The organism is Formosa haliotis (assembly GCF_001685485.1).
Lineage (GTDB): Bacteria > Bacteroidota > Bacteroidia > Flavobacteriales > Flavobacteriaceae > Formosa > Formosa haliotis.
In genome coordinates, this window is record NZ_BDEL01000001.1 from 1388871 (window position 1) to 1446541 (window position 57671).

A 57671-nucleotide genomic window follows, 5' to 3' on the forward strand; every position below is an offset into this window, starting at 1 on the left:
TTGTTTCTTTAATGCCGAAACAACAAGATCAGCCACTTCGGTCGCTCCTTGTTTAGAAAGATGTGTATCATCTTCCTTTCCATTTGGGTAATATGTATGTTCTCCGGGTTTAAAATGCAAATGAAGCACTTTAGACCCTTCTACCCCATATTCTATCTCCATATTTTCGGTTAGTCCTTGTAAATCGATAAACGGAACTTTTAAATCTTTAGCAACCATTCGAGCCACTAACGGGTATGATCCATGTGTATCTATTAAAACACCATATTCATTAAAATTTCGTCTAACTATAGATGATAATAAAATAGGAATCCCTCCCTTTTCACGGGTATCTTTAACAAAACGCTCTAAATTATAACGGTATTGCGTAAACGGATTTGTAAATCGTTTCGGGTCTTTCTCCTTTTGGTCGTTATGTCCGAATTGAACAAATACATAATCCCCTGGCTGAATGTATTTATAAATACTATCCCAACGGCCTTCCGCAATAAAACTTCTGCTACTACGCCCATTTACAGCCTTATTTTCTACAGAAACTTGATTATTAAAATAAGTTGAAAACACTTGTCCCCAGCCAAATTCTGGATTAATCTCAGGTTCCTTTTTATTGGCCATAGTTGAATCACCAATCATATAAACTGTTATCTTTTTATCTTGTGACGTTGAAAACGCTAAGAGTGCGGTACTTGATAAAATGATTAAAAGTAATTTGATATTATAAAGATTTTTTATTGCAACCATTCCTTTTCTGATTTAATTCCTAACATATTTTTTACTGAATAAACTTTTGCTTGGTTGTCGCTAAGCTGATGCGACCATGTTACTCGATTTTTAGTAGAAGCACCTTTTCCTGAGTTTTTATATTCCCCATAAAAGCTTAAAGATTCTGCATCTGTTTTAGACCAATTATGCCAACCTTCAGGTACAATATGTGCTCCCAAATTACAATTTAAAAACACGGTTTTAGCATGATATCGCCAAGGTCTACCTAAGTAAACTTTATCTATTTCATCCTTAGCTGTAAGCTTGCAATCTTTAAAAACAAATCCAAATGGGGTGTCTTGGGGCGTTGAAGCTGCAGTGATAAAAGAATTACTTTTACTTCGAATTTCACAATCTGTAAAAAGGCTAGTCGCGTTTCCGAAAATAAAATCTGTTGTGCCTGTTATTAAACAGTTTCTAAACCACTGTTTATTCCCTTCTCCTGTTAAGTAAAGCGTATCTTGATTTCCTAAAATATTACAATGTTCAATAACACACCCAGTGGCATTTACACTTAGAGCAATGGCTTGACCAACATCTCCTACAGAATTCTGAATAGTTACATTTTTAAATTGAGTATAATTGCCTTCTACCAAAACTGTAGGTGTATGAAAAGTACTATTTCTACCTAAATTAACACCGTTAAAAGAATCGTTATAGGTGATAATGGTTTTGTCTTTATCTTCACCTATAAATGAAATTTTCGGATTCCATTCGTAAACATGAATTTTCTCGAAATAGATTCCGTTTTTTATAGTAATAGTTATGCGTTCGTACGGAAATGATTTGCAATTATTAATGGCATCTTGAATAGAAGAATAATCGCCACTACCATCTTGGGCCACCGTAATATAGTTTTCATTATTTGAATGAGTTCTCAAACTTTTTTTCCACTCCGGATATTTTTTTAGAGCGTTATTTGGCCCTGAATTATACCAAGCATACCCTGCCCGACGCTCCTGACTAATATCCATAATCGAAGCTTTTTTTACGCCATCTCGGTCACAGAAGAAAGGTGCATTATCTTCCAAATTCATGAATCTAGCCAAAAGCGGTTTCGCCGTTACATCTTGTACATAGCGTTTTTCTTTTAAACCATCTGCTGTTTTGTAGCGCTCCTCTTTTAAACCGGTTATTTTCGTTTTTTCTAACCATGTTACAGCAGCTTCAATAGAACGCTTTACTTGATCTGAGGGATTTTTAATTTCCATTAACAACAATACAATTTGAGCAGTATCTACTCCGCCCAAAGAAGGTAATTCGTAGGCTCGTGCTTTTGCTGGTTGAAACGTAATTTCGTCGTGTTGGGCACACCAGCCCGTTAAAACACCCTCTTGTTTATATTGGGTTTTTAAAATACAAGAGACCCCTTTGTTGAACGCTATTTGTGTTCTTTCTAAGGTGGACTTGTCTACCTTTATTCCTAAATCTTTGGAACCTTCATTTATATCTTTTAAAATAGACATAACGTTAATCATGGCGCCATCATTATAAGTAATATGTGTGTAATACCCTTTACGTAATGGATAATATTGAGGCCAACCTCCGTTAGGGTATTGTGCTTCTAGCAGATATTCTAAGCCTTTTAAAAAAGCCGATTTATAAACTTCATTTTTAGTTTTTTTATAAACTTTCGATAAGAAAATCATTTCCAAATAAGTAGCACCATTATCTATAGTACACCGGTCTGCATCCGGTTTTGAAGCGATAAGATTTTGTTTTTCTTCTTCCGATAAGGGCTTATGCATGGCAATATTTTTATGCCATCCTCCAATATTTTTTTGATATAATAAAACAGTATTGGCAATACCTTGCGCCTCCTCTGTACCATACCAACTAGCATCCATATCTTGAACTATGTGTTTCCAAGACAAATCTAATACCTGTGAGTAGGCATTACCTCCAGAAACAGTTAGCAGAACTAAAAAAATAAAAATTTGTTTAAAATACATCATACATCTTTTTTGACTCCAGGAAATTTAAAAATCTTAAACTCTATATTTAACTTGTTCTATATTAAATTCTTTATATACCTATGGGCATACACCCATTTCGGTCCTTGTAATAAAGAGATTTCTGTATAAATTTTTGGATCATTTTTTACCATATTTTCTGATTGGATTGCAGTTTCTTTGATTTCAATTTCTCTAGTGAATAATTTCAAGTATAAAAACTAATAATGAAAGCAATAATATGAAAAGACGTATTTTCATAATAAAAATTTAATTAAGAATGACATTTAAGAAATCGATAATTATGTGGGTAACCTCATCAAACCAAGGATTGAATAACCAAAAGGTGTGCGGCGCATCATGGATTATTTTTACCTGATAAGGAATAGTATGCTGCTTTAAAATCGAAATCATTTCATCTCGACCTGCTTGAAAACGCCCAAAATCGCTAGCAATAAATAAAGTAGGCGGACACGTTTCATCGACATATGTTAAAGGTGAAGCTTGTTTCCAAAGTTCTGGATTGTCATTTTCCGTAGCCCCAATCCAGTTAGCCGCCGAGGTGCTTTCTTCGGATTTCGGATGACTAAAAGCTAAAATTCCATCAATATTTATAAGTGCTTTTAAATGAACTAGCTGTTTTTGAAATGTTGTACTTTGCGAAGTTGTAGCCACTAATGAAGCCAATTGGGCTCCAGAGGAACAGCCTAATAGTATTAGTTTATTTGGATTTATCTTAAACTCATCGGCATGTTTAACGATATACCGAAGTGCATCATTGATATCGAAAATAGCGTCAGGAAATTTATATTGAGGTGCTAATCTGTAATTTATAGAAAAACTATTAAATCCGTATGCTGCTAATTGCTCTGCTAGCGGATTTAGAAGTTCTTTAGATCCAGATTTCCACGCTCCACCATGTACTAAAATAATAGCTGGTTTTAAACTTGCACTATCATGTATAAAAGCATCTAATTGTAAATTGTCTTTTCCAATTATTTTATATGGAATATTTAAATGCGCTTTTACTTGTTTAGTATCTGCTTTTGCTATTGAAATGTAAGGGTGTTTTTTAAGTACTTTTTTGTATGCTGAAGTTATCGTATAAGATGTGTCTGCAGTTGAAATCACTTGTGAATATAGCACTATAGTGCAACACAAAAAAGTAATAAAAGACACTTCTCCTTAAACATTTTAATTGGGCTAATTTTTTATAAATGATATAGGAGCCCGAAATGTTTCAAGCTCCTATGTCAAACACTAATTCAAACAAACATTAATAATTTAATTGTAAGCTGGGTTTTGTGAAAAATCATTATTCTGATTTAAATCGATAGCGATTTGAGGGATTGGGCGTAATATTTTAAGCTCGCCATTATTACCAGCAAAATTTCCTTCGTTTATTAAATAGTTATACATCGATGCTCTTTCTACCAGCGTTCCTGTACGTTTTAAATCGAACCAACGGTGATATTCACCTAATAATTCACGACCTCTTTCATCAAGAATGGTATCAATATCTATATTAGCTAAAGGGTCTACACCTGCTCTGTGTCGTACTTCATTTAAACGCTCTAGAGCAGTACCCGAATTTCCTGCTTTAAAATAAGCTTCTGCAGCAACTAAGTAGGTTTCACCTAAACGAGATAAAATAATATCACGAGTACTTGACCTTCCATTAGAGAACGGCTCATTAGGATCGTCAAACTTCTTAACTGTTATTAACTCCCTATCCGAACTTACAACACCTGCCGAATATTTTCCGTATCTATGGAATGTTGCTGTTGGGTGTGCTGTAACGTAGGAAATACTATCTTGGGTTGAAGATGCCCATTTTGGAGCATAATAATCTACAACTTCTAAAGAACTATGATCGCTCTCATCGTAATAATCGTAGTATCTATCAAAAATTTCAACCATAAAAGTGGCTGCCCAACGGCTATCCTTTTCAGTAAATAAATCTATGGCGTAATCTGTAGCAATTAAATTGTAACTTCTGTATGGTGCATCTCCAGCAACTTCGGCACCACCAAGGTAAGACCCGAAATAATAAGACTGTAAGTTTCCTAATTCTGTAGGATTTGCACTAGTAATAGAAGCACTATATTGTACCGAGAATAAAGTTTCTGCATTCATTTCATTTCCAGGCTCCCATAAGTCTTCAAACGGAATGGTTAAAGATTGACCACCAATTGCGGCATCAGCTAAAGATGCTGCTTGAGAAAAATCATCTGCAGAACCAAAACTTTCATACCCTCTAGTTAAATATACTTTAGCTAAAAGATGTTGCACAGCGCGTTTATTTACACGGCCATCGTAAGCCCCGTTACCTACTAAATTTAAAGATTCATTTAATTCTGAAATAATAAATGCATACACATCTTCAGCAGAGCTTCTGTCGAATCCTAGAATTGGAGATGAAATATAATCTGTAATTAAACTTACACCACCATATGTTTGTACCAATAAAAAGTAGGCATTCGCTCTTAAATATTTTAACTCTCCAATGCGTGTACTGATATTGTCGGTTTGCTCCGTTATATCTGCATAATACAGTCCCATATTGGCTTTCTGGATGGCATTATAACTATTTACATATAGAGGTTCTACTTCTCTGGTACCTGGACTTAAATTAGAATACCTACTAATATCTTCTGGCGCAGGATTTCTCCCATCTGAATACATATCTGTTCCCGCACAGAATAACCATGCTTCTCCTCCATATATATCACTTAATAAAGCGTAGTTTGCATTAACTAAAGATTCAAATCCTTCGGGTGTAACATAAAATTCTTCTGCAACAACATTAGAACGTACATCTTCTTCAAGGAAACTATCGCAAGAGTTAAATAACAACCCTATTACTGCTAAACTTATAATTATTTTTTTCATTTTTCCTGATTTTTAAAATTTAATACTAAGTCCTAATTGGTAAGTAACCGAGCCTACACGACCAATATTTAAACTAGCACCAGCCCATTCTGGATCGTACCCATCGTAATCGGTAAATACGAACGGATCTAAAACGTTAGCATACACTCTTAAGTAAGATAATTTTAATTTATCTAGTAAAGTATCGTCAAATTTATATCCGAAAGAAATGTTTTTTACTTTTACATAAGAGGCATCTCTATAATTTCCTACTCCATCATTGGTCCAAAACGTACCTTCGTTTCTTCCCTGTGGATAGGCATTTGTAAAGTTTGGTTCTAATCCTGCTGTATTTTCTGGAACATAATAATCTAATCCTGCTAATTTTTGACGTCCTCTATCTCTAGTATCCGTAAAGTTTGCATGGAATTCGCTATAAACAAACGATCCTTGACTAGTAACTACCGAAGCAGATAAGTCAAACTGTCCTACGTTTAAAGTAGTATTAAATCCACCAGTCCAATCTGGAGAAGTACTACCTAAAATCATTCTATCGTCTGTAGCAGTAATTTTACCATCGTTGTTAACGTCTACAACTTTAGCTTGCCCTTCAGATTGTCCGTAAGAGGCTGCTAAATCTCTTTCGTTAGCTTGCCATATACCGTTAAACTTATAATTGTAGATAGAGGTTAAATCATAACCAATAAATCTATTGTTTCCTATATCGTCAGATCCGTCTCCATATAACTCTTCAAGTTTATTCGTGTTTTTTGAAAAAGTAAATGTAGTTGTCCATCTTACTTTGTCTGTGTTCACATTAATTGTTGTTAAACCAACTTCAACCCCTTTATTAGATACAGAACCTACGTTAGCAGAAGTGGCATCCCAACCAGATTCTAGAGGTAATTCTTGACGAACTAATAACTCTTCAGATAATCGGTCGTAAATATCTACAGAACCAAAAACACGTTGGTTAAAGAATCCGTAATCGATACCGAAGTTAAACTCGCGTGTTTTTTCCCAAACAATATTACTGTTCGATAAATTTCCTGGTAACCATCCATTAGCTGTGGCACCACCCAATTCGTAGTAACGTTGTTGATCTAAAATATTTAGTGTAGAATACGGGTCTATACCATCGTTTCCGGTATAACCATAACTTACTCTAAATTTAAAGTCGGATACAAAATCTACATTTTTCATAAAACTTTCTTCGCTAAGTCTCCAAGCGAATGCTGCCGATGGGAAAGAATCCCATTTATTCCCTTCAGCAAATTTAGAAGACCCATCCCATCTATTAGACAAGGTAATTAAGTATCTGTCCATAAATGAATAGTTAAGACGTAAGGCAAAAGAAGCTAACTGCTGTTTGTAGAAATAAGAACCAAGCCCAAAAGTAGATTGCTCTCCCGACCCCATGTTATTAAAATCTGTATCGAAAGGCATATTTCTAGAGCTCATTGTAGATCCTTCGGTTTCTGTAGCATAAATACTTTGAAGGGCTAAGAAGTTAAATGAATGCTTTTCGTTAAAGGTTTTATTTATATTAATTTGGTTATCCCACGTATAATTAAAGTTAGAACGGTTTTCAAGTTCTGCAGATGCTAAATCGTTATTAGATATCCCTGTATTGGTTTCTGCACCCCAAGATTTTCCACGTCTCCAATTGTCGTAACCAGCAGAAAACGTAGTTTTAAAAGATAACCAGTCTAGAGGTCTATATTCACCATACACGCTACCAATCATATTCCAACGTTTAGTGTCATCAGACGATCCTGCGATTTCCATTAATGGATTGTAGGTACTTGTTTTGTTGATTAAGTAGTCGCCGTTTTCATCTACCAATTTACCCGGTTGTGGAAATAAATTACCATCTAAATCATACGGCGTCATGGCTGGCGCTAAACGAAATGCTTCACGCATGGCGTATTGACTTCCTCTTTCAATTTCACTTAAAGCTACAGTTACATTTGCGCCTGTAGAAAACTTGTCGTTAATTTTATGATTGATACTAGATTTAAAAGTATACTTATCTAAAGATTCATTTGGAATGTTTCCTGTTTCTGTCTGAACTCCAATTCCAATATTATACCCCAATCCGTTTTCTGCTCTTCCAGAAACTGATAAAAAGTTATTAGATTGCGTACCTGTTTTAAGTACAGCATCATACCAATCGAATGTTTCGTTGTTTAAATAGCGTTCTTTCAATAAGGTATTTTGAGTTCCAAACACCACAGCATCTAAGCGTTCTGGAGAGATATTCATCGGATCTCCACCATCGGTAGTCGCTAAGTACGCATGCTTATGATAGTCTATCCATTCTGCAGTATCCATCATATCTGGCAAACGCGCAACGTTTTTTATACCATAAAAAGTATCATAAGAAACGGTTACCTTTCCTCTAGCTCCAGCGCCGTTCTTAGTTGTAACGAGTACTACCCCGTTAGAACCTCTAGAGCCATAAATGGCTGTAGACGATGCATCCTTTAAAATATCGATACTTTGAATGTCGTTTGGATTCAGGAAATCGATTCCATTGGTAATCACACCATCAACAACATATAAAGGTGCCGTATTTCCAGAGAACGAATTAGTACCACGAATAGAAATATCGAATCCGTCACCTACTCGTCCAGAGGAGTTAGAAACCACAACCCCTGCAACATTTCCTTGGATAGCTTCCATAGGATCTGTTACATTTCTCTCGGTAATAGTAGCTGCATCCATAGTTCCTACAGATCCTGTAACATCCTTTTTCTTTTGCGTACCATAACCTACAAGAACAACTTCGTTAAGTTCTTCTAAATCTGCTACTAAATTAAGATTGATTGTAGTTTTTCCGGCCACATTAATTTCTTGAGTTTTATATCCTAAATAGCTGATAACTAAAACAGCATTATTAGATACTTCTAGCTCATAATTTCCATCAAAATCGGTGGTTGTTCCATTTGATGTATTTTTCTCAACAATGTTTACACCTGGTAAAGGCATATTACTATCGGTGTCATTTATAACACCAGTAACTGTTTTCTTTTGTTGTGCAAAAGAAGCAGTGGAAATCAAAAAGCCTAAAATAAATAGATAGGTACTTAGACTCCTTTGATACTTAAGATTTAAAGTATTAAATTTCATAATTAGTGAGTTGTTAGGTTTAAATTGATGTTTGTAGTTTTGTTTTTAGTGGTTCATTTTTCATTTAATTTGTCTTAGTTTGATTTATATGTGAATTAATTAGTTTTAAGTTTTTTTTACATTTTATATGCTCTATTAATATCATGTTAAACAATTTTCTGTAATCGATTACCCGAAACTAAGCATTTAGAACTAATAAACAAACTAAATTCAGTAAAAAATGAAAAATATGTATTTAAAAGTATATTTTTTAACATAATTGTGTATTTAGTGCGTGTAAAGTTATACATTTAGTAACTAATCAATGATTACTCTGCAATTAACTTAGATTAAACTGGAAATATGTTATCGATTACATATTTTTTTAAGAATTGAATCTTTGTGAAATACAGAATAATAGATAAACTTATAGAATGAATGATAAAGTAACCATATACGATATTGCTAAAAAGCTTGGAATTACGGGTGCTACCGTGTCAAGAGCATTAAACAATAATCCTAAAATTAGTGAGGCTACCAGGAAATTAGTTGCAAAAACGGCTAAAGAGATGAACTACAAACAAAATAAAGTAGCTTTAGCTCTAAAAAGTGGTAAAAGTAACAATATTGGAGTGGTTGTACCTTATATTGATAGAAGTTTCTTCTCCTCGATAATTAGAGGTATTGAAGAGGAGCTTTATCCTAAAGGTTACCATGTCATAATTTGCCAGACACATGAGGAAGAACAAAATGAAATAGACACCATAAATAACTTATTAAATGCACAAGTAGATGGGATATTAATGTCTGTTACCAAACAAACCTCGCAACTTTCTCATTTTAATAGAGTATTAGAGAAAAATATTCCCCTTATTTTCTTTGATAGGCGTATAAATATTAAAGGCGTAAGTAGTGTTACTATTGATGATTATCAAGGAGGTTATGACGCGACAAAACATTTGATAGATGAAGGATGCAAGCGGATTGCTCATATTTCTGGTGATACAGCTCTCGAAATTTACAAAGAACGTGTCGAGGGGTATAAAGGGGCATTAAAAGATGTCAACTTTACTTTCAATCCAGATTATTTCATTCAAACTAAAAGTGATATTGAAGCTGGACAGAATGCCATATTAAAACTTTTAGCTTTAGAAACCCCACCAGACGCCATATTTTCTTCTAGTGATTATGTCGCTCTTGGGGTTATTCAAAAGCTAAAAGAGTTAGGAAAACGCGTTCCCGAAGATTTTAGAGTGGTTGGTTTTAGTAACGAACCCTTTACAAAATTTATGGAATTAACCATAACTTCGGTAGACCAATGCACTGTTGAAATGGGTAAAATGGCCGCAAGAGTCTTCTTGGAACAAATGTCAAACAGCAAATTAAAAATTGAGAAACGCGTTCAACTCTCTCCTGAATTAATTATAAGACAATCTTCTACTCAAAGGTAAAATATAATATCCTACAACGACACCCCACGTTTCCATGGGATGAAATCATTTTGATTTAATAATTTGGCTTTGGTTTGTATTCTACCACTCGCCACTTCAATGATGAAATCTAACATTTCTTCAGCCATTTCATCAATGGTTTTCTCTGCTCGTATTACAGCGCCTGTTTCAATATCGATAATATCAGGCATTTTTTCTTTAAGTTCTGTATTCGACGAGACTTTTATAATTGGTGCAATAGGATTTCCTGTTGGCGTTCCTAATCCTGTTGTAAATAACACCACATTACATCCAGATCCTACCAAACCAGTCGTGCTTTCTACATCGTTTCCTGGTGTACATAGAAGGTTTAAACCAGGTTCTGTGATGTACTCACCATAATCTAAAACGCTTACTACAGGTGATGTGCCTCCTTTTTTAGCAGCTCCAGCAGATTTCATAGCATCGGTAATTAAACCATCCTTAATATTTCCTGGAGACGGATTCATATCGAAACCAGAGCCTGCATCGACCACCGATTTTTCGAAATCTTTCATTAATTGTAAAAACTTCTTACCATCTTCCTCGTCTACACAACGGTTTACTAATTCTTGTTCTACACCGCATAACTCAGGAAATTCAGCTAAAACAGCCGTGCCATTAAGCGCGACTAATAAATCGGAAACAGCACCTAGAGTTGGGTTCGCAGAGATTCCTGAAAACCCGTCGGAACCACCACACTCTAAACCTACTTTTAATTTAGATATTGGTGCTGGTTGGCGTTCTTGCTTGTTAGCTTCTTTAATGGCCTTAAAAGAATCCTTAACGATTGCGGTTAACATCTCATCGACAGTCCCCATTTGCTGCTGTTCGTAAATTAAAACAGGCTTCTCCATATTCGGATTTATCGCATTTAAAGCTTCTTTAAACACACTAATTTGAAGGTTCTGACAGCCTAAACTTAAAACCGTAGCACCTGCGACATTAGGGTTATTTACATAACCTGCTAATAGTTTTGCTAAAATTTCGGAATCTTGACGAATACCGCCGCAACCTCCTGGATGCGTAATAAATTTTACGTCTATATTTTCAAATACATCGGTTGATGTTGGTGTTTCAGCAGTTTCCTCGTGTCCACTAACCAGTGAACGTAACAACATTTGATGCGGATTCACCTTTTGTTTTAAAAGTTCGCGTTCAAAAATATCTTTTAAAATTTCAATGTTTCTGTTTTCACAAAACACTAAAGGAAAAAACAACCATACATTTTCGGTACCTACTTGGCCATCTGGACGGTGGTAACCCATAAAGGTTTTATCCTTCCATTTTTCAACATTTGGTGCGGTCCATGAAAAAGATTCTGTTTTACCAAATACTTTATCGCTTTGATGTTTTACATTATCAACCGTTAAAACATCGCCTTTTTCAATCACCCCATTGGCAGTACCAACAAGTACGCTATACATAATGATTCGGTCTCCAGATTCAAATTTTTGTAAAGCAATCTTATGCTTCGATTTTGTATCTGAAAGAATCTTTATGTCTTCCCCTTCAAAAGAAACAACCTCTCCAGCCTTTAAATTCACAAGGGCTACAGCTACATTATCCGGGTTATTTACTTTTATAATTTTTTTTTGCATCCTATTAACTTGTTACAGTTATCTTTTAAATTCTTAAAACGACTTGCTAAAATTAGCAAAGCCTTTTTCTACACCATTGGTGTCAATTTCCTTTAAAGCTAAAGCAATGGCTTCAGTTAAATTTTCAACTTGAGTTAAATCTGCTCCCCAATAATCCTCATGACTTAAAACAGCCTTTGCGATTTCTGCATAATCGTTAGACTCCCAAATTTTGGCAAAATGAGCAACGATATCTTCGCTATCTTGAACAGGTAAAGCCTCGCCGTTAAAAGTACCTTTATAAAAACGAATTAACGAAGCAAAAGCAAAGGTTAAATGCGTTGGCACTTTGTTGTGAATTTTAACATAACCTAGTAAGCTTGGCAACACACGAACTGTAAATTTAGAAACGGTGTTTAAGGCAATACTAGATAGGTTATGAATGATAAACGGATTTCTGAAACGATCGAAAATCTCATCAGCAAAACTATTTAACTCGTCACGATCCATGTCCAGCGTATCAATAATTTCATTGAACACGGCTTTTTGAATAAACGGACCTGTAAAGGCATCATCCACAGACTGTTTTACGGTTTTATTTCCGTAAAGAATTGAAAATGGTACCATGGCCGTATGCGCCCCGTTTAAAATACGCACTTTTCTAGTGCGGTAAGGCTGCATATCGTCTACAATCTTAACGTCTAAATCGGTTTTATTAAATGGTAATTTTGCTTTTAAATCATCGCCACCTTCAATCACCCATAGTAAAAAGGCTTCGGCAGCAACAATTAAATTATCTGAATAATCCAATTGGGCATTATACGCTTCAATTTCATCTTTTGGATAGCCTGGCACAATACGATCTACCAAAGTACTATGAAACGCATTGTTTTCTAAAATCCATGATTTAAAATCGTCCCCAAGATTCCAATCTGAAATGTATTGTAATATGATCTCTTTTAAGGTTTCAGAATTATGATTAATAAGCTCGCAAGGAATAATGGTTAAACCTTTATTGGTATCGCCATTAAAATGCTTGAAACGCTCGTGTAAAAGCAGGGTTAATTTTGCTGGAAATGAGCTTGGTGGTTGCATGTCTGGCGTATCGCTACTTACATAAGAAATACCTGCTTCGGTGGTGTTAGAAATGATAAATTCTAAAGCTTCCTCCTTAGCTAGACTTAAATAATCATTAAAATTCGCATAAGGATCTACTCCTTTAACGATATTAGAAATCAATTCAATATCCTGAATTTCTTTGCCTTTTTTAACCCCTTTCATAAACAAAGTGTACAAACCATCTTGATCGTTTAGCATGTTAACTAAACCACGATCTATAGGTTGAACAACGGCTATTCCTGCTCCGAAATCTGTTTTTTTATTTAATTCTTGAATGGCGTAGCCTACAAAAGCTCTTAAGAAGTTCCCTTCTCCAAACTGAACAATTTTAATGGGTAGTTTAGCTTCTAACCCGAGGTTTTCTCTATTTAATTTTTTAGTAGTAATCATATATTTGGTAGTTGTAAGTCGTATAAATTTTATAGGTCTGTTATTGGTCTGTACTTAGGTACTAAAACCTTCATAACTGTCCAACCTATCAGGTAACATACGGCACATATTGAAAAGACTATAAAATATCCAGACTCGATACCTTTAAAGCCCATAAATGCCATATTTGTGTTTTCGCTAAAATCAAATAAAAGTCCAGAACCTTTATTAATAAATGTAGACCCTAATCCGCCAGCTAAACCACCAATTCCGGTAACTGTAGCAATGGCTTTTTTAGGAAACATGTCTCCTACTGTTGTAAAAATATTTGCCGACCAAGCTTGGTGTGCAGCTCCTGCAATTCCGATAATGATAACAGGAATCCAGTAGGTATAATGCCCTAAAGGTTGTGCGATTAACGCCAGTAAAGGGAAAAAAGCAAAAATTAACATGGCTTTCATACGCCCTTCGTAAGGATTCATCCCTTTTTTATCTACAAAATACGTTGGCAACCACCCTCCTATTATTGACAGTAAAGTGATCATGTATAAAACAAATAATGGGAAAGCAGCCTCGGTAGAATCCATACCATAAACCGAGCTTAAATATGCTGGTGTCCAGAATAAGAAAAACCACCAAACCCCATCGGTCATGAATTTACCAAAGGCAAATGCCCAGGTTTGTTTGTACTTAAAACATTCCATTAAAGACACTTTTTTAGTCGATTCTGGAGCATAACCTTCAATCTTACTATCTGCGATAATATCTTGTTGAATATATTCTAATTCGGCAGCATTTACTTTTGGATGCTTTTCTGGTTTTTCATACATAAATACCCAAAAGCCCATCCATACAAAACCCAATGCTCCAATAGCTATAAAGGCCATTTCCCAACCGTATGCCTCGGCAATAAACGGAATAGAAATAGGTGCAGCAAGCGCGCCTACAGTGGCTCCTGCGTTAAAGATACTTGTTGAAAAAGCACGGTCTTTTTTAGGGAAAAATTCGGCAGTAGCTTTAATGGCCGCCGGGAAGTTTCCTGCTTCCCCTAATGCCAATACAAAACGTGCAAAAATAAATAGCGTCACACTTACAGAAATCACTAAGCCTGTATCACCTACGGTATGAAGCACATCTTTAGCACCTTCAAACCCTAAAAACCAATCTCCTGTAATATATCCGGCCGTTCCAATACCGGCAAAGGCATGTAAACAGGCACCAACCGACCATACGCCAATGGCCCAAAGGAAGCCTTTTTTGGTATCCATAATGTCTACAAAACGACCTGCAAACAATAAAGACACCGCATAAAAAATAGAAAATAAAGCGGTGATATTACCGTAATCATTATTGGTCCAATGAAATTCTGGCGCAATAAAATCTTTCCAAGTTAACGAAAGGACTTGCCTGTCTAAGTAATTTATGGTTGTCGCCATAAATAGAAGTCCGCAAATGGTCCATCTATAATTGGTTGGTTTAGTACTTGTATTTATACTCATAACTAGTAGTTTGTGGTTTTAAAGTTTGCTTGTTTTTAATTGTAATCTTTATCTAAAAGTCGAAATAGTTTTTCGCGTTGTTATAACTGATGTCGGAAACCATTTTTCCAATCCACTCCATATCATTAGGCAGTTCGCCGCGTTGAATTTCATCTCCTAAAAGATTACAAAGAATACGACGGAAATACTCATGACGCGGGAAAGACAAGAAACTTCTAGAATCGGTTAACATCCCAACAAAACAGCTAATTAATCCCATATTAGAAAGGGCGTTTAATTGCTTGGTCATCCCGTCTTTTTGATCTAAAAACCACCATCCAGAACCAAACTGTACTTTCCCTCTCACACTACCGTCGTTAAAGTTACCAATCATGGTTGCCATCACTTCGTTATCGGCTGGATTTAAGTTATAAATAATGGTTTTAGTTAATTTATCTTTACTATCTAGACCGTTTAAAAAAGCAGATAGTTTTTGAGCTTGAGGATAATCGCCTATAGAATCCCAACCCGTATCCGGACCTAAAATACGGTGCATACGTGCGTTGTTGTTTCTTAAAGCGCCTAGGTGAAATTGTTGTACCCAGCCAAATTCATTATAGGTTTCGCATAGGTATACCAATACGGCACTTTGAAACTTTAAAGCCTCCTCATTTGTAATCGCTTTATTTGCTAATTGTTTTTGAAGTATGCTATTCACCTCAGCTTCGGTATAGCTTTCATAGTAAATTTGATCTAAACCGTGATCACATAATCTACAGCCATTATCGTGAAAAAATTGAATGCGTTTTCTCAAGGCATCACATAAATCTGTAAAGGTATTGATAGCAACATTTGCCGCTTTCCCTAGTTCTACTAAATAATCGTTATAACCTTCGTTAGAAATTAAAATCGCTTTATCAGGACGGAAGGCCGTACTTACTTTTACGCCAAAATTTTCTTTAGCTAATTTTTGATGATGCTCTAAAGTATCGATAGGATCTTCGGTAGTACAAACCAATTCGGCATTTACTTTTTTAAGTAGACCACGACAGCTATAACCATCCGAATTTAATTTGGCTTGGGTTTGTTCCCAAACTTTTTCGGCCGTTTTTTCACTTAGTAAATCGTTAATATCAAAATATCTAGCCAATTCTAAATGCGTCCAATGATAAAGTGGATTACGCATCGTGTAAGGCACCGTTTTTGCCCAGTTTAAAAACTTGTCTTTATCGGAACCATCACCCGTAATAAACTTTTCGTTGATACCTAGAGTTCGCATCGCGCGCCATTTGTAGTGGTCGCCGTTTATCCAAACATTAGTAATGTTATCAAAGGTTTTATCTTCTGCAATTTGCTGCGGAGGTAAATGGTTATGGTAATCTATAATAGGCTGATTTTTTGAGTAATTATGATATAACTCTTCAGCATATTTATTTTCTAATAAGAAGTTATCGTGAATAAATGTCGTACTCATATCTTAAAATTTAATCTTCGTTTGAAGGTTTCCCTATTGTTGCTAAAATTCCGCCATCAACATAAACAATATGGCCGTTTACAAAATCACTAGCTTTAGAACTTAAAAAGATTGCGGCGCCTTGTAAATCTTCAGGGTCTCCCCAACGCGCTGCAGGCGTTCTATTAATAATAAACTCATTAAAAGGATGACCATCTTCACGTATCGGTGCTGTTTGAGAAGTCGCAAAATACCCAGGACCAATCCCGTTTGTTTGGATATTAAAACGTGCCCATTCGGTGGCCATACTTCTGGTTAGCATTTTTAAACCACCTTTAGCAGCTGCGTAAGCACTAACAGATGTTCTTCCTAGTTCACTCATCATGGAGCAAATATTTATAATTTTTCCTCCACCTCTTTCAATCATGCCTTTTGCAACATGTTTAGCCATAATGAAAGGCCCTACTAAATCTACTTTTAGGACCTGCTCGAAATCTGGAACTTCCATATCAATGATAGGCGTTCTTTTAATAATTCCGGCATTGTTTACCAAAATATCAATAGCGCCAACTTCCGCTTCTATCTTCTTTATAGCCGCCTTCACTTCCGTTTCATTTGTCACATCAAATGTATATCCATAGGCTGTTAACCCACATTTTTCATATTCCAATATAGCTTCATTTAGTGTTTCTGCTGTATTGTTATTTATAACTAGTGTTGCTCCAGCCTTCCCTAAACCTTTAGCCATTGCCATGCCTAAACCGTGTACGGCTCCAGTTACTAAAGCTATTTTACCTGTTAAATCGAATAAATTAACTGACATAGTTTCTCGTTTTATCTTAGCTCGTTATTACTACAAATATCCATATCTCCATAATCTAAGTTCTCACCAGCCATACCCCAAATAAAAGTATAGTTGCTTGTTCCAGACCCAGAGTGAATAGACCATGGTGGAGAAATAACAGCTTCGTTATTAGCCATCCAAATATGTCTTGTTTCTTGAGGCTGACCCATAAAATGGCATACTGCCTGATCTTCTGGAACTTCAAAATAAAAATAAACCTCCATACGTCTGTCATGAACGTGAGATGGGATGGTGTTCCAAACACTTCCCGTTTTTAATGAAGTCATTCCCATTTGTAACTGACAAACATCAACCACACTATTCACAATATATTTTCTAAGGGTACGTGCATTAGCCGTTTCTGGAGAACCTAACTCGATAACCTCAACATCATCTTTTCCGATTTTTTTATTAGGATATGCCTTATGAGCAGGTGTTGAATTGATGTAATACCTAGCAGGCGCATCAGCAGAGTTACTTTTAAATACCACACTTTTATTGCCTTGACCAAGGTAGAGCGCTTCTTTATTGTCGATATCATAATCGGTGCCATCTACTGTAATCGTACCTGCCCCACCTATGTTTATAATTCCCATCTCTCTTCTTTCTAAGAAAAATGACGCTTTAAGCGGATCGATAGTTTCTAACGTAACAGCGTTGTTAACAGGCTCAACTCCAGTTACCATAAATCTATCATAGTGGGTATAAACCCATTTGATTTCATCTTGACTAAATAAATTTTGAATTAAAAACTCATCTCTAAGTTGTTTCGTGTCGTAATTTTTAACAGCTTCAGGACTTGAAGCGTATCTCATCTCGTAATTTTTCATATCAAATATTATGTAATCGATTACACAAATATATGTTTTTTTTTAAGAAAAAAGGAAAGTCACCTTAAAAAAATGAAAAAAAATATATTTCAATAAACATTTAGCTTGACTAAAATGTATTCTGACAATAATTTAATTGATTATAAATATTTCAGATTATAGATTATTATTGTATCGGTAAATAATGTTGTCATCTACTCAAGATATTGAACACTAGCTAAGCATCCTGTTAATTACATTTTATTAAATTCCTTAATTAATTTATTACCTAAAAAAGTCTTCTTTTATTTTTCACCTAATTTACACCTACCTAAAAACAGTTAATTTGATTTCAAAACTTTAATATTAATTATGTCTATAATAACTATTCTACTTTCATGAATTAAAAAAAATTCTCAGCCACAGCCATGACTCCTAACGTTAAGAATTTCGATTTTATTCTAATTATCAACTCATTAACATCTTAATTTAATTATAGAAATAATTTTTTATAAAATATAAACAGCCATACAAGTACTTTATATTATTTTAAATCCCAATAAATATTGTAACGCTCTCTATGTAAATCAAACAAAGGAATAAAAGTCAATTCTTTATTTTTTAAACCAACTGATTTAAATGTTAAAGGTTTATTATGAACAGGTTCTAACCATTTTTTAATCTTATCACCTTTTACTTCTAAATGATTATTTAAAGTTGTAGGAACATTATAATTATAAGTATAATAATCATTGTGTAATTGAGGGTTAGAATATGGAGCCGGTTTTTTCATTCCCTCGGTCCCTAATTCAGCAGCCATTACAATAGGTCCATACATTACTGCTCTTACATCAGAATCCTCCTTAGAATTACTCCAATGTAATTCCATTGGAAACGTAATTTCTATTTTATCATTATTTTTCCAAACTCTATCTATATTGATATAACTTCCTGGCTTAGATTTTACTCTTATTTTTTTACCATTTACTTTAACAGTAGCTCCTAAAGTAGCCCATGACGGATAACGAACATATAAAGCCGTTTTCACATTTTTGTTTACTGATATAGTAAGTGTTGTTTTATCATCATATGGAAATTTGGTTTCTTGCTTTAAAACAAATCCTTTTTCTTTCCAATTTAACTCTGAAGGAATAAAAAGATTCACAAAAACACCTTTGTTATTATGATAATAAATAGCCTCACTATATTTGGCTTGATTCTCAAAACCAGTACCTACACAACACCAAAAAGATGCTGATGGCGTGCTATAAACTTTATGAGCTCCTGGCAACATAGGTAAAAAATAAGCTACCATTCCCGTTGCCGGATCTTGTTGACCTAAAATATGATTGTACAATGCTTTTTCATAAAAATCAGCATATTTTACATCAGCCTCTAAACCAAACAAATGTCTTGTTAATTTTAACATATTATAAACATTACAAGACTCTCCTGTATACCCAGATAAATGTTCTGTTTGGTGATCTGGCTTAAAAAACTTCTCTTTATCACTATTACTTCCAGTTACAAAAGAATGATGATTTACAACGGTATTCCAAAAAAACTCTGTAACTTCTTTATTTTCTTTGTTTCCTTCTATCTCATAATCACGGATCAATCCTATTAATTTAGGAATGTAAGTATTTGCATGCTTTTTATTTAAATTATCTACTTTTTGCTTTAACGGGTCTAAGCTTTCATTATGATAAAAAAACTCTCCTAACCATTTGTATTTTTTATTACCTGTGATTTCATAAAGTGAATAAAAAACATCATTCATCCCTCCAAACTCATTTCGCAACATGATGGTTCTTTGTTCAGGTGTTATCAACTGTAATTTATCATAAGCCCAATTCGCCATACCTTCAACTACATGTAAAGCTAGTTTGTTGTCTGTATATAAATACTGATCTATTAATCCTGCATACAATTTATGTAATGTATACCATGGAGCCCAAACTCGTTTTCCAGCAATATTTCTGTCAATTAAATTTTGGGGATATGCACTTAAATAGTCATTTTGATTTAATACTTTTTGAACTTCAGCAAGTCCAATTACAATACTATCGGCCTTTGTTTTGTAAACGTCTTCCTTGGTGGTAGCATATAACAATGACAATCCTGATAAAATATGACCAACAGCATGCCCCCTCAATTCACAATCTAAAGACTCCCATCCTCCCAATTTTTCTGTGGTATCATACCCTCCTTCATAACCACTATATACTCCAGCATTGGTTCTAAAACTGTGCAATAAACTATTTGTTTTTAAAGATAAAATCCAATTACTTTCACGTTGCATATTTTCTTTAAATCGAGAGTCTAACAAAGTCACATCTTTCATATCAAAAGCCATGGCCTTTGTTCTATTATTGTCTTTTAAAGCTAACTTATCTTGATGTTGCCCTGGATAATGAGATTGAGCCATTAAGCCTATTACCCCTCCCAAAAATAATACTATTCCAATTTTAATTTTCATATTCCTTTAAATCAATATTTATTATTTCTTTTCTACTCTAAACCAATCAAAATCTGCATACCCTCCATTGGATACTTCTTTTTCACTTGCCGAAAAAACGCCCATTTTAGCACTAATCCAAAGGTCTTTTTGAGCGATAAAACTTTCTCCTATCTCTTTAAACCTCTTACCATTTTCACTATAATAAAAAACACAAGTTGCATTAGGAGCTAAAACTTCCATTCTTAAATAAACTGTATTTGATTTTAATTCTTTTTCAGCAATAATTTTTTCTATAGCTCCGTTAATAGCCTCATCACAAACTACTTGCTGTATCCAATATTTCTCGTCATGATAGGCAATTCCAACATATGCATAAGACTGTCCCATCATAATTAATCCAGCAGTTTTACCAGGAATATTCCATTCTGTTTTTAAAGTAACTTTAGTAGTAGTTTTAAAATTTGGTGCAGGTAACTTTTGTAATAATAAACTGGGCATATCCCACAAATTAGGAAGTTCCTTTTTACTCATTGCGAACAATCTTAAGTAATCTGTTCCTGGAATTTGAGCACTCCATTTTACAGAAGAATTTGCATACCATTGCCACTGTAAACCAGGTTTTCCATTATTAAATTCATCACTTTCTTGTGGTGAAGATAAAGGCATTCCTTGTACCGGTTTTTTATAAGTAAGAATTGGCTCTCCTACTCCATTTCCGTCTAAATCCTTTCCCATTTCTGGCCAATTATCTTTCCATGATATGGGAGTTACCCATAGTACTCTCCCATAAACAGCTTGATCTTGAAAGTGTACAAACCAAGATTCTTCATTAGGGGAAGTCACCCAAGCTCCTTGATGTGGTCCATTAATACCTGTACTTCCTTTCTCTAATACAATTTTTTCTTCATAAGGGCCATATATATTTTTAGATCGTAAAGCCAATTGCCATCCATTTTCCACACCACCAGCTGGTGCTAAAATGTAATAATAATTATCTTTTTTATACAATTTTGGACCTTCTACAGTATGGTGATTAACATGTCCATCAAATACATTTTTACCTTCATCTAAAACTTTAGTTCCTTCAGAATTCATTGTTCGTATGGTTAACAAACTATTCACCCCTGCTCGGCTTCCAGCCCATGCATGAATTAAATATGTGTTTTCTCCATCCCAAAGCGGACAAGGGTCTATAATTCCTTTTCCTTCTAACACTAACAAAGGTTTTGACCATTTACCATAAACATTCTTGGTTTTAATCATATACACACCAAAATCAGGATCTCCCCAATAGATATAAAACTCATTATTATGATACCTAATAGATGGTGCCCAAACTCCTTTACTGTGCTGAGGTACATTAAACACGTCTTCTGGTATTTGCTTTTCTAATGCGTAATTAACAATTTCCCAATTCACCAAATCTTTAGAATGTAATATTGGTAAACCAGGAATACAATTAAAACTACTAACGGTCATATAAAAATCGTCTCCTACCCTAATCACATCAGGATCTGAGTAGTCTGCATATAAAACCGGATTGGTATATGTTCCATCTCCATTATCTGACTGCCATACTTTAGACACATATTGTTGTGCTATAATGGACTGCATACTAAGCACTAGTAGTAATAAAATTCCTTTTTTCATCAAAACTATTTTCATTTAATTTATCTTACTTCGTTCTTTCAATACCTGCCATCAATCCTGAGGTTCCTAAGACCGTATTGAGTGTATTCCTTTACCTATTAGTTGTTCTCCAATTTTTTAAATTGAATGGCTGTACCACCAGAAGCTTTCATATTTAAAGTTAAAATTTTATTGTTTTTAACTTTTATATTTTTAACTGCTACTTTTGTACGAGTATTTACGTTATCATCATCACTATAAATAGTAGCTTGATAATTAGCCTTAGCATCTAAAAAATCTAATTTAATATTCACCTCTCTAGCCTCTGTATTTGTTATGGCTCCTATAAACCAATCTTCTTTAGATTTTCTTGCTGTAACAATATATTCTCCTGGTGCTCCCTGTAAAACTTTAGTATCATCCCAAACGGTTGGAACAGCATCAAAAAAAGCAATTTCTGGTTCACCTTGATAATCGCTTGCTTTATCATACCAATACAAGGTTTGTAATGGACTATACATTACTACAGATAAGGCTAATTGATGTGCATGTGTTGTTTTTATACGATTATCATAATAACAAACAGTATAATCTCCCATACCTGCAATACCTCTAGTAAACGGTAAAATAGTGTTGTGTGTAGCATCAGGAAACTCTTCATTTCCTCTTATTCCCTCAACAGTCATTATGTTAGGTAATGTTCTTTGCTCTCCAGTCAACCTAAATTCATCATGAATATTCACCATTAATTGATTGTCTGCAGCTCTTTGTACTGATTCATGTAACCAATTTGTCCATCTGTGAGACCCCAATGCTACAAAACCATATTTAACTCCTGCAATTCCCCATTCTTTGTACAATGGAAAAATATCAAAATCTTGTTTTAATAATGCTTGTTGATTTACATACAACCAAATCCCAACACCTCTTTCTTTTCCATACCTAATCACCTCTTTTAAATTCAAATCAACATCAATAGTTCTTGCATCAGAATCAAACGTAAAAGAAGGACCATACCATTTCCAATCAAAAAGAACATACTGTAAGTTATGATCTACAGCAAAATCTATCCATGCCTTTGCTCCTTTTTCAGACAAAGCAGTTTCCCGCACAATTTTCCCAGGCTTTATCCAACTCGTATCTTCAATTTTACTAGGCTCATTTAAGTTTAAAAGAATATCATTATTTTCAATTAATCCTGTAGCTGTTTCCGATGCCATAATTACTCGCCAAGGCGTTCCAAAATAAGGCACCTTATCTACACTTTCATACAAAGTGGTTTTAACTGTTGAAGGCTTTTGCTTACTTAACTCAAATTTTGCACGTACAAAATCAACCATTCCTGCTTCTGCCAAACATGCATACATTCCATTTGGCAATTCTAAAGTTAACGGACGTTCACTTTTTGCTGGCCAATCTTGTAATGGTAATAATTGATATGGTCCTTGTGCCCAAGCCTCAAACCATGCTTTTGTACCTTGTGGAAAAGTAAACTCTGTATTTTCCTCTGTAACTCTGTAATATATTCCTGTTGGATTGTCTAAAAAATAATACCTAAAAGCAATACCTTCATTAAATGCCTTTACCTCGATATTCATTTTATAATTAGCACTTGCTTTTTGTTCAAAAGACAAAATCAATTCATTATAATGATTTTTTATCTCGCACCTTTCCCCAAATGTAGGATACCAGTCCTTATTTACCGAGCTTCTTTTTTCACCCTTATATACCAAATCATCCATCCAATTACGGGTGGGTTTATTTTTAACTCCCAAAGTCCATTCCGAAAGATGATTATCTAATTTTATTTGTAACTCAGATTCTAAAACAACAGATTTGCCTTTGTAGTTTATAAGATATGTAATGCTTGATTCTCCTGAGCTTTTAATCGTTTGCTTTATTTGAATTTCATAATTAGCATCTGGAGAATGTAATACCGAATTAAAACCAGAAATAGATTGTCCTACTGATTCAAATTGGATGATAATAAGTAAGGAAATTATAATTAAGTTTTTCATTTTATTGAGTATGTTATATAATATGATCTATTGATACAAGACAATTCTATTAAAAAATTATACCCAAACTATAAACCATGGCTCATAATTTATCAATTATCGCCCTATTTGGGGATTTAAACTATTAATTTCCAGTTTTCTAATGATTGAATATATTTTTCATATTTTTACAAGTGTAAAAAACACATTTAAAAATGAAAAACTATACTACTCTAACTATTTTAATGCTTGTTATCTGCTCCTGTTCTGTGGAAAAAAAGAGCATATTTTTGAAAATCCTTCAAAAAGTATTTCGGTTGAATTTAAGCTCAACGCAGAAAAAGCTGCAAGCTATAAGGTACATTATCAAAACAAAACAGTCATTAATTCATCTCTTTTAGGAATAATACGAGAAGATGCTTCCTTTTACAACAATCTTGAAATCATTTCAGTTTCTGGCCCTAAACCCGTCACAGACCATTATACCATGCTTCAAGGAAAACGTAAAAACAGGTCTTATTCGGCAAACGAATACAAGGCACAATTAAAAAATGATTTAGGAAATCGTATCGATATTATTTTCCAAATCTCTGAAAACGGTGTTGCTTTTCGCTATCATTTTCCTGAAAATTCTTCAGAAATAAAAAAATTATTGAAGAAAAACCACCTATAATTTTAATACACAAACAAAATCGTGGTTACAACCTATGTCGAAAGCAAAAACAGGTTGGAGTGAAACCAATCCGTCTTACGAAGAAAATTATTTAATGGAAATTCCTGTAAACACGCCCTCTCCAATTGGTGAAGGTTGGGTTTACCCTGCCCTATTTAACACGGCAGACACTTGGTTGTTAGTTTCGGAGACAGCTCTAGGAAAAACCTACTGCGGTACACGACTAAAATACAATACCAAAGCGCATGCATTACAAGTTACTTTTCCGCAAACCGAGGAAGTTTTTCCTAATGGCGCATTAAACCCTGAGTCTAAATTACCTTGGTTTACCCCGTGGCGTATCATTACAATTGGAGACTTAAAAACAATTACAGAAAGTACTTTGGGTACCGATTTAGCTGAAAAAGCCATCGATATAGATACCTCATTTATTGAAACAGGTTTAAGTTCTTGGAGTTGGGTGTTATTGAAAGATAATTTTACCACTTTTGAAACTTCCATGAAATTTATTGATTACGCTTCGGATATGAGGTGGCCCTTTTGCCTTATTGATGCCGATTGGGACACAAAAATTGGTTTTGAAAAAATGAAAAAGCTTGTTGATTATGCGGCTAGCAAAAATGTAAAAATAAACGTTTGGTACAATTCTTCAGGTTCATGGAATTCCACGCCATACCATCCTAAAGGTAAATTATTAACCCATGAAGATCGTGCAAGCGAATTCAAAAAGCTAAATGATATAGGTGTTTCTGGTGTTAAAATCGACTTTTTTGGTGGTGACGGACAATCTATGATTGCTTATTATCATGACATTTTAAAAGATGCTGCAACCCATAAATTAATGGTTAATTTTCACGGCGCAACACTACCTAGAGGTTGGCAACGCACCTACCCGCATTTAGTAACTGTTGAAGCGATTAAAGGTGAAGAATTTATCACGTTTGTTCAGGAAAATGCCGATTTACAACCCAGCCACTGTGCCATGTTACCTTTTTCTCGTAATGCTTTTGACCCCATGGATTTCACCCCAATGGTTTTAGATTCTATCCCTAATATCACTAGAAAAACGACACCAGCATTCGAACTGGCTTTACCTACACTATTCTTATCTGGAATTCAGCATATCGCCGAAATTCCAGAAGCAATGGAAAAACAGCCGCAATTTGTTCGCGATTATTTAAAAGCCATTCCAGCAAACTGGGACGATTCAAAATTTATTGCAGGATATCCTGGTAAGTTTGTAATCATGGCTAGAAAGAAAGGTGATAGCTGGTTTATTACTGGAATAAATGGTGAAAACACAGTCAAAAAAATCTCTATAGATTTATCATTTATTACAAAAGAAAAGGGTTTTATAATTACTGATAATGATAACAATGGATTTAGCCAAACCACTTTAGAACCAAGCGCTATTATGACTATAAACATGAAAGAACATGGCGGCTTTGTGATGAAATTTTAAACAAAAAAAAAGGTCTTAAAAGTAAAATTCACATCATCTGAATTTATTTCAGATTCTCACCATTATTGAATTTCAATATTATGAGATTCTGTGCCAAGCACAGAATGACGATTGTTTTAACTTTTAAGACCTTTTAGATTTATAAGTTTTCTACTTAAGACAAATAAATATATAGCCCAATTACTGCGGCAACAACTAGATAACCAACTGGTTTAACATATTGCCAAGGCGTGATATCCACTTGCTTTGTATACTCTTGTTTATAATCTGTTTCTCTAGGCACAAAATAACTTACTACAAACATAATAATGATTGTTAATACAAATAAAATGCCCATTAAATGCAAGAAGCTAATGTTTGGTTTAATAACATAAAGCGTGACTAAATAGGTTATCACACTAAACAATATGGCAATATTAGCGGCTTTTCCTGAAACACGTTTAGAAAATATCCCTACTATGACAATAGCCAAAATAGGCACACTATGTGTACCATTTAATTCTTGTAAATAGGTAAAAATTCCTCCCTGTACCCCGTAAAGTAATGGCGCAATACCCATAGAGAATAAAGACAGTATAATACCAAAGGTTTTTCCTGCTCTTACAACCTGACTTTCTGAAGCTTTTTTGTTGATATATTCTTTGTAAAAATCAAGTCCGAATAAGGTTACCGAACTATTTAAAGCACTATTAAACGAACTTAAAATAGCGCCGAATAATACTGCAGCGAAAAAACCTATAAACGCAACGGGAAGCACTGCTTTAACCACCATAGGGTAGGCTTCATCTGCATTGGCTATATCCCCATTAAAAATATAAAACGCAATAATTCCTGGTAGAACCACTATAAAAGGCCCTAATATTTTTATAAAAGCGGCTAGTAAAAGCCCTTTCTGACCTTCTTTTAAGTTTTTAGCTCCAAGCGCTCTTTGAATAATAGCTTGATTAGTGCCCCAATAATAAAAATTTACAATAATCATTCCCGTAAAAAGGGTCCAAAATGGCACATCGGAATCTGGCCCTCCAATAATATCAAACTTTTCGGGAAGCGCTGTGGTTAATGTTTTTAAGCCTGTTAAAACATTACCATCCCCAATCTTCATTAAACCAAAAATGGGAATTAACGAACCTCCAATAATCAAACCAACAGCATTAATAGAGTCGGATACAGCAACCGCTTTCAATCCGCCAAAAATAGCATAGATACTACCTATAATACCAATAGCCCAAACTGTAGCCCAAAGTGCTGGTTCTGGATTCATGCCTAACTTTTCAGGAATATCGAACATGGTATTTATCGCCAAAGCACCCGAATATAGCACCGTTGGCAACATAGAAATAGCATATCCTAGAAGAAAAAGTAAGGAGACAATGGTTTTAGTTGATTTCCCATATCTATTTTCTAAGAATTGTGGAATAGTTGCTATACCACTTTTTAAATATTTTGGAAGTAATACAAATGCTGTAAAAACCATAGCAAGAGCCGCTACAACTTCGTAAGCCATAATAGGTATTCCGTCTCTAAAAGATACACCGTTCATTCCTACAATTTGTTCTGTTGAAAGATTTGTAAGCAACAATGACCCTGCGATTACAGGGCCTGTTAGGCTTCGTCCGCCTAAGAAATAGCCATCGGAAGACTTTTCATCTGTCTTTCGTGTAGACCGCCATGCGATTACAGCTACCAATAAAGTAAAGGCAGCAAAAGAAATAATATCCATATTTAATGTGTTTAGTTAGTAAGAAATGGTTATGAAAACAATACTACGGCATACTTATTTCACAATAAACTTAAACGACGTTTTTGTTGTATAAGTTTCTCCGGGGTTTAAAACCACTGAAGGAAAGTTTTTTTGATTAGGTGCATCTGGAAAGTGTTGTGTTTCTAAACAAAAACCAGTTCTGTGCCCATAAGTTCCTCCTTCAGGCATTGGTAAGGTGCCATCTAAGAAGTTTCCCGTATAAAATTGAATTCCAGGCTCATCAGTATAAATCTCCATAAGTCGGCCACTTGCTTTATCGTAAGCTGAAGCCACTTGTCTCATGGTATCTTTTCCGCCATTTAACACCCAACAATGGTCGTAACCTTTTCCTAAGGTTAATTGCTCATTTTGCGTAGTAATGTCTTTCCCTATGGTTTTAGCTTTTCTAAAATCGAAAGGTGTCCCTTCAACATTTTTAATCTCTCCTGTTGGGATTAAAGTCGCATCAACAGGTAAATAAGCATCAGCATTAATCATCACTTCATGATCTAGAATGTCTTTTGTAAAATCTCCTGTTAAATTGAAATATGCATGCTGGGTTAAATTTACCACGGTAGCTTTATCGGTCGTGGCTTTATAAGAAACCTCCAAAGCGTTATCTTTAGTAAGCGTGTAAACCACAGTTACCTTTAAGCTTCCAGGATACCCCTCTTCGCCATCTTTACTTAAATAGGTTAATTTTAAGGCTGATTCCTCTTCACCTTCAATAGGTTCTGCGGTCCAAACAACGCGATCGAATCCATCAACACCACCGTGTAAATGATTAGGACCATCGTTAGTTGCTAAGGTATACTCATTTCCATTTAAAGTAAATTTCCCTTTAGCAATACGGTTTCCAAAACGACCAATTAACGCACCAAAAAAAGGATTATCTTTTAAATAATCCTCTAAATTATCAAAACCTAAAACAACATTTTCAAAGGTACCATTTTTATTAGGCACTTTTAACGAAGTAATTCTACCTCCGTAAGTGATCACATTCAATGTAACTCCATTAGCGTTTTTGAGTGTAAATTGATCTATAATTGTACTATCTGGCATCACACCAAATTTAGATTTTTCAATAGTTAAATGTGCTTTCACTGCTATTTCTTTTTGGTCACTATCATGTTCTTTTTTTGTCTCTTTACAACTCAGCGTTGCAATACTCATTAATAAAAAGAAAGCACAAGAGAAACTGGTCTTTAAAATTTTCATTTTCCTGTCATTTGGTTTGGTGAACAATTTAATGATTATAAAACGCTTCGTTGGTTTTAATAGCCATTTTAAAATTACTTAGCGTTGTATTTTCATCAATAACTAAGGATTCTATGTTGGCCATTTCAGCAAAATCTTCCATTTGTTCAACAGAAATATTTTCACTGTAACACGTGTGATGCGCTCCGCCACCTAAAATCCATGCCGTACAAGCTGTTTCAAAATCTGGTAATGGTTTCCACATTACTCGAGCTACTGGTAAGTTAGGTAAGGCTTCTACCACTTCTTCTCCAATAGTTTTATTGATTAATAATCTAAATCGATTTCCAAAATCCATTATACCAGCTACAAGAGAAGTGCCTGCTCTTCCATTAAAAACTAAACGCACAGGGTCTGCTTTTCCGCCAATTCCTAAAGGATGAATTTCGCAGGATGGTTTATTTGCTGCTAAAACAGGATCAACTTCTAGCATATGCGACCCTAAAATCCTTGGTGCTGTTGGATCTAAATGATAGGTGTAGTCTTCCATAAAAGCATTACCCCCCTCTAAACCAGAACCCATCACTTTCATGACACGGGTTAATGCTGCCGTTTTCCAATCGCCTTCGCCAGCAAAGCCATAGCCTTTTTGCATAAGACGTTGTACGGCGATGCCTGGCAATTGTTTAATACCGTGTAAATCTTCAAAAGTATCGCTAAAACCTTTAAAATTCCCATCTACTAAAAACTTCTCCAGACCTAATTCTATACGTGCCGATTCTATTAGAGATTGCCTGTCTTTCCCGCCTTCTAACAAAGAATCTGCCATATGATAAGAGGCTTCATATTCTTTAATTAGTGCATTTATAGCATCATCGGAAATGTTATTTATCACTGCTGCTAAATCACCTACAGCATAAGTATTTACTGAAAAACCAAACACTGTTTCTGCTTCCACTTTATCCCCATCGGTTACGGCAACATAACGCATATTATCTCCAAAACGCGCAAACTTTGCACCTTGCCAATCATCCCAACCAGCGGCTACTCGCGTCCAATCTCCGATTTTCTTTTGTACAGCATCTGTAGACCAATGGCCAACAACTACTTTTCTATTTTTACGCAAACGACTCACCATAAATCCAAATTCACGATCACCATGCGCCGATTGATTTAAATTCATAAAATCCATATCGATGGTTCCCCAAGGGATATCGCGATTAAACTGAGTATGTAAATGCAACATGGGCTTTTGAAGTGCTGTAAGTCCGCGAATCCACATTTTTGCTGGAGAGAAGGTATGCATCCAAGTGATGATTCCTATGCAATTCTTTTCTTGATTGGCAGCGGTTAAGGTTTCGTAAATTTCTTCAGAAGATTTTACTGTTGGCTTAAAAATAATTTGAACAGGAATTGCTTTAGAGTCATTTAAAGCTTCTGCAATAATGGTTGAATTTTTGGCCACTTGGGTTAAGGTTTCTTCTCCGTATAAATCCTGACTACCAGTTATAAACCAAACTTCCTTTTTAGAAATATCTATCATTTTTGACTATTTTTTTATTGTTACTGACCGTAATATGAGTTTGCACCGTGCTTACGTTCATAATGTTTTTTAATTAATGAATCTTTTAATCTTGGGGCATTGGGATTAATTTGTCTTGTTAAATAAGCCATTTCTGCAATGACCTCTAGTACTTTGCTATTATAAACAGCCTTTGCCGCATTTTTTCCCCAAGCAAAAGGGCCATGATTACCAATAAGGATCATTTCCACTTCTTTATAAGAAAGCTGTTTATCTTTAAAACACTCTAAAATTTGAATGCCTGTATTGTGTTCGTAATTCCCTTCAATAAGATCATCGCGCATGGGTGGCGCACAAGGAATATCGGCCGTTAAATGATCGGCATGGGTGGTACCAAAAATGGGAATGTCTAATTGCGATTGTGCCCAAGCCACAGAATAGGTCGCATGTGTATGCGCAATACCTCCAATTTCTACCCAATTTTTATACAGATATGCGTGTGTTTTGGTATCTGAAGAAGGCCTCATAGACCCTTCAATAATATTATTATCAAAATCGACAATAACGATATCCTCTGGTTTTAAAACCTCGTAGGCAACACCACTTGGTTTAATAGCAAACACACCATTTTCTCTATCAACCGCACTTACGTTTCCAAAAGTATACACGACTAAGTTCAAAGCATTTAATTGCATATTCGCTTCGTAGCATTCTTCCTTAAGTAATTTATATTTAGAACTCATAATTTTACTTTTTAATGGTTTTTTCAACAAACTCAGCCAATTCCTTATACGATTCCATTAAGGCAGCATAGGTTTCAACTTCATTAGCTTTAGGATAATATTCAGCTTCAAAATCACTTCCCATAACCTTACTAGCTTCAATAACATCTTTATAAATACCAGCGGCAACAGCAGCATAGATAGCGGCTCCTAAAGCGGGTGCTTGATCGGATTCGGCAACTTTTATTGGTCTATTTAATACATTGGCTAAAGTTTGCATGATGAATGGCGACTTTCTAGCCACACCACCAATACCAATAACAGATTCTATTTTCACGCCTTCGCTTTCAAATCGATCTACAATCATTTTAGAACCAAAACAAATGGCATTTACCAAAGCTTTAAAAATATGCGGGGCTTTAGTTCCTAATGACAGCCCTGATAATGCAGCCTTAAGCTCTTGGTTGGCATCGGGCGTGCGCCTTCCGTTAACCCAATCTAATGCCATAGGTACTGCTACAGCATGTGGTATTTTTTCTGCTTGTTCGGCTAAAGTTCTAATAAATTTAGCATCCAGTTCTTCTTGAAGTTTCTGCTTTTGATCTTCCGTCAATATGGTTGAAGTCATAACCAAATTATCTATTGGCCAATACAAGATACTTTTAAACCAAGCCAATACATCTCCAAATGCAGATTGTCCTGCCTCTAAACCAATCATGCCAGGAATTACCGAACCATCAACTTGACCGCAAATTCCTTTAACACAGATATCGCCCAGTGTCTCATACGAAGAGACCATAATATCGCAGGTTGAAGTTCCCATAACACGCACTAAAGTATTGTTGTCTACTTTGGCACCCACAGCTCCAGAATGCGCATCGAAGGTACCTACAGCAATCACACATTTTGTAGACAAGCCTAATTTTGTAGCCCAAGCTTCATTTAAATGTCCAGCGATTTCATTAGAAGTAAACGTATCATCATACAAACGATCTCTTAAATCTGATAAATACGGATCTAATTTAGACAGGAATTCTTTGGCAGGTAAACCTCCCCAGCTTTCATGCCACATGGCTTTATGCCCTGCTGCACAACGGCTTCTTTTAAAGCTTTTTAAATCCTTATTATCGGCTAATAAATAGGTGATAAAATCGCAATGCTCCATCCAAGTATAAGCAGCTTCCTTAACAGCTGTATCTTCCCTTGCAATGTGTAATATTTTTGCCCAAAACCATTCTGAAGAATAAATACCACCTTCATATTTTGTGTAATCTTCTCCTCCCCAGGATCTAGCCAATTCATTAATCTCGTTGGCTTCCTTTACCGAGGTATGGTCTTTCCAAAGTACCATCATGGCATTTGGATTTTCTTTAAAACCATCAACCAAAGCTAATGGCACCCCTGCTTCATTTAAAGGCATTGGCGACGAACCCGTGGTATCGATACAGATCCCCGAAACGGTTTCTGGGTTTACTTCACTTTGCTTAACAACCGAAGTTATGGTGTGTTCCAAACCTTCAATATGATCTAGAGGATGTTGCCTAAACAAATTCTCACTAGGGTTGCAATATTGCTGTGCTTTCCATCTTGGGTACCAGTAAACTTCCGATGCCAATTCGGCACCATTTTGAGTATCTATTAAAACGGCTCTTACAGAATCGGATCCATAATCTAAGCCTATTACGTATGTTTTCATTTTTTTTATTGGTTTCCTACATCACAAATATAAATGATAAATTTAAACAAGTGTCAATAATACACTTACATTTTGAATTAAAATATTATTTATTGAATTATTAAATTTTATTTTGAATTAATTCTATATCAGACTTTTAATAAAACTGAAAAATGGGTTTTCCTGTATCATCAAATATTACTTCCATAATTCTAGCGTGCCTATTTGGATCGTATAAGGGGTCGCCTTCTATTTTTTCATAATCTCTAGCGTGGTAAACACAAATTGGCGTACCATCCTCTGCTACGGTAAAACTATTATGTCCAGCACCGTAGATGTTTTTATTATAGTCGGACTGCAGCACAGGGTATCTTGATTTTGTCCAAGAATTTCGGTCCATTAAATCGGCATTTTCATCGGCTTCCATTAAGCCCATGCAATAGCAAGCTCCTGTTGCACTTGCCGAAAAGGTTATATAAATCTTCCCTTTATTTTTTATAACTGCAGGGCCTTCATTCACCCAAAAATCAACACGCTCCCAATCGTAATCTGGCGTAGTAAGCATGAATTGCGCTGTTTTTAATTTAATAGGCGATTCCATTTCTGCTAAATACAAATTTGAAGCAGCGAATTGCCCGCCGGTCTTTTCTGCCCAGCAGAAATACCTTTTACCCGCATTTTCAAATACAGTCCCATCCAACGAAAAATCGACAAAGGTTTTATTATCCCCATCTGCCGCTTGCATTTGTCCGAGCTCTGTCCAGTCATCGTTTAAAGGATCTTGACCTTTACATTCCAAAACATAAGGACGTAATTTCCAGATATCATCCACCTCACTGGCAGCAAAATAGATATACCATTTACCATCTAAATAATGTATTTCTGGCGCCCAAACATGCTGACTCATGGGCCCTGTTTCATGTTTTTCCCAAATTATAAACGTCTCGGCTTCTTGCAAGCCATTTAAAGTTTTAGACCGCCTAAGTTCTATACTATCGTAAGCAGGCACCGACCCTGTAAAATAGTAATACCCATCTGTATGTTTGTAAATAAACGGATCGGCACGTTGTTCAACGATAGGATTGTTGTTTCGAGTAGTATCCATTTTATATGTTTAATTTCGTTTTTATAGTCTCATAGTAGGTGTCTGTAATTTTGTAACGAAACATTAATCCGCCCATAATCACGTGAAATATTCCTGGGATAACTGTTAACATTAACGCTATTCCCCAAAGCGCATAATCACTTTGTGTATCTGCTTTTGGTACATATTCAAAAAAGTCTAATAAATACCCTACCACAGCACCTGCGATGCCCATTCCAAATTTTTGAGCGAAAGAAATCCCTCCAAAAGACAAGCCCGATACACGTTTCCCGGATTCTGCATGACCGTAATCAACGGCTTCTGCAATAGCCGACCAAAAAACTGGAGCATGTAAATCCACCACAAACGATAAGATAAAATACAAAACGTAAGCAATCATGATATCACCTGGTTTTACAAAAAGCAACATTATTAAGCTAATAACACCAACAGCTAATTGGGACCATTTAAACAGTTTTACTTTACAATATCGCTTTGTAATGTACGTAGAGGCTGGCATGGCCAAAATTGCGGCTGTAACCCCTGTAGCCATAAAAGTAGATTGTACGCTCGCATCGCCACCTAAAAAATATTTGGCATAAAAAATGGCAACCGAGTTACGAATAACATAACCCACGGTACCAAAAAAACAAACCCCAAACAATAAAGTCCATTGCCCATTTTTAATGAGCAGTTTAAACTGTTCTTTTAAAGGTTTATCTTCAACTTTATGCTCAACACGTTCTTTAGTAGTAAAAAAACAGAATAGCAATAATGCTGTGCCCAATAAAGCCATAATACCCATAGCTAGTTGATACCCCTTGCCAATATCATCTTTACCTAGTTTTTCTGCTAAAATGGGTACCACAATCGACACTAAAAACGCCGCAATTTTAGCAAAAAATAGACGATATCCATTCGCAGATAACCGCTCTTTAGGGTCGCTAGTTAAAACACCTATTAAAGAAATGTAGGGTATGGTTACCGAAGTAAACATGATGGTAACAAATATGTAGGTTACATAAGCATAAATCATTTTACCAGCATAATCGAAATCTGGTGTAGAAAAGGTTAAGAAAACTGAAATCCCAAAAGGCACGGCTAAAAACAAGAAATAATGTCTATACCTCCCCCATTTGGTTGATACTTTATCGGTTATAAGTCCCATTAAAGGATCGGTAATCGCATCAATAAGCCTTACCAGCAGAAACAAAACCGCCATATCCTTTGGCTTTAGTCCAAATACATCGGTATAGAAAAAAGTAATAATAAGGAACATGGATGATATGACCACATTTACAGCGGCGTCCCCAGAACCATATCCAACTTTTTCAAGTACGCTTAACTTTTGATTTTCTGATTTCATATGTTTAAAAAAATACTACCGTTAACCTTTTTTAAATCTGTCCCCGATTAGTGATTAATACTTATATTTTTAACTCCATTTTTTTTAATCTACAGCTACGTTTATTAATCGCACACCATAAATACCTGCGGTTACCGAGCCTAATTCTGCTTCAAAACGCAATTTTAAAATGTCGTTTGACTTCGCTAAATCTGCTGGAATTTCATAATCAACATAAAAAAACACATCGCCTTTATCCCCTTTTAGTTTGGGATTAGCAATTTGTTTTCCATTGATTAAAATTTTAAAATTTCGATTGGCATCTTTACCAAAATAAGTAACACGTAAAGCTTTAGCAGCCTTATCTTTATTTTTCAACTGATAACTAAACCAACCGGTCGCATCACGCCAATGTCTGTTTTGATTTACTCCTGTATGAGACTGATTAGATTCAATGCCGTGATCGGATTCTGGTTGTTGTTCTCCAGGCGCAATAAAATCTACCGTTATGGCTCTTAAATAGGCTTCAGCCTTTTGCTTTTCTGCCAATGTTTGTTGCATTTTCTCAAGCCCTTTTGGGGTTTCTTTTTTGAAATATATGGCATAACGCTTTTCGTGAATTTTATAAAAAGGCTGCAATATTAAATGCTTATATGCCGAAGGCTGTATTAAATCTTCAGCTGAAAATTCTAATGGTTTTCCTGAAACTGCTTTAATTTTAGTTAAGATATTTTCATTCTTTTCAGATACAAACATCGGTGCTTCCGTTAAAGGTAAAAATGGTCCTGAAGCCACATGCCCGCCTCGACTATCATCTGCAAATAGTCCGTCTTGATTGGCATCACCTGTAACAGCTGCTAAAACAATGGGGCCATATTTAACAGAGACATAACCCGATTGATCTGGAATGTCTTCAACACTTAAATGCATAGGCACTTCCATTTTAATGATATCGCCGTTTTTCCAAACTCTTCGAATAGGAATATAAGTTCCAGGAGTTCCAGCTATATTTTGAGGTTTACCATTTAAATACAACTTTAGCATTCCTGCGTTTACCCACTCCGGATAGCGTAACATGAGTGTCGCTTGAACATTCTTTTTACTCGACCAAACTAATTCGGTTGAAGGCACTTCTGGAAAGTCTGTATTTTGTGTTAGGGTTGCACCTTTTTCATTCCAAGAAACCTGAGAAGGTATAAATAAATTTACATACAAAGCATCCTTATGATTTGCGTAAATTAATTCGTTATACTTGGTATGATTCTCCATGCCCGAGCCTACACAGCACCAAAAACTAGTTTCTGGTTGCGAGTACACACGGTAATGCCCCGGTCGCATGGGTGTAAAATAGACAAAGCCCCCTTTAGGATTTTGTGATGATAAAATATGATTATAGAGTCCGCGTTCGTAAAAATCGATGTACCCTGAATTAGCTGTATCCTCAAAAAGCATTTTACTTAATTTGAGCATATTGTAAGTGTTACAGGTTTCTGGCCCCTGTTCGCCACTTAAAACTTCACTAAAATCATCAATAGGATTAAAATGTTCTCGCACACTGTTGCCTCCAATACTTAAAGAACGTTGGTTTACAACATTATTAAAGAAGTTTAAAGCCGATTGATGGTACTTTTGGTCGTGATCTAGTTGCGAAATACGCTCGAAACCGATAAACTTCGGAATTTGTGTATTCGCATGCATGCCTGTTAAAATATCTTGATTTTTAGCTAATGGATTCAATAGCGCATGTTCGGAAAAACGTTTAGCCAAATCTAGATATTTCTTTTCTCCTGAAATCTGATATACATCGGCAAACACTTCATTTAAACCACCGTGTTCCGAACGCAACATATCTTGGATTTGTGATTCTGAAAGGTTTTTTGTAACCTCTATAAACCAATCTATTAAAGCGATTAACATGGTTTTAGCTTCAGGTTTTTCGGCAAATACCCAAGCATCTTTTAAACCAGCAAATGTTTTATGAATATTATAAAGTGGCACCCACTTATCATTTAAACTAAAACTACCAGCGTTAATATGCCCTTGCTTAATTTCGGACCAAAGCGCATTACTTTCAGGGATTCCACCAATATAACCATTTCCATTAGCCTGCTGTACTTTTTGTAATTCAGCCAAGACATAAATAATTAATGCATTGGCTTTTGTGTTTTTTGTAGACGCATAATACATGGACAAAGCCGACAAATAATGCCCTAAAGTGTGACCGTCTAACCCTGTATTTTCCCAATTGGTATAAGATTCAGCTTTAGGTTCTAACCCCGCTTCTCGTAAAAACGGATTAAGTAATCGGTCTGGATTTAAATCTTGAATGTAATTGAAATCCGTTAAAGCAGCATCTTTAAAAACCCCAGAAGTTACCGTAACCTGATTTAAAGGAAACAGTGCTACTGATTCTTGAGCCGTCGTGTGAACTGCACAAAACAATCCTAAACCTAGCCATAAAGATTTTAAATAAGTATGCTGCATTTTTTAACTTAAAAAAACTATTATTTTTAATTTATAGCCTGCTATTAATCCATAGGTTTTACGGTTGGCCATCCGTCTACCCACGTAATTTCTTTTACAATTAATTTTGGTAAAGCTTTATCGCTAGCATCGTAACCATGCATAAACGTATAATCTTTACCATCAAAAGTAAACACGCTATTATGCCCTACGCCATACCAGTTTTTGTTGCCTTCAATAACTAAAGATCCGCCACCTTCGTTTAGGGCTTTTCCGTCTTTATCAACATAAGGTCCTGTTACTGTTTTAGAGCGACCAACAACTAATTTATAAGTACTTTCCTCTCCACGACAGCAGTAGTCCCAAGATAAAAACTGATAATAATATGCGTCCTTTTTAAAAATGAAAGGCCCTTCTAAAGCTGCATTTCCTGGTTCTGAATCTTCTAATGTCTTATCCCTGTCACGTCTTGCAATAGTATGCCATGCCTCAGGTTGAGCCAAGTCTTTTAAATTGCTTGCCAGCTTTACCATTTTTAATCCATTCCAAAACGAACCAAAGGCTAACCATGGCGTACCCGCTTCGTCGAAAATGAGATTCGGATCGATGGCGTTCCATAAGTCTCTACCAGGTACAGATTGAATAACAATACCTTGATCTTCCCATTTATAATTTTTGTCTTTTGGGTTTAATGTTGAATTGGTAACTAAGCCTATTGCAGACGTATTTTTACCAAAGGCTGAAATGGAATAGTACAAATAATACCTGCCGTTATGAAACGTAATATCTGGCGCCCAAATATGGCCATTAAACCCTGGAGCTACGGCCTTAGCCCATTTCGGACTTTCAGCAAAAACAGGTGCTTCTTGGGTCCAGGTTTTTAAATCTTTAGACGTAAAACTTGTAATCCCAGGTCCTGTACAAAACAGATAATAAGTATCGCCTTGTTTGGCTACCACGGGATCGTGGGTAATGGGTTTATCTTGAGCACAAGCCACTAGAAAGCTACAAAACGCAGCTAGTACAAAGAATTTTTTATTTAATTTCATGATTTTTAATTTTGAATACCTTCGGAAGTCATTATAACACGTTTCATGGTTCCGTCTTCATTATAGTATAACCTATCAATACAAACCGAACGTCTAAAACTTCCGCCATTTGGTTGAATACCTCCCGTATGATAAATGAAATAATCTTGCCCTTTAAACTCTATAATGGATTGATGGTTTGTATTTGAGTTTCCCGCTAATTCATTTAATATACCCTTAAATTCCCAAGGTCCTGTAATAGACTTACTCATCGCGTAGGCTATTTTCTCTGGAAATTGATATGCATACGACAAATAATACCAATCTCCTTTTTTATGAATCCAAGGGGCTTCTGTGAAATTTGGTAAATCAACGGTCCTTATTGGCCCGTCAAGTTCAATCATATTCTCCTTCAATTTAGCATAATAACAAACCGTGTTTCCCCAATATAGATATGCTTGACCGTTATCGTCAACATAAACTGTAGGGTCAATATCATCCCATCTAATATCTGTATATTTGGTAGTCATATCGTTAGTAACAATAGCTTTCCCTAAAGCATCTTTAAAAGGTCCAATTGGCGTGTCAGAAACAGCTACACCAATAGCTTTTCCCGGGTGAGCATCATTATGCTCGACAGTAACATACCAATAAAATTTCCCATTGCGTTCAATAACTTGAGCTGCCCATGCTTCTCCTTTAGACCATTTAAAATCTGTTGGCTTTAAGGGCACAGGATGCTCTTGCCATGTTTTCATATCTTTTGAAGAATATACCAACCATTCATTCATTTTATAAAAATGAAAGTCGTGAGGAGCCTCATCATGTCCTGCATACAGGTACACCGTATTATCGTGCACCAATGCTGCAGGATCTGCAGTAAACTTATCTTTAATTATAGGATTATTTTCTACAACATTAACCTGTGCATTTAGTATTGCACAACAAAACAGGTTAAAAAAGATACTTACTTTAAATAAACGATTCATAATTATTTTTTTTACTTTTTCTTAGCCCAAATTGGTTTCCCCTCGGATGTTAAACCTGAATATGCTATTGTTAATTTACGAGGAGCTGCTTCCCAATCCCAAGCATTAAACATTTTACATTCGTCTCCATTTATATAAATCGTATTTGTTTGCTTATTTAATTCCCAAGAACCGGATACTTCACCGCCTATGGTGCCGTCTTTACTAAAAATTATTGTTTTAGAAGTTTGCATCACTCTATATTCGTAGTTCATGGTGATTTGTTCCCAAGTACCGACAATATTTTCTTCAGTAATTTCTGTTTGCGGCACGTTAGCAAAACGTTCTGGCGAAACAACAGGCCATCCATCAGACGTCCAACTAACCTCGCGCACATGCCCCATCATAATGGCATTACTGTACATATTTCCACCAGTATTTTCAGGTAAACGTGCTTGTGAACTATAAAACCAATCTCCGGTTTCTTCATTTTGAAACATAGCATTGTGAGCAAACCCAACCCAACCTGAATGGTTGTTAAATTTATAGGGGTGTGTTACAATTGGATAAACATCACCACCATTGGTTACATTCATCCCATCAATACCTTTGTATGGTCCCGTAACATTTTCAGACCTACAAACTCTTGTATTATATGGTACATCAAGACCATCATAGGCTAAAAACAAATAATAATAACCTGTATTTTCATTATAAATAACTTCTGGACCTTCCGATCCTTGCCATCTTGATCCACTTGTACGTGTATAAATATGAGTTCCCCAAGTAGATTCATCTTTATAATCAAAAGTATTTAGAGGTTTACCTGTACTCTCATCAATTTGAATACCTGCAATACCACTATGCCAAGAGCCATAAAACATCCAATGTTCTCCTTCTGGGGTAATAACATATGAAGGATCTATAGCATTATATTTAAAATAACCATTCCAATCGTTGGTGTACGATGAACGACTCCAATCATTACCTTTATCTGAAACCGAACAAACAACCATTCCTTTGTCTTCCCATGAAGAATTCACTGATGGGTCTGTAGTTTCCATCATTCCAATAAAAGCGCGTTCTGTCCATGTGTTGTCAAAATTTGCAGCAGAATTTGGAAGTCCGTTACCAATAAAATTATCAACAACAATACTGTAATACATACGATATACATTTCCTACTTTACGCACAACAGGTGCCCAATAACCAATTTGAAGATTTTCTATTGGGGCTAAATTGTAACTGGCTCTAATTGTATTTAATTCTTCTTTTATCCAACTAGGTTGATTAGGCATTGAAGCTCCCATATATTCCCAATTTACCAAATTTTTAGAGCGTCTTCCATGAAAATGACCATGCCCATCATGCGCATTACCATAAGACGCATCGGTTTGATACATATAATAGTAATCGCCATACTTTACAACTGTTGGATCATGTACATTGGCCAAATTCCATTTGCTTCTATTTGCCCAAGATGCCATTGAAGAATAATCGTCTGCGTATGTTGGCCCAGGAAACACCTCTGTTTCAGGTAATTCCGGATCTGGTTTAGGAGATTCTGGTTCAATATCTTCTGTATCACTGGAACAACCAAAAACTAAAAGCATGACAAAAATAAAACAAAAACAGGTGTTTATTGTACTGAAGGTTAAGGTTCTAATTTTCATTATTTTATTTTTTACTTGTAACTACAACAACTGAAAAAGGAGGTAATGTTAATGTTAGCTCATCTTTCTTCAATTTAAAATCTTTAAATTCTTTTGGACTAATCTTATTAGGATTATCGAAGGAATTATGATCTTGTAATTTCTTAGAATTCAGAATTGATGCTTCTACATTATGAACACCTAAATCTTTAACATTAATTTTTACAGTAATTGATTTGTTAGCATCTATATTAACTAACGACATATTTACATTGCCTGTTTTATCTTTTGATGCAGAAATTGAAATAGCATCTAAGGATTTACCATCAACCGTATATTTAGGAGACTTATAATTTACTGGAATTAATGTAGCATCGTGATGTACGGTGTACATTTTCATAACGTGATAAGTAGGAGTTAAAATCATTTTCTCTCCTTCTGTAAGAATTACAGCTTGTAATACATTTACAGTTTGTGCCAGATTTGCCATTTTAACTCGGTCTGCATGGTTGTTAAATATGTTTAATGTGGTTCCAGCAATCATAGCATCTCTCATGGTATTTTGTTGATACAACACACCTTTTTCTGGTGTTTCACTTTCGTACCAGCCACCCCATTCGTCAACAATTAAGGCTACTTTATTGTCTGGATCGTATTTATCCATAATATCGGTGTGCTTTTGTATTAATTCCTCCATTTTAAGAGCGGTTTGCATAGTTCCAAAATACTGAGCTTCATTAAATTTAGTATCGGAACTTTTATTCTCCCACTTTACAAAGGAATACGAGTGAAGTGCCACCCCTTCTATTAAATTTTTAGGAATTTCTCGCATTAACACTTCCGTCCAATGATAATCTGCAACATTAGCACCGGATGCGATTCTGAATAATTTTGAATCGTTAGTCCAACTCGTCATAAAAGTTGCATATTGTCTATATAAGTTAGCGTAATACTCTGGTGTCATATGGCCACCGCATCCCCACATTTCGTTACCAACACCCCAGTATTTTACATTCCAAGATTTCTCTCTTCCATTTTCTTTTCTTAAATCTGCCATTGGACTAACCCCATCATGGCCTACATACTGAATCCAATCTGTAAATTCTTGAACCGTACCACTACCAACATTAGCTGCTAAATACGGTTCTGTATCTAAAACCTCACAAAGGTTCAAGAAATCATGAGTTCCAAAACTATTGTCCTCTGTAGAGCCCCCCCACCACTGATTAACAATAGCAGGTCTATTTTCTTTAGGGCCTATACCATCTTTCCAATGGTAGGTATCAGCGAAGCATCCTCCAGGCCATCTTAAATTCGGAATCTTCAATGCCTTAAGGGCAGCAATAACATCATTTCTAACACCATTAGTATTTGGTATATTAGCATTATTTTCGCCAACATAAATACCATCATAAATACACCTTCCTAGATGTTCTGCAAAATGCCCATAAATATGTTTACTAATTTGTGGCGCATTATCCTGCGCTTTTAAAGCAAACTCCACGTCTTGAGCTACAATCGGTTGAGCTAAGCATAAAGCCAAGCTAAATACTGAAATAATTTTATGTCTTTTTTTCATGTAATTTATTTTAAAGTAGACCGTACACTAATTACGGTCTACTAATACTACCAAAACTAATTTAAAGGGGACTATAACTTTTTAATATCCTGGATTCTGTTCTGTAACTAAAGGGTTGTTATCCATTTCTGCTTGGGGAATCGGAAAATATTCTCTTCCCGGAACATAACTTCCATATTCAGGGTCTCTAGATTTTAACCATTCTAGTTTTGAAGGATCTTGTAACCATCCCCAACGACGAATATCATCAAATCTATGCCCTTCTAAAGGAAATTCTAAAAAACGCTCATGAGCGATTTGATCTCTCATTTGTTGTTGACTCATTCCTGGCTTAGTAATGGCTAAATCTGGTAAATTAACACGGTCTCTTACTTGTTGAATATACCCATAAGCTGCATCTGTTTGTCCTAACTCATTTAAACATTCTGCATACATTAACAATACGTCTGCGTAACGCATAATCCGTTCATTAATCCCAGATCTCCAATCATATTCGTCAGCTCGACTACCGTCTGAATTTTGATATTTTGCAACAAAAAGATCATTTAAGTAAGATGGATTTGCACCATAATGCGTAGCGAAGTCTACTCCATATAACATCATACCTCCCGGTTTATTATAAAACATGGTAGCATCTAAACGCGGATCTACTTCACCTGTAATTGTTGCTTCTTTATGAAAATCATCGAATAATATCCTTGTTGGTTGTACATCTGTAAATCCAAAAGTTGGTGGACCATAGGTAATTGCTCTAGCCGAAGTTTTACCCCAACCTGATGCAGGAGCTCCTCCCCAACCTAAATCTACACCACCTGCCTCTCTACTAAATTGAACTTCAAAAATAGATTCAGAATTATTTTCATTGTATAAGGTAAAGTTATCGCTGTAATTGGCGACTAAATCATAATTTCCAGAATTTATAACGGATTCAAAAGCTGACTTTGCTGAAGCAAAATCTCCTGTAAATAAATACATTTTACCTAAATAAGCTAGGGCTGCTCCTTTGGTAGCACGACCAACTTGTCCAGCATCTAATCCTGTAAAATCATAGTAGCTTTCTGGTAATAACTCTGCAGCTGCCTCGAGATCTGCTTTTACTTGCTGCCAACCCTCTTCTTGTGTTTTTTGTTCGTGATAGATTTCTAAACTTGTTAAGGGTATTGGAACATTTTTAAACAAATTCACCAAATGAAAAAAGTAAAGTCCTCTTAAAAAATGAGCTTGACCCAAAATTCTCCTTTTTAAAGCGTCGTCTTCCATGTCTATCCCTGGTACATTTTCTAATACTTGGTTTGCTCTATATACGCCTTGATAAAATGTTTCAAAAGCCCACCCATAAATTGAAGCATCGGAAACACTAGTATTAAAACGTCCAATGTTTGCCATAGCCCCCCAAGGACTATTACTTTTTGTTCCATCTCCTTTTAAATCTAATAATAGTGGCGTACTTCTCATATAAGAACCATCGGTTAATAAACTTCCATACACAGCATTTACGCCTTCAAGGGCATCAGTATCATCTTGCCAAAATTTATCGGCAGTTTCAAAATTTGGATCTGATTGATCAAGATCTGCATCACTTACACAGCTTGAAACAAAAAATGTAATAGCTATAGTAAGTGAATAAAATATATTTTTGGTTTTCATCTTTTCTAATTTTTAATTCTATTAAAAGTCTAACTGTACACCTATAGCAAAAGTTCTTGGATTAGGGAAAGATCCAAATTCAAATCCTCTATTAAATAATCCATCACTAATAAAGTCCGGATCGTAACCACTATAATCTGTAATTACAAACAAGTTTTGACCTGATGCAAAAATTCGAGCTCTTTTAAACACCTTAGTTCCTATTGGAATGTTATAACCTAATTCCAGACTCTGAAGTCTAACATAGTCCCCATCTTCAATAAATCTATCTGAAGCCCTGTTGTTAGCATTTGGATCGCCAATTACAGGTCGTGGAATATTTGTATTTGTGTTTTCTGGAGTCCAATAATTCAACATATCTGTAGAGCTGTTTACTAAGTCTCCCAACATTAAGTTTTGATAGGTACCGTTGTATATTTTATGACCAGCTGCTCCTTGAAAAAAACAAGAAAAATCTAAATTTTTATAACTAGCGCTTAAGTTTAAACCAAAATTTAGTTTAGGAATAACATTACCCTGAAACGTTCTATCTTCGTCACTAATTTGTCCATCTCCATTTACATCTCTAAATTTAACATCTCCAGGTGCTGCTCCAGATTGAAAAGCATGGTTATCTATTTCTTCTTGTGATTGAAATAATCCTTCTGTTTCATACACATATAATTCTCCTGCAGAACGACCAACTTCGGTTCTACTCACTCCTGCAGAAATAGGTGTATCGTCTACTCCGATTTTTAAAATTTCATTTTTTAAAGTTCCTAAATTACCAGATATATGATAAGAGAAATTTTCTTTGCTATCACCATAACTTAAGGTGAATTCTAATCCTGTATTTCTAACTGTTCCGGCATTCGTAGTCAATAAAATTGGAAATGAACCTGAAGAATATGGAATTGGAATATCTGCTAACAAATCTGTAGATTGTTTCATGAAATATTCTGCAGTAAATTGCAATCTATTATTTAACATACCAAATTCTGCAGCAACATTAGTCGATTCTGTATCTTCCCACTTTATATCATTGTCCACTATTTTCACTACTGTTGTTCCTGGAGCCAATTCGTTTCCAAAATTATAACTTGCAAACGGGTTAAGATTTAAAGCGAATTCATATAAACCAATCGTATTATTACCCAACTGTCCATATCCTCCTCTAATTTTAAAGGTATTCCACCACTCTGGTAAATTAAAATCATTATGAACTTTCCAAGCTCCAGATACAGAATAATAATTACCGGTATTATTTCTTTGCGCAAATTTTGAAGATTTATCCTGACGGAAATTTGCTGTTAATAAATACCTATCATCATAAGCATAATCGAATCTAGCGATATAAGATTTGTAAGTTTCTTCTGATTCATATTCAGAAGCATCTCTATTGTCTGCGTATTCTAAATGAGGTATAGTACCTGATGCATAACCAACACCTCTAGCTCTTAAGTTATAATATTGATTACGTTCTTGGATAATACCCCCTAATAAGTTAAACGTATTCTTTTCTCCTAAATTAAAATCATAGGTTAACAAATTATTTATAATAGTCCTTGTAGTATTACCACTATTAACGTCTAGTGCAGCTTCTTCTGCAGTTGTTATATAATACCATCCTAAATCACTTTCTGGGTTAAAAAATCTTGAATCCCAATTAGTACGGTCTGCACTTACACTTAATTTATATTTGAATCCTTTTAGTATTTCATATTCCCCCCATGCATTTCCAACAAATCGATTTCTTTTATTTTCGTTTGTAATTAAATTATTAAAACCAATAACATTTAAAGAAATAGCACGTTGTGTGATACCATCGGTTCCTCCGTAACCTCCTAAACGATTAGAATCATAAACTGGCATTGTTGGAATGGCCTGTAATAGATTAATTATTGAACTTGTACCTGCATTATATTCATTAAAGCTTTCTTTATCTGATAAGGAATATGAAAACTTAGAACCATATTTAAACTTACCTTTTTGACCGTTAATATTCATAGTTGCTGTATAACGCTCATATTCTTGGGGAGTTTTTAAATAACCTGTATTTTTAAAATAATCAAGATTAACATTATAATTTAAAGTTTCTGCTCCACCACTTAAATTTAAAGTATGGTTTTCTAAAACACCTGTGGTAAATGCTTCGTCCTGCCAATCTGTATCAACATCACTAATAAATGAGCTACTATCTGGGTAATTAGCAGGCGAAGTAGGCACTCCAAAACCTTGATTATTTGCATTAGTTTCTGCGGTTCTAACTAATTCTTGATATTGCTCTCTATCTGCTAATTCATATCTTCTATTTTTTGGTATATTTTGAAATCCTGTAGTCATTTTATAACTAAGGTCTAATTTACCTTCCTTACCTTTTTTAGTAGTTATTATAACCACTCCATTTGCCCCACGAGCCCCATAAATAGCAGCAGAGGATGCATCTTTTAACACTTGTATAGATTCAATATCACCTGTAGCAAAATCGTAAGGATTATCTACAATTACTCCGTCTATTACAAATAAGGGATTATTATTTCTGAAAGATGTAATACCTCTAATTTTTATATTCACAAAGCCACCTGGTTCACCAGAAGATTGTACTGTTACCCCTGGCGCTTGACCTTGAAGCATTTTAGCCACATCATAAGTAATAGTTTTCTTTGCATCATCTACATCTACTACACTTACAGAACCTGTTAGATCTGATTTCTTTTTAGCTCCATATCCTACCACTACAACTTCATCTAATGCAGATATATCTTCATTTAATTTCACATTGATAGTTGATTGGCTACCTACTACAACTTCCTGTTGCTTGTAACCTAAAAAGAGAAATACCAATACATCACCGGCAGATGCATCTATTGAGTATTTCCCATCAAAATCAGATACAGCTCCTGTTGTCGTATTTTTCAATATCACATTAACACCAGGCAGTGTCATACCATCTGTGGCAGATGTTACGGTTCCTGTGATGGTTTTCTGTTGGGCATAAATACTTGCCGACAACAAAACCATAATCATTACACAAAAACGCTTTACAAGTCTTAATGTTAAATGATTATTAATAAAATGTTTGGTTGTTACCATTTTAGAATAATTTAAAGTTAGTTAATAGTTTGTTTCTATACAAGTGTCATTTGTACACTTCCAAAGAAAATGAAGTTTTTTTAATTTACCAAATAATTTTATGCTTTTTTTAAGAATTAAACACCTTGGATGTGTTTTTTTTAAAATATTAATAAATGTTGTTTTTACATTTATTAACGATATATTATTATGATTTTCTTAAAGTTTTTAATATTATTGTACATTTACCGTCAAAAAAAACTCAATGATAAATAATTATAGTAAAGAAGATAAGGTTCTATTAGCAGTAGATTGTATAATATTTGGATTTGATAATGAAGATTTAAAGGTGCTATTAATTCAAAGAAATTTTGAACCAGAAAAAGGAAAGTGGTCGTTAATGGGAGGTTTTTTGAAAAAAATGAAGTGCTAGACGAAGCTGCTAGTCGTATACTTTTTAACCTAACCGGGATGAACGATATTTATATGGAGCAGTTATATTCATTTAGTGAGGTTGATAGGGATCCTGTTGAAAGAACCATTTCTACTTCGTATTATACTATTATTAATATTGAAAAATATAATGAAGAGTTAACCGAAAACTTTCATGCTAAATGGTTTAGCCTATCCAACGTTCCCCATTTAATTTTTGATCATGATAAAATGCTCGATAAAGCTATAAAACGTTTAAGAAGAAGAACATCCATCAATCCGATTGGTTTTGAACTTTTACCCGAAAAGTTTACTATGCGCCAACTTCAAAAATTATACGAGGCGATTTTAGATAAAGAATTGGATAAACGAAATTTTATAAATAAAATAAACTCAATGGATATTTTAATAAAATTAGATGAAAAAGATATGACCTCTTCTACGAAGGGATCATACCTTTATAAATTTGATAGTGATAAATACGATAAGAAAAAGGGCAACGACTTTTATTTAAAGTTATAACCAATTTTTAAAATTCTTAATTCCCTTTTTTGTAATCTTCTAAAAATTTCGCTAAACCGATATCCGTTAAAGGGTGTTTTAATAAACCTTTAATAGATGATAATGGTCCTGTCATTACATCAGATCCTAATTTTGCACAATCAATAACGTGCATCGTGTGACGTACTGAGGCTGCTAAAATTTGAGTTTCGAAACCGTAATTATCGTAAATCTGTCTAATTTCTGCAATAAGGTTTAAACCGTCTGTAGAAATATCGTCTAATCTTCCAATAAAAGGCGACACATAAGTAGCACCTGCTTTTGCTGCCAATAAAGCTTGTCCAGCAGAGAATACTAAAGTCACGTTAGTTCTAATGCCTTTATCTGAAAAGTATTTACACGCTTTAATACCATCGGCAATTAAAGGTAGTTTTACCACGATTTGTGGGTGTAAAGCTGCAAGCTCTTCGCCTTCTTTAATCATGCCCTCAAAATCAGTTGAAATTACTTCGGCACTAACATCACCTTCAACAATATCACATATTTTTGTGTAATGTCCTAAAATATTATCAGCTCCCATAATGCCTTCTTTCGCCATTAAAGATGGGTTTGTTGTTACTCCGTCTAAAACACCTAATGCTTGTGCTTCAGCTATATCTTCAAGGTTTGCTGTATCAATAAAAAATTTCATAATTATATAGTTTTATATACTGTTTTTAAATAATCTAACACTTCGTTGCTTACTTTTTCGCCTGTGAATCCGAATTTCTGGTCCAATACACCTGCAGGCGCAGAATAACCGAAATGATCGACTCCAAACACTTTTCCGTTAGCACCAACAAGACCTTCTAAGTTCACCGGTAAACCAGCTGTTAAACCAAATAATGGTTTGTCTTGTGGAATAACACTGTTTTGATAGGCTTTAGATTGTAATCTGAAAACACCTTCAGAAATTACAGAAGCAATGTTTACTTTTAAGCCTTTTTCAGCTTCTAAAATTTCAGCAGCAGCTAATAAAGTAGAAACTTCAGATCCGTTTGCGATAAGCACTACATCTGGGTTTTCAACTTCTTTCACTAAATACCCACCTTTTTCGGCAGCTAAAGCCTCTTGGTATCTTGATGCGCCTTGAGGAGCAACATCTTTAATACCTTGTCTAGAAAGGATTAAACCAGAAGGTGTATTTTTATTTTCAAGCGCCATTTTCCAAGCTACGTTTGTTTCTGCTGAATCGGCAGGACGTAACGCTAAGAAACTTGGGTTTCCGCTGTGGTTTTTTAATTTTTCAAGTAAACGAATTTGCGCTTCTTGCTCGATTGGTTGGTGTGTTGGACCATCTTCTCCTACTCTAAAAGCATCGTGTGTCCATACATATTTAACACCCAATTCTTGAATACCACTTAAACGAATGGCTGGTTTCATATAATCTGAAAACACGAAGAATGTTGCTACCACAGGGATGATACCACCGTGTAAAGCTAATCCGTTTGCGATACAAGCCATAGTTAACTCGGCAACACCAGCTTGTAAAAAGGCTCCTGAAAAATCACCTTTTTTCATCGCGTGAGTTTTCTTTAAGAAACCATCGGTTTTATCTGAATTTGATAAATCAGCAGAAGACACAATCATGTTTTCTACATTTTCAGCAAGGTACCCTAAAACTGCTGAAGACGCTGCTCTAGTTGCTAAACCTTCTTTTTGAGGAATGTTAAAATCTAATTCTGGTAATTCTCCAGAGAAGAAGAAGTCTAATTTCTCTGCTAATACAGGATTAGCTTCCCTCCACGTATTAATTTCTGCTTTCTTTTCAGCGGCTTTGGCTGTTTTTTCAGCAATAATATTTTTATATAAATCGGCTACTTCAGGATAAATCTCAAAAGGATTATTAACGTCTGCTCCTAAATTTTCTAATGTTTTTTCGTAATCGGCACCAGTAGCTCCAATTGGCTGACCATGTAACTCGCAATAACCTTCAAACATACCACCATCGGCAGTTACACAACCTTTACCCATAATGGTTTTACCAATAATTAAGGTTGGTTTTTCTGTTTCAGCATTAGCATCCTTTAACGCTTTTCTAATTTCGTCGTGGTTATGCCCATCGATAGTAACAACTTTCCATCCCCAGGACTCGTATTTCATAGCCGTATCTTCGGTAGTCACCTCATCGGTAGATGTTGATAACTGGATATCGTTAGAATCGAAAAACATGATAAAATTGCTTAAGCCTAAGTGTCCAGCAATACGCCCAGCACCTTGAGAAACTTCTTCTTGAATACCACCATCAGAAATAAATCCATAAACTTTATGGTTCATCCAATCGCCAAATTTAGCTTGTAAAAACTTCGCACCAATAGCAGCTCCCACACCCATCGTGTGTCCTTGCCCTAATGGTCCAGAGGTGTTTTCAATACCACGTTTTACATCAACTTCTGGGTGACCAGGTGTGTTAGAACCCCATTGTCTGAAATTAGCAACATCATCTTTAGCATAGTTTCCTAATAGGTAATACTGTGCGTACATTAAAGTAGATAAGTGGCCAGCATCCATAAAGAAACGGTCTCTAAAAGGCCACTCCATATCCGTAGGGTCATAATTAAAAAATTCTGAGTATAAAATGTGCATAAAATCTGCACCACCCATAGGGCCACCTGGGTGACCTGATTTCGCCTTTTCTACCATAGCAACAGCTAATGCTCTAATATTATCTGCTGCATGCTGATTATTTTGTTTGTTCATTTTTTCAGAATTTATTTATTATAAAATCAAATTATTAGTCTCATAAAAAATACAAGTGTTGTTTTTACACTTACAATAATACGCAAAAAATAATTAACTAGAAAAAAAATTAACTATACTAGTTTTTTGTTTTTTATAAAAATTTAGATGTTTTTTTTTCTTAAAAAATGAAAAAAGTATAAATACTCTTTAGTGTCTTTCCTTGTTGACAGTTGACAATTTACTATGTTATGGAACGTCTTCTATTAAACCTGAAGAATTAGTATGCATCTCACGCAAGCATATTACACAATGAACTGCAATTACAACCAACAATAGAAATATAAAATTGATAAAAATATTCTTATTAATATTTAATGTCTTTAACATCTGTCACTATTATTCATTTCAACTACACAAAAATCCTTTAGGAGATATAAAAATTAATTAACAATAAATTCCCATTAAAATTTCACTTTTTTATTACGATATATTTACTAAAACTAGAATATAAAAAAACGAGAAATCCAACCAGGGAAATCTCGCTTATATCTTCATCATACACTAATTAAAATAAATTTAATAAATGTGCTAAGAAATTCACCCAAAATGAAGTACTTAAAAATACTGAATATTAATAATAACAACACTTATTTATCAACATAAAATCTAATTTCAATCCTAAAAGACAGAAGGAAATACTAAACTTTTACGTCTAGATCTGTGATAAATCATTTAAAATCTATTCTTCGTTTTTCCAAACAAAAGGTATATACCAGTTATTAGGGTTCATAAGTCTACTTCTAACTTCACTTGCTTTTGAATTACCATCCTTAGATAATTTGTAATAAATTTTATCGGCTAAAAAGGATGGATCATTTCGACGTAAAGCTACACGAACCAAATCCCCCCAACGATTACCTTCATAGGCCAGCTCTAACGCACTTTCTTTAATTATGTTGTTTTCTATAGATATTAAACTATCTCCAAAAACTTCTGCTCGCTCTACATAAGCACGACCTCGTAACCCTGTATTTCTATACCAATTACCTCTATAATAAGGGTAATCGCCCTGTCTTGCATCGAAATCATAAGGAAATGGTTGATGAGTTTGTTCTATATCTGTAACATCAACCGTTCCTTCAACAGAATAAGCATTTTTAATACCAAAATTAAGAAGTGCATCGGCTATTTTATGATACCCATCACGATTAGCTGCCTCTGCATATCTTAAATGTAAAGTAGCTGCGCGATATAAAAACCAATCCCCACTTGTTTGAAAAACATCTATAGGTAGTTGTGTGTCTGAATCTAAATATTTAAATAAATATTTCATAATGACAGGTTGCCCATTAATAATGTTATATGAAAACTTTTTTCCTCGCGCATCATAAGGAAACCCATTTCGTTGCTCTTGATTATCCCAAAGATCCATAGATTCCTGAGAAGGCTTAACGACATATTCTCCACCTTGATTAGAAAACAAATCTATAAATGGATTTTTAGGAGCAAAACTACTATCAAAAGGTAAAGACCATATCCATTCAGTATTCCATAAAGCATCTTGCTCTCTGGCGAACATAGATCGCCAACCTTGTGTATTACTGTTAATTAAGCTGGAACCATCTTGCTCTCTATATCGAATATATCCCACAGCTAAATCATCATTACTTGCTAATTCAGCATATTTAATACGATAAACATTATAGCGCTCCGAATCACTACCACTATTACTTGACGTTTCCATTACGGATTTATAGTGAGAAGCTGCTTGAAGATAATCATTGTCCCATAAATATAAATCACCTAACACACATTCCTTATTAACAAAGAATTTAGCTGTATTATAACCATCTACATCTATAACTAAAGAACTATTAACACCATATGGATTTGTATAAGGTAATGATTCTGTAAAATCAATCAATTTATCAATAAGCTGATTTAAGGGTAGTCTAGGATATAAACTTTGGTCTTTAACATCATCTATATTTTCAATAGGCTCCGTAACATAAGGTACTTCTCCATAATGCATAGCTAACTGTAAATACAACCAACTACGAAGGGTTCCAATATCTGAATAACGTTCATTAAACTCACTTTGATCTATCTCATTTTCATCATCCATTATTTTAAAATTCTTAAGAGCATCATTACAATTATTTATTAATTCATAGAAGTCTTTAGGATTAGCATATGGGTTATCTTTTGTTACAGCATGTTCATTTATTTCCTGTAAATACATATCTGCATTGGTAGTTGGGCTCATTAGGTCAGCTCTTAACTCATTAAGAATAATGTATTTTTCAGCTAAGCCCATAAACTTTCCATAAATACCTATTACAGCTGCATCGGCATCAAACACATTATTATATACCTGATCACTGTTTAATTTATCTTTCGGATCTATATCTAGATAGTCTTGACAAGACGTGAAACATAGAAGCGCAATTAAGGCTCCCAATGTGGCTTTATTTCTAGTTATTTTTATCATTGTTTTCATGTTTTTATCAAAAATTAATTTCTTTAAAATCCTAAACGTAATCCCATTTGAACTGTAGTAAATTGTGGAATAAGTCCTATATCCGCACCTTGACCAAAAATTGAAGATGTCGCACTGAACTCTGGGTCGAAGCCTAAATAATCGGTTACTATAAATAAGTTGTTTCCACTTGCGTATAATTTTAAGTATTTCACAAAATTAGACTGAACATCCACGTCATAGGATATCATTAAAGTTTTAAGCCTTATGTAAGAGCCATCTTCTATCCAACGACTTGAAAATGAAGCATTACCCATAGGATCCCCCCATGCTGCTTTAGGAATTGTAGTTTGCTGTCCCTCGGCTACCCAACGGTTATTTACTGCAATGCTTTGATTATTGTAACTACTCATTGATTCTAAACTACGACGTACGCCGTTGTATATATCATTACCAATTGAGAAGTTAAACAAACCAGAAAGTGTAAATCTTTTAAACGTGAAATTTGCATTAACACTACCTGTTAAATCTGGATTGGGATTACCTATAATTTTACGATCTTTTTCATCAATAATTTTATCGTCATTTAAATCCGTGAAAATAACATCTCCTCCTCCAAAAGGCACTAATGTGCCACTATCTAACCGTCGGGACAATCCTTCTGCTTTAGCTTGAGCAGTTGTACTGTAAACTCCGTTTGCTTCGTAGCCATAAAATAAGTTTGCATCAAGGCCTTCATGAGTAATATAAGTTGCCCCACCAAAGTTTGTAATTATTCTTTCATTTGGAATATTTAACACTTCATTTTTATATGCTCCCAAATTAACTCCTAAATCAAATTGTACATTGGGAGAATTAATAAATCTACTATTCAGACCTAAATCAAACCCTTTTGTACGCATACTACCACTGTTGGTAGCCATATAATCAAATCCAACTGCTGTACTTGTTGACTCATAAGTAATCATATCGGTAGTTTTATTAGAATACACATCGAAAGTTGCATTTAACCTCTCGTTAAACAACGCAACATCTAATCCTAAATTAAATCTAGTAACAGTTTCCTTTTTTAAATCAGGATTTCCAATATTTCCTCTAACTAACCCTTGCATTCCTAATAGATTTTGAGATACGTATAATTGTTGAGCTGTATAATTGCCTATATCATCATTACCACTTAAACCTGCAGACGCCCTAAGTTTTAAAAGATTAATGATGTGTGAATTCTTTATGAAGCTTTCTGAAGATATAAGCCAAGCTGCCGATACAGACCCCATTGGAACAAAGTTTACAGATTCTCCCAATCGGCTAGAGCCATCGTAAGCAGAATTTAAGGTTATAAAATATTTATTCACGTAATTATAGTCGAAACTTAAATAGCTATTAACCCAATTCCAATCTCCTAATTGACCTCCCACATACCTTAACAAGTTACTTCCTGATCCAACGGTTGTAAAATCATCTGTTGCAGAATTATAACCTAAACCTAAATCACTTTCAGATTCGTTAGATTGGGTACGCACTCCCAAACGAACATCGAAATTGTGTTTGAATCCTATACTTTTATTATACGACAAGTAAGAATCAGTAAACAATGAATAGTAACGCTGTATTTCACTCCCACTACGGTTACCCGCAATAGCTGTAGGAAGTACTATGTCCGCAACTCCCAAATCTGGAATAAAAAATCGCTCACGTTCCTTATTATAAGTTAAACCAAAAATTAAATTAGCTTTAAAATCGCTATTAAAAGTATAGTCTATATTAAAGTTCCCAAAGAAACGGTAGTTTTTATTAATGCCAATACCATTTTCTATGATGGCCATTGGATTACCAATATTAAACATATCTACATCTGAAAGGTTTGGTGATACATCCCCTTGGTTATCAATCACATTTACTGCTGTAAAAGGTGATTTGGTAATTGCTAAATGTAGAGGACTTGTTTTATAAGCAAGACCTTGATCATATAGATTTTCTTCATTGAATATAAATGATAAATTTGCATCAACAAACAATTTATCACTAAGACGTAAAGCGGCATTAAGTCTGGTACTATAACGTTTTAAATTTGAGTCTCCTATAATTCCTTCATTATTAAGATACCCAACAGATATACCATACTTAGCAATATCATCACCTCCTCTAATCTTTAAGAAATAATTTTGATTGGCACTACTTTTCAACACCTGATTCTGCCAATTAGTCACATTGTGATATGGATAATACGATTCGCTTTGTGCATTATCATTCATCCAAGCTGAATTTGCTATTTCATCTTGGCTATCACCACGTGAAGCCATTAATTGGGATAAATAAGGCCTAAATTCCCAAGGGCGCATAACAGGTTGCTGCTTTGGGTTTTGATTAAGTCCTCCATACATGGTGAAATCTATTTTTGTACTTAGTTCGGTTGGACGGGTTGTTGTAATGACAATTACTCCATTGGCTCCTTTTACCCCATAAATTGAAGAACCATCCTTTAGTACCGTAATATCTTCAATATCCTTAACATCAATCATCCCTAAAGGAGAAGATGTATTATATTGAATAATTCCTGAACCATAATCTTCATCATCATACAACATACCATCTACTACAATAAGCGGTTTATTTGTAGCATATAGCGAATTAAAACCTCTTAAGGTAAGATAAGCTCCACTGCCAGGCACTCCAGATTTCCCTACACTATTAAGACCAGCAACACGGCCTTGTAAAAAATTACCGACTGTTTGATTTACTGGGTTTCCCCATTGATCTTTTTCGAAATCTACAACATGAGCCGATTCTGAATTAGTATATTGTAATTGGTCGCTTCCTGGTAAGGTTGTTGTTTGATAAAATTGAGAATAATTAGCCTCAAAAAGATTGATCTCAATACCACTTTCTCTATTGTTTAATGGAACAACTTTACTTTGGTACCCTTCTGCACTTACTAATAGTAATGTGTTTAAGTGCGGGACTTTAATAGTAAAATTTCCAAAATCGTCTGAAATTGCTGCCGAAAAACCCTTTACGGCAATACTAATTCCCGAAATTTCTTTCCCTGTTTTAGCATTTTTAATAAGGCCATTTATTTCGATACCTTTATTTGTTTGGGTATTTACAGTGACTGAATCTAGTTCACTTTGTGCGTAAAGATTCCCCAAAGCCCCACCAAATATTAGTATACAAAGTAGACCGGTTAGTTTAAATATTTTGAGCATAATAGTTAGTTTAAAAGACGTTATTTAATAACTGGTACTAGTTTAATATAGTCTAAGGTTAATGTGTTTACTCCATTACTTCCTGAGTTTGCTGCAATTAGCGATATAATATCTAATTTACCTGCTTCTTCTAAAGTAAACTCTCCAATATAGTTTTCATCATATACATCTGGAACAACATCGATATAATCTAGAGTGGCAATAGGATCTATTACCTCTCCTAACTCATTGTACACACCTCCAAAACTTAAACGTTGTTGAAATGTATTTTCCTGAATATCGTTAATAGCTCTCCAATACACTTCATATTTTGTACTATAAAGATCATTAGCACCATAATAAATTGAAAACAGAGGTACCCCATGATTTTGCACCATAATATCCTCAAATAACACCCCACCTAAATCTTCTTTTTCTCTATAAAAAGTATTAGCTCGTTTATCCCCTTGACTAAATCCACCAGGATTTTCACCTTCTATTTTTGTGGTTAACAATCGTGTTTCTAATGGCACATCCATATCTCCCATAACGTAAAGCATACCATTACTTAAATGTATTTCATTAATAATATTTGCTTTATTTATAGGTACTTTTACTCCAAATTTGGATATTAAAGTAT

Annotated in this window: 36 protein-coding genes and 1 pseudogene (2 of these 37 cut by a window edge); 4 read left to right on the forward strand and 33 right to left on the reverse strand. The window is 34.9% G+C overall.

The window, feature by feature from the left end; genetic code table 11:
• The 5 genes from A9D35_RS05640 to A9D35_RS05660 all read right to left on the reverse strand — a co-directional run.
• A protein-coding gene (locus A9D35_RS05640; protein ID WP_066220156.1) for a rhamnogalacturonan acetylesterase crosses the window boundary here: on the reverse strand, positions 1–741 show its 5' portion. The gene continues 30 nt to the left of window position 1, outside the view; 741 of the gene's 771 nt are visible here — the first part of the coding sequence; the start codon lies at positions 739–741; its stop codon lies off the left edge, out of view.
• On the reverse strand, positions 729–2717 hold the full coding sequence (gene pelA, locus A9D35_RS05645; protein WP_083191635.1) for a pectate lyase: 1989 nt from the start codon (positions 2715–2717) through the stop codon (positions 729–731). The genes A9D35_RS05640 and pelA overlap by 13 nt, the downstream gene beginning before the upstream one ends.
• Positions 2718–2984: 267 nt before the next feature.
• Positions 2985–3845 (reverse strand): alpha/beta hydrolase, encoded by an 861-nt coding sequence (locus tag A9D35_RS05650; RefSeq protein WP_159427046.1) that lies wholly within the window; start codon positions 3843–3845, stop codon positions 2985–2987.
• Between the two features lie 153 nt (positions 3846–3998).
• A complete protein-coding gene (locus A9D35_RS05655; RefSeq protein WP_066220165.1) occupies positions 3999–5606 on the reverse strand; it encodes a RagB/SusD family nutrient uptake outer membrane protein in 1608 nt (535 codons plus the stop codon).
• A gap of 12 nt (positions 5607–5618) precedes the next feature.
• The gene (locus tag A9D35_RS05660; protein ID WP_066220168.1) at positions 5619–8717 is read right to left on the reverse strand and encodes a SusC/RagA family TonB-linked outer membrane protein; all 3099 of its coding nucleotides are present in this window, start codon (positions 8715–8717) and stop codon (positions 5619–5621) included.
• A 413-nt stretch (positions 8718–9130) separates the two neighbouring features.
• On the opposite strand from A9D35_RS05660, the gene A9D35_RS05665 reads away from it, so the two are divergent.
• Positions 9131–10147: a LacI family DNA-binding transcriptional regulator gene (locus A9D35_RS05665; protein WP_066220171.1), complete on the forward strand. Its 1017-nt coding sequence runs from the start codon at positions 9131–9133 to the stop codon at positions 10145–10147.
• Positions 10148–10158: 11 nt separating this feature from the next.
• Here A9D35_RS05665 and A9D35_RS05670 read toward each other — a convergent pair whose 3' ends face one another.
• The 9 genes from A9D35_RS05670 to A9D35_RS05710 all read right to left on the reverse strand — a co-directional run bounded on the left by A9D35_RS05670 (position 10159) and on the right by A9D35_RS05710 (position 23925).
• Positions 10159–11766 (reverse strand): UxaA family hydrolase, encoded by a 1608-nt coding sequence (locus A9D35_RS05670; RefSeq protein ID WP_066220174.1) that lies wholly within the window; start codon positions 11764–11766, stop codon positions 10159–10161.
• A gap of 33 nt (positions 11767–11799) precedes the next feature.
• Positions 11800–13254, reverse strand: coding sequence for a tagaturonate reductase (locus tag A9D35_RS05675; protein ID WP_066220177.1), 1455 nt, complete (start codon positions 13252–13254; stop codon positions 11800–11802).
• A 29-nt stretch (positions 13255–13283) separates the two neighbouring features.
• Positions 13284–14732 carry an MFS transporter gene (locus tag A9D35_RS05680; RefSeq protein ID WP_066220182.1) on the reverse strand — a complete coding sequence of 483 codons (1449 nt, stop codon included), beginning with the start codon at positions 14730–14732 and terminating at the stop codon, positions 13284–13286.
• Positions 14733–14784: 52 nt separating this feature from the next.
• A complete protein-coding gene (uxaC, locus tag A9D35_RS05685; protein WP_066220187.1) occupies positions 14785–16185 on the reverse strand; it encodes a glucuronate isomerase in 1401 nt (466 codons plus the stop codon).
• A gap of 10 nt (positions 16186–16195) precedes the next feature.
• Positions 16196–16987 carry a gluconate 5-dehydrogenase gene (locus A9D35_RS05690; RefSeq protein ID WP_066220190.1) on the reverse strand — a complete coding sequence of 264 codons (792 nt, stop codon included), beginning with the start codon at positions 16985–16987 and terminating at the stop codon, positions 16196–16198.
• A gap of 11 nt (positions 16988–16998) precedes the next feature.
• Complete coding sequence (gene kduI / locus A9D35_RS05695; RefSeq protein WP_066220192.1) at positions 16999–17838, reverse strand: 5-dehydro-4-deoxy-D-glucuronate isomerase; 840 nt, start codon at positions 17836–17838, stop codon at positions 16999–17001.
• A 523-nt stretch (positions 17839–18361) separates the two neighbouring features.
• The gene (locus A9D35_RS05700) at positions 18362–20296 is read right to left on the reverse strand and encodes a glycoside hydrolase family 127 protein (RefSeq protein ID WP_066220195.1); all 1935 of its coding nucleotides are present in this window, start codon (positions 20294–20296) and stop codon (positions 18362–18364) included.
• A 21-nt stretch (positions 20297–20317) separates the two neighbouring features.
• Positions 20318–21928 carry a glycoside hydrolase family 43 protein gene (locus tag A9D35_RS05705; protein WP_141675485.1) on the reverse strand — a complete coding sequence of 537 codons (1611 nt, stop codon included), beginning with the start codon at positions 21926–21928 and terminating at the stop codon, positions 20318–20320.
• A gap of 98 nt (positions 21929–22026) precedes the next feature.
• Complete coding sequence (locus A9D35_RS05710) at positions 22027–23925, reverse strand: glycoside hydrolase family 97 protein (protein WP_066220202.1); 1899 nt, start codon at positions 23923–23925, stop codon at positions 22027–22029.
• 142 nt (positions 23926–24067) lie between these two features.
• On the opposite strand from A9D35_RS05710, the gene A9D35_RS19445 reads away from it, so the two are divergent.
• Positions 24068–24577: a glycoside hydrolase family 97 N-terminal domain-containing protein gene (locus tag A9D35_RS19445; RefSeq protein WP_141675486.1), complete on the forward strand. Its 510-nt coding sequence runs from the start codon at positions 24068–24070 to the stop codon at positions 24575–24577.
• 34 nt (positions 24578–24611) lie between these two features.
• The gene (locus A9D35_RS19450) at positions 24612–26039 is read left to right on the forward strand and encodes a glycoside hydrolase family 97 protein (RefSeq protein WP_141675487.1); all 1428 of its coding nucleotides are present in this window, start codon (positions 24612–24614) and stop codon (positions 26037–26039) included.
• Between the two features lie 154 nt (positions 26040–26193).
• Here A9D35_RS19450 and A9D35_RS05720 read toward each other — a convergent pair whose 3' ends face one another.
• The 14 genes from A9D35_RS05720 to A9D35_RS05785 all read right to left on the reverse strand — a co-directional run bounded on the left by A9D35_RS05720 (position 26194) and on the right by A9D35_RS05785 (position 47734).
• Positions 26194–27759 carry a solute:sodium symporter family transporter gene (locus A9D35_RS05720; protein WP_066220205.1) on the reverse strand — a complete coding sequence of 522 codons (1566 nt, stop codon included), beginning with the start codon at positions 27757–27759 and terminating at the stop codon, positions 26194–26196.
• A gap of 54 nt (positions 27760–27813) precedes the next feature.
• Positions 27814–28998 carry an aldose epimerase family protein gene (locus A9D35_RS05725; RefSeq protein WP_066220208.1) on the reverse strand — a complete coding sequence of 395 codons (1185 nt, stop codon included), beginning with the start codon at positions 28996–28998 and terminating at the stop codon, positions 27814–27816.
• A 28-nt stretch (positions 28999–29026) separates the two neighbouring features.
• Entirely contained in the window at positions 29027–30520 is a 1494-nt protein-coding gene (araA, locus tag A9D35_RS05730) for an L-arabinose isomerase (RefSeq protein WP_066220212.1), read from the reverse strand.
• Positions 30521–30540: 20 nt separating this feature from the next.
• A complete protein-coding gene (locus A9D35_RS05735; RefSeq protein ID WP_066220215.1) occupies positions 30541–31242 on the reverse strand; it encodes an L-ribulose-5-phosphate 4-epimerase in 702 nt (233 codons plus the stop codon).
• 4 nt (positions 31243–31246) lie between these two features.
• Complete coding sequence (locus A9D35_RS05740; RefSeq protein ID WP_066220218.1) at positions 31247–32917, reverse strand: ribulokinase; 1671 nt, start codon at positions 32915–32917, stop codon at positions 31247–31249.
• Between the two features lie 136 nt (positions 32918–33053).
• Positions 33054–34001 carry a family 43 glycosylhydrolase gene (locus A9D35_RS05745; protein WP_066220220.1) on the reverse strand — a complete coding sequence of 316 codons (948 nt, stop codon included), beginning with the start codon at positions 33999–34001 and terminating at the stop codon, positions 33054–33056.
• A gap of 1 nt (position 34002) precedes the next feature.
• Complete coding sequence (locus A9D35_RS05750; protein ID WP_066220223.1) at positions 34003–35346, reverse strand: MFS transporter; 1344 nt, start codon at positions 35344–35346, stop codon at positions 34003–34005.
• Positions 35347–35430: 84 nt separating this feature from the next.
• Entirely contained in the window at positions 35431–37809 is a 2379-nt protein-coding gene (locus A9D35_RS05755) for a glycoside hydrolase family 127 protein (RefSeq protein ID WP_066220226.1), read from the reverse strand.
• 44 nt (positions 37810–37853) lie between these two features.
• A complete protein-coding gene (locus A9D35_RS05760; protein WP_066220229.1) occupies positions 37854–38837 on the reverse strand; it encodes an arabinan endo-1,5-alpha-L-arabinosidase in 984 nt (327 codons plus the stop codon).
• A gap of 5 nt (positions 38838–38842) precedes the next feature.
• Positions 38843–39805: a glycoside hydrolase family 43 protein gene (locus A9D35_RS05765; RefSeq protein WP_066220232.1), complete on the reverse strand. Its 963-nt coding sequence runs from the start codon at positions 39803–39805 to the stop codon at positions 38843–38845.
• 11 nt (positions 39806–39816) lie between these two features.
• Positions 39817–41457, reverse strand: a complete 1641-nt coding sequence (locus A9D35_RS05770; protein WP_083191636.1) for an arabinan endo-1,5-alpha-L-arabinosidase — start codon at positions 41455–41457, stop codon at positions 39817–39819.
• A 4-nt stretch (positions 41458–41461) separates the two neighbouring features.
• The gene (locus tag A9D35_RS05775) at positions 41462–43015 is read right to left on the reverse strand and encodes an alpha-N-arabinofuranosidase (RefSeq protein WP_066220235.1); all 1554 of its coding nucleotides are present in this window, start codon (positions 43013–43015) and stop codon (positions 41462–41464) included.
• A gap of 81 nt (positions 43016–43096) precedes the next feature.
• Positions 43097–44662 carry a RagB/SusD family nutrient uptake outer membrane protein gene (locus A9D35_RS05780; RefSeq protein WP_066220239.1) on the reverse strand — a complete coding sequence of 522 codons (1566 nt, stop codon included), beginning with the start codon at positions 44660–44662 and terminating at the stop codon, positions 43097–43099.
• Between the two features lie 21 nt (positions 44663–44683).
• Positions 44684–47734 (reverse strand): SusC/RagA family TonB-linked outer membrane protein, encoded by a 3051-nt coding sequence (locus A9D35_RS05785; protein WP_066220241.1) that lies wholly within the window; start codon positions 47732–47734, stop codon positions 44684–44686.
• Positions 47735–47978: 244 nt separating this feature from the next.
• Between A9D35_RS05785 and A9D35_RS05790 the strand changes: the two are divergent.
• Positions 47979–48667, forward strand: a pseudogene (locus A9D35_RS05790) (NUDIX hydrolase).
• A gap of 16 nt (positions 48668–48683) precedes the next feature.
• Here the strand turns inward: A9D35_RS05790 and fsa are convergent.
• The 5 genes from fsa to A9D35_RS05815 form a co-directional block, all read right to left on the reverse strand.
• Positions 48684–49337 carry a fructose-6-phosphate aldolase gene (gene fsa / locus A9D35_RS05795; RefSeq protein ID WP_066220246.1) on the reverse strand — a complete coding sequence of 218 codons (654 nt, stop codon included), beginning with the start codon at positions 49335–49337 and terminating at the stop codon, positions 48684–48686.
• Between the two features lie 2 nt (positions 49338–49339).
• Positions 49340–51385 carry a transketolase family protein gene (locus tag A9D35_RS05800; RefSeq protein ID WP_066220249.1) on the reverse strand — a complete coding sequence of 682 codons (2046 nt, stop codon included), beginning with the start codon at positions 51383–51385 and terminating at the stop codon, positions 49340–49342.
• A 721-nt stretch (positions 51386–52106) separates the two neighbouring features.
• Positions 52107–53858, reverse strand: a complete 1752-nt coding sequence (locus tag A9D35_RS05805; protein WP_066220251.1) for a RagB/SusD family nutrient uptake outer membrane protein — start codon at positions 53856–53858, stop codon at positions 52107–52109.
• A gap of 32 nt (positions 53859–53890) precedes the next feature.
• Positions 53891–57052, reverse strand: a complete 3162-nt coding sequence (locus A9D35_RS05810; protein ID WP_066220254.1) for a SusC/RagA family TonB-linked outer membrane protein — start codon at positions 57050–57052, stop codon at positions 53891–53893.
• 20 nt (positions 57053–57072) lie between these two features.
• Positions 57073–57671, reverse strand: the final stretch of a protein-coding gene (locus A9D35_RS05815; protein WP_066220257.1) for a fasciclin domain-containing protein. It continues 862 nt past the right edge of the window; only the last 599 of its 1461 coding nucleotides appear in the window; the start codon falls outside the window, past its right edge — the gene reads right to left on this strand; its stop codon occupies positions 57073–57075.

Bases quoted from the DNA above. Each gene is read 5' to 3' on its own strand.
- pelA (WP_083191635.1), bottom strand. From the start codon at position 2,717: ATGATGTATTTTAAACAAATTTTTATTTTTTTAGTTCTGCTAACTGTT.
- A9D35_RS05655 (WP_066220165.1), bottom strand. From the start codon at position 5,606: ATGAAAAAAATAATTATAAGTTTAGCAGTAATAGGGTTGTTATTTAAC.
- A9D35_RS05660 (WP_066220168.1), bottom strand. From the start codon at position 8,717: ATGAAATTTAATACTTTAAATCTTAAGTATCAAAGGAGTCTAAGTACC.
- A9D35_RS05665 (WP_066220171.1), top strand. From the start codon at position 9,131: ATGAATGATAAAGTAACCATATACGATATTGCTAAAAAGCTTGGAATT.
- A9D35_RS05670 (WP_066220174.1), bottom strand. From the start codon at position 11,766: ATGCAAAAAAAAATTATAAAAGTAAATAACCCGGATAATGTAGCTGTA.
- A9D35_RS05675 (WP_066220177.1), bottom strand. From the start codon at position 13,254: ATGATTACTACTAAAAAATTAAATAGAGAAAACCTCGGGTTAGAAGCT.
- A9D35_RS05680 (WP_066220182.1), bottom strand. From the start codon at position 14,732: ATGAGTATAAATACAAGTACTAAACCAACCAATTATAGATGGACCATT.
- uxaC (WP_066220187.1), bottom strand. From the start codon at position 16,185: ATGAGTACGACATTTATTCACGATAACTTCTTATTAGAAAATAAATAT.
- A9D35_RS05690 (WP_066220190.1), bottom strand. From the start codon at position 16,987: ATGTCAGTTAATTTATTCGATTTAACAGGTAAAATAGCTTTAGTAACT.
- kduI (WP_066220192.1), bottom strand. From the start codon at position 17,838: ATGAAAAATTACGAGATGAGATACGCTTCAAGTCCTGAAGCTGTTAAA.
- A9D35_RS05700 (WP_066220195.1), bottom strand. From the start codon at position 20,296: ATGAAAATTAAAATTGGAATAGTATTATTTTTGGGAGGGGTAATAGGC.
- A9D35_RS05705 (WP_141675485.1), bottom strand. From the start codon at position 21,928: ATGAAAAAAGGAATTTTATTACTACTAGTGCTTAGTATGCAGTCCATT.
- A9D35_RS05710 (WP_066220202.1), bottom strand. From the start codon at position 23,925: ATGAAAAACTTAATTATAATTTCCTTACTTATTATCATCCAATTTGAA.
- A9D35_RS19445 (WP_141675486.1), top strand. From the start codon at position 24,068: ATGATTGAATATATTTTTCATATTTTTACAAGTGTAAAAAACACATTT.
- A9D35_RS19450 (WP_141675487.1), top strand. From the start codon at position 24,612: ATGTCGAAAGCAAAAACAGGTTGGAGTGAAACCAATCCGTCTTACGAA.
- A9D35_RS05720 (WP_066220205.1), bottom strand. From the start codon at position 27,759: ATGGATATTATTTCTTTTGCTGCCTTTACTTTATTGGTAGCTGTAATC.
- A9D35_RS05725 (WP_066220208.1), bottom strand. From the start codon at position 28,998: ATGAAAATTTTAAAGACCAGTTTCTCTTGTGCTTTCTTTTTATTAATG.
- araA (WP_066220212.1), bottom strand. From the start codon at position 30,520: ATGATAGATATTTCTAAAAAGGAAGTTTGGTTTATAACTGGTAGTCAG.
- A9D35_RS05735 (WP_066220215.1), bottom strand. From the start codon at position 31,242: ATGAGTTCTAAATATAAATTACTTAAGGAAGAATGCTACGAAGCGAAT.
- A9D35_RS05740 (WP_066220218.1), bottom strand. From the start codon at position 32,917: ATGAAAACATACGTAATAGGCTTAGATTATGGATCCGATTCTGTAAGA.
- A9D35_RS05745 (WP_066220220.1), bottom strand. From the start codon at position 34,001: ATGGATACTACTCGAAACAACAATCCTATCGTTGAACAACGTGCCGAT.
- A9D35_RS05750 (WP_066220223.1), bottom strand. From the start codon at position 35,346: ATGAAATCAGAAAATCAAAAGTTAAGCGTACTTGAAAAAGTTGGATAT.
- A9D35_RS05755 (WP_066220226.1), bottom strand. From the start codon at position 37,809: ATGCAGCATACTTATTTAAAATCTTTATGGCTAGGTTTAGGATTGTTT.
- A9D35_RS05760 (WP_066220229.1), bottom strand. From the start codon at position 38,837: ATGAAATTAAATAAAAAATTCTTTGTACTAGCTGCGTTTTGTAGCTTT.
- A9D35_RS05765 (WP_066220232.1), bottom strand. From the start codon at position 39,805: ATGAATCGTTTATTTAAAGTAAGTATCTTTTTTAACCTGTTTTGTTGT.
- A9D35_RS05770 (WP_083191636.1), bottom strand. From the start codon at position 41,457: ATGAAAATTAGAACCTTAACCTTCAGTACAATAAACACCTGTTTTTGT.
- A9D35_RS05775 (WP_066220235.1), bottom strand. From the start codon at position 43,015: ATGAAAAAAAGACATAAAATTATTTCAGTATTTAGCTTGGCTTTATGC.
- A9D35_RS05780 (WP_066220239.1), bottom strand. From the start codon at position 44,662: ATGAAAACCAAAAATATATTTTATTCACTTACTATAGCTATTACATTT.
- A9D35_RS05785 (WP_066220241.1), bottom strand. From the start codon at position 47,734: ATGGTAACAACCAAACATTTTATTAATAATCATTTAACATTAAGACTT.
- fsa (WP_066220246.1), bottom strand. From the start codon at position 49,337: ATGAAATTTTTTATTGATACAGCAAACCTTGAAGATATAGCTGAAGCA.
- A9D35_RS05800 (WP_066220249.1), bottom strand. From the start codon at position 51,385: ATGAACAAACAAAATAATCAGCATGCAGCAGATAATATTAGAGCATTA.
- A9D35_RS05805 (WP_066220251.1), bottom strand. From the start codon at position 53,858: ATGATAAAAATAACTAGAAATAAAGCCACATTGGGAGCCTTAATTGCG.
- A9D35_RS05810 (WP_066220254.1), bottom strand. From the start codon at position 57,052: ATGCTCAAAATATTTAAACTAACCGGTCTACTTTGTATACTAATATTT.